Source organism: Streptomyces sp. NPDC002787, assembly GCF_053592095.1.
This window is the reverse complement of sequence record NZ_JBSFVC010000021.1, coordinates 113,125-170,795: the sequence shown is the minus strand read 5'-3', so window position 1 is coordinate 170,795 and position 57,671 is coordinate 113,125. Positions and strand designations below refer to the sequence as shown.

The 57,671-nt window shown below is 72.4% G+C and carries 43 protein-coding genes and 4 pseudogenes (2 of these 47 only partly in view); 25 read left to right on the top strand and 22 right to left on the bottom strand.

Features of this window, described 5'->3' with window-relative positions:
• Positions 1-207: the final stretch of a MurR/RpiR family transcriptional regulator gene (locus ACWD26_RS28180; RefSeq protein ID WP_451274746.1), read on the top strand. Its footprint begins 630 nt before the window's first position; the window shows 207 of its 837 coding nt (coding positions 631-837); its start codon lies off the left edge, out of view; the stop codon is at positions 205-207.
• Positions 208-255: 48 nt separating this feature from the next.
• Here ACWD26_RS28180 and ACWD26_RS28175 read toward each other — a convergent pair whose 3' ends face one another.
• Both ACWD26_RS28175 and ACWD26_RS28170 read right to left on the bottom strand, forming a co-directional pair.
• Positions 256-1,995, bottom strand: coding sequence for a protein kinase domain-containing protein (locus ACWD26_RS28175; protein ID WP_451274745.1), 1,740 nt, complete (start codon positions 1,993-1,995; stop codon positions 256-258).
• 130 nt (positions 1,996-2,125) lie between these two features.
• The gene (locus ACWD26_RS28170; RefSeq protein WP_451274744.1) at positions 2,126-5,350 is read right to left on the bottom strand and encodes a family 78 glycoside hydrolase catalytic domain; all 3,225 of its coding nucleotides are present in this window, start codon (positions 5,348-5,350) and stop codon (positions 2,126-2,128) included.
• 215 nt (positions 5,351-5,565) lie between these two features.
• Between ACWD26_RS28170 and ACWD26_RS28165 the strand changes: the two genes are divergently transcribed.
• Together ACWD26_RS28165 and ACWD26_RS28160 are read left to right on the top strand one after the other, a co-directional pair.
• Complete coding sequence (locus ACWD26_RS28165; protein ID WP_451274743.1) at positions 5,566-6,951, top strand: SMI1/KNR4 family protein; 1,386 nt, start codon at positions 5,566-5,568, stop codon at positions 6,949-6,951.
• A gap of 379 nt (positions 6,952-7,330) precedes the next feature.
• On the top strand, positions 7,331-10,705 hold the full coding sequence (locus tag ACWD26_RS28160; protein WP_451274742.1) for a pyruvate carboxylase: 3,375 nt from the start codon (positions 7,331-7,333) through the stop codon (positions 10,703-10,705).
• 227 nt (positions 10,706-10,932) lie between these two features.
• On the opposite strand, the gene ACWD26_RS28155 is transcribed toward ACWD26_RS28160, so the two are convergent.
• Positions 10,933-12,075, bottom strand: a complete 1,143-nt coding sequence (locus ACWD26_RS28155) for a C45 family autoproteolytic acyltransferase/hydolase (RefSeq protein WP_451274741.1) — start codon at positions 12,073-12,075, stop codon at positions 10,933-10,935.
• A gap of 33 nt (positions 12,076-12,108) precedes the next feature.
• Positions 12,109-12,657 (bottom strand): hypothetical protein, encoded by a 549-nt coding sequence (locus ACWD26_RS28150; protein WP_451274740.1) that lies wholly within the window; start codon positions 12,655-12,657, stop codon positions 12,109-12,111.
• Between the two features lie 166 nt (positions 12,658-12,823).
• On the opposite strand from ACWD26_RS28150, the gene ACWD26_RS28145 reads away from it, so the two are divergent.
• On the top strand, positions 12,824-13,612 hold the full coding sequence (locus tag ACWD26_RS28145; RefSeq protein WP_451274739.1) for an FHA domain-containing protein: 789 nt from the start codon (positions 12,824-12,826) through the stop codon (positions 13,610-13,612).
• 81 nt (positions 13,613-13,693) lie between these two features.
• Here the strand turns inward: ACWD26_RS28145 and ACWD26_RS28140 are convergent.
• The 5 genes and pseudogenes from ACWD26_RS28140 to ACWD26_RS28120 form a co-directional block, all read right to left on the bottom strand.
• Positions 13,694-14,147: pseudogene (locus tag ACWD26_RS28140) on the bottom strand (ABC transporter permease subunit); the annotation flags it as partial.
• Between the two features lie 91 nt (positions 14,148-14,238).
• A pseudogene (locus ACWD26_RS28135) lies at positions 14,239-14,379 on the bottom strand (ABC transporter permease); the annotation flags it as partial.
• Between the two features lie 17 nt (positions 14,380-14,396).
• Positions 14,397-15,779 carry a vWA domain-containing protein gene (locus ACWD26_RS28130; RefSeq protein WP_451274738.1) on the bottom strand — a complete coding sequence of 461 codons (1,383 nt, stop codon included), beginning with the start codon at positions 15,777-15,779 and terminating at the stop codon, positions 14,397-14,399.
• Positions 15,776-17,050: an AAA family ATPase gene (locus tag ACWD26_RS28125; protein ID WP_451274737.1), complete on the bottom strand. Its 1,275-nt coding sequence runs from the start codon at positions 17,048-17,050 to the stop codon at positions 15,776-15,778. Before ACWD26_RS28125 ends, ACWD26_RS28130 begins: the two co-directional genes overlap by 4 nt.
• A 100-nt stretch (positions 17,051-17,150) precedes the next feature.
• A complete protein-coding gene (locus ACWD26_RS28120; protein WP_451274736.1) occupies positions 17,151-18,665 on the bottom strand; it encodes a hypothetical protein in 1,515 nt (504 codons plus the stop codon).
• A gap of 235 nt (positions 18,666-18,900) precedes the next feature.
• Between ACWD26_RS28120 and ACWD26_RS28115 the strand changes: the two genes are divergently transcribed.
• The gene (locus ACWD26_RS28115) at positions 18,901-20,451 is read left to right on the top strand and encodes an MFS transporter (RefSeq protein ID WP_451274735.1); all 1,551 of its coding nucleotides are present in this window, start codon (positions 18,901-18,903) and stop codon (positions 20,449-20,451) included.
• Positions 20,452-20,496: 45 nt separating this feature from the next.
• On the opposite strand, the gene ACWD26_RS28110 is transcribed toward ACWD26_RS28115, so the two are convergent.
• A complete protein-coding gene (locus tag ACWD26_RS28110) occupies positions 20,497-21,081 on the bottom strand; it encodes a TetR/AcrR family transcriptional regulator (protein ID WP_451274734.1) in 585 nt (194 codons plus the stop codon).
• Between the two features lie 211 nt (positions 21,082-21,292).
• On the opposite strand from ACWD26_RS28110, the gene ACWD26_RS28105 reads away from it, so the two are divergent.
• From ACWD26_RS28105 to ACWD26_RS28085, 5 genes are all read left to right on the top strand, one after another.
• The gene (locus ACWD26_RS28105) at positions 21,293-21,859 is read left to right on the top strand and encodes a (2Fe-2S)-binding protein (RefSeq protein ID WP_451274733.1); all 567 of its coding nucleotides are present in this window, start codon (positions 21,293-21,295) and stop codon (positions 21,857-21,859) included.
• Positions 21,856-22,848, top strand: coding sequence for an FAD binding domain-containing protein (locus ACWD26_RS28100; protein ID WP_451274732.1), 993 nt, complete (start codon positions 21,856-21,858; stop codon positions 22,846-22,848). The genes ACWD26_RS28105 and ACWD26_RS28100 overlap by 4 nt, the downstream gene beginning before the upstream one ends.
• Positions 22,845-24,965 (top strand): xanthine dehydrogenase family protein molybdopterin-binding subunit, encoded by a 2,121-nt coding sequence (locus ACWD26_RS28095; RefSeq protein ID WP_451274731.1) that lies wholly within the window; start codon positions 22,845-22,847, stop codon positions 24,963-24,965. Before ACWD26_RS28100 ends, ACWD26_RS28095 begins: the two co-directional genes overlap by 4 nt.
• Positions 24,958-26,220 carry an XdhC family protein gene (locus ACWD26_RS28090; protein WP_451274730.1) on the top strand — a complete coding sequence of 421 codons (1,263 nt, stop codon included), beginning with the start codon at positions 24,958-24,960 and terminating at the stop codon, positions 26,218-26,220. Before ACWD26_RS28095 ends, ACWD26_RS28090 begins: the two co-directional genes overlap by 8 nt.
• Before the next feature lie 70 nt (positions 26,221-26,290).
• Positions 26,291-26,614 (top strand): hypothetical protein, encoded by a 324-nt coding sequence (locus ACWD26_RS28085; protein WP_451274729.1) that lies wholly within the window; start codon positions 26,291-26,293, stop codon positions 26,612-26,614.
• Here ACWD26_RS28085 and ACWD26_RS28080 read toward each other — a convergent pair.
• Entirely contained in the window at positions 26,558-27,955 is a 1,398-nt protein-coding gene (locus tag ACWD26_RS28080) for an RICIN domain-containing protein (protein WP_451274728.1), read from the bottom strand. The genes ACWD26_RS28085 and ACWD26_RS28080 overlap by 57 nt on opposite strands.
• 223 nt (positions 27,956-28,178) lie before the next feature.
• Here ACWD26_RS28080 and ACWD26_RS28075 point away from each other — a divergent pair, with 223 nt between their 5' ends.
• A complete protein-coding gene (locus tag ACWD26_RS28075; RefSeq protein WP_451274727.1) occupies positions 28,179-29,108 on the top strand; it encodes a peptidoglycan-binding domain-containing protein in 930 nt (309 codons plus the stop codon).
• A 37-nt stretch (positions 29,109-29,145) separates the two neighbouring features.
• On the opposite strand, the gene ACWD26_RS28070 is transcribed toward ACWD26_RS28075, so the two are convergent.
• From ACWD26_RS28070 to ACWD26_RS28050, 5 genes and pseudogenes are all read right to left on the bottom strand, one after another.
• Positions 29,146-30,048 (bottom strand): geranyl diphosphate 2-C-methyltransferase, encoded by a 903-nt coding sequence (locus ACWD26_RS28070; RefSeq protein WP_451274726.1) that lies wholly within the window; start codon positions 30,046-30,048, stop codon positions 29,146-29,148.
• Positions 30,049-30,092: 44 nt separating this feature from the next.
• On the bottom strand, positions 30,093-31,190 hold the full coding sequence (locus ACWD26_RS28065) for a family 2 encapsulin nanocompartment cargo protein terpene cyclase (protein WP_451274725.1): 1,098 nt from the start codon (positions 31,188-31,190) through the stop codon (positions 30,093-30,095).
• Entirely contained in the window at positions 31,187-32,614 is a 1,428-nt protein-coding gene (locus ACWD26_RS28060; protein WP_451274724.1) for a family 2B encapsulin nanocompartment shell protein, read from the bottom strand. The genes ACWD26_RS28065 and ACWD26_RS28060 overlap by 4 nt, the downstream gene beginning before the upstream one ends.
• A 524-nt stretch (positions 32,615-33,138) precedes the next feature.
• Positions 33,139-34,398: an enolase C-terminal domain-like protein gene (locus ACWD26_RS28055; protein ID WP_451274723.1), complete on the bottom strand. Its 1,260-nt coding sequence runs from the start codon at positions 34,396-34,398 to the stop codon at positions 33,139-33,141.
• Positions 34,395-34,582, bottom strand: a pseudogene (locus ACWD26_RS28050) (hypothetical protein); the annotation flags it as partial. The pseudogene ACWD26_RS28050 and the gene ACWD26_RS28055, both read right to left, overlap by 4 nt.
• A 160-nt stretch (positions 34,583-34,742) precedes the next feature.
• Between ACWD26_RS28050 and ACWD26_RS28045 the strand changes: the two are divergent.
• Positions 34,743-35,606 carry a fructosamine kinase family protein gene (locus tag ACWD26_RS28045; RefSeq protein ID WP_451274722.1) on the top strand — a complete coding sequence of 288 codons (864 nt, stop codon included), beginning with the start codon at positions 34,743-34,745 and terminating at the stop codon, positions 35,604-35,606.
• Positions 35,607-35,750: 144 nt separating this feature from the next.
• Here ACWD26_RS28045 and ACWD26_RS28040 read toward each other — a convergent pair whose 3' ends face one another.
• Positions 35,751-37,922, bottom strand: coding sequence for a TerD family protein (locus ACWD26_RS28040; RefSeq protein WP_451274721.1), 2,172 nt, complete (start codon positions 37,920-37,922; stop codon positions 35,751-35,753).
• A 63-nt stretch (positions 37,923-37,985) separates the two neighbouring features.
• On the bottom strand, positions 37,986-38,603 hold the full coding sequence (locus ACWD26_RS28035) for a TetR/AcrR family transcriptional regulator (protein WP_451274720.1): 618 nt from the start codon (positions 38,601-38,603) through the stop codon (positions 37,986-37,988).
• Between the two features lie 145 nt (positions 38,604-38,748).
• Between ACWD26_RS28035 and ACWD26_RS28030 the strand changes: the two genes are divergently transcribed.
• Complete coding sequence (locus ACWD26_RS28030) at positions 38,749-40,230, top strand: APC family permease (RefSeq protein WP_451274719.1); 1,482 nt, start codon at positions 38,749-38,751, stop codon at positions 40,228-40,230.
• Positions 40,231-40,280: 50 nt separating this feature from the next.
• A complete protein-coding gene (locus tag ACWD26_RS28025) occupies positions 40,281-41,852 on the top strand; it encodes an amidohydrolase (RefSeq protein ID WP_451274718.1) in 1,572 nt (523 codons plus the stop codon).
• Between the two features lie 113 nt (positions 41,853-41,965).
• Here the strand turns inward: ACWD26_RS28025 and paaK are convergent.
• A pseudogene (gene paaK, locus ACWD26_RS28020) lies at positions 41,966-43,283 on the bottom strand (phenylacetate--CoA ligase PaaK).
• 180 nt (positions 43,284-43,463) lie between these two features.
• Between paaK and paaA the strand changes: the two are divergent.
• From paaA to paaE, 5 genes are read left to right on the top strand one after another with little or no spacing between them, the layout of a single operon-like run.
• Complete coding sequence (paaA, locus tag ACWD26_RS28015; RefSeq protein ID WP_451274717.1) at positions 43,464-44,456, top strand: 1,2-phenylacetyl-CoA epoxidase subunit PaaA; 993 nt, start codon at positions 43,464-43,466, stop codon at positions 44,454-44,456.
• On the top strand, positions 44,453-44,845 hold the full coding sequence (gene paaB, locus ACWD26_RS28010; protein ID WP_451274716.1) for a 1,2-phenylacetyl-CoA epoxidase subunit PaaB: 393 nt from the start codon (positions 44,453-44,455) through the stop codon (positions 44,843-44,845). The genes paaA and paaB overlap by 4 nt, the downstream gene beginning before the upstream one ends.
• A gap of 10 nt (positions 44,846-44,855) precedes the next feature.
• The gene (gene paaC / locus ACWD26_RS28005) at positions 44,856-45,683 is read left to right on the top strand and encodes a 1,2-phenylacetyl-CoA epoxidase subunit PaaC (RefSeq protein WP_451274715.1); all 828 of its coding nucleotides are present in this window, start codon (positions 44,856-44,858) and stop codon (positions 45,681-45,683) included.
• Positions 45,677-46,186, top strand: a complete 510-nt coding sequence (gene paaD / locus ACWD26_RS28000) for a 1,2-phenylacetyl-CoA epoxidase subunit PaaD (RefSeq protein WP_451274714.1) — start codon at positions 45,677-45,679, stop codon at positions 46,184-46,186. The genes paaC and paaD overlap by 7 nt, the downstream gene beginning before the upstream one ends.
• Positions 46,186-47,427, top strand: a complete 1,242-nt coding sequence (gene paaE / locus ACWD26_RS27995) for a 1,2-phenylacetyl-CoA epoxidase subunit PaaE (protein ID WP_451274713.1) — start codon at positions 46,186-46,188, stop codon at positions 47,425-47,427. The genes paaD and paaE overlap by 1 nt, the downstream gene beginning before the upstream one ends.
• Positions 47,428-47,540: 113 nt before the next feature.
• Here the strand turns inward: paaE and ACWD26_RS27990 are convergent, their stop codons facing one another.
• Entirely contained in the window at positions 47,541-48,599 is a 1,059-nt protein-coding gene (locus ACWD26_RS27990) for a heme/hemin ABC transporter substrate-binding protein (protein WP_451274712.1), read from the bottom strand.
• A 92-nt stretch (positions 48,600-48,691) separates the two neighbouring features.
• On the opposite strand from ACWD26_RS27990, the gene ACWD26_RS27985 reads away from it, so the two are divergent.
• The 4 genes from ACWD26_RS27985 (at position 48,692) to ACWD26_RS27970 (ending at position 53,913) form a co-directional block, all read left to right on the top strand.
• Entirely contained in the window at positions 48,692-49,519 is an 828-nt protein-coding gene (locus tag ACWD26_RS27985) for a hypothetical protein (RefSeq protein ID WP_451274711.1), read from the top strand.
• Positions 49,519-50,511 (top strand): HtaA domain-containing protein, encoded by a 993-nt coding sequence (locus ACWD26_RS27980; protein ID WP_451274709.1) that lies wholly within the window; start codon positions 49,519-49,521, stop codon positions 50,509-50,511. Before ACWD26_RS27985 ends, ACWD26_RS27980 begins: the two co-directional genes overlap by 1 nt.
• Before the next feature lie 141 nt (positions 50,512-50,652).
• On the top strand, positions 50,653-51,192 hold the full coding sequence (locus ACWD26_RS27975) for a hypothetical protein (protein WP_451274707.1): 540 nt from the start codon (positions 50,653-50,655) through the stop codon (positions 51,190-51,192).
• A gap of 84 nt (positions 51,193-51,276) precedes the next feature.
• Positions 51,277-53,913, top strand: coding sequence for an immunoglobulin I-set domain protein (locus tag ACWD26_RS27970; RefSeq protein ID WP_451274705.1), 2,637 nt, complete (start codon positions 51,277-51,279; stop codon positions 53,911-53,913).
• 161 nt (positions 53,914-54,074) lie between these two features.
• Here ACWD26_RS27970 and ACWD26_RS27965 read toward each other — a convergent pair whose 3' ends face one another.
• Both ACWD26_RS27965 and ACWD26_RS27960 read right to left on the bottom strand, forming a co-directional pair.
• Positions 54,075-54,761, bottom strand: coding sequence for an HAD family hydrolase (locus tag ACWD26_RS27965; protein ID WP_451274703.1), 687 nt, complete (start codon positions 54,759-54,761; stop codon positions 54,075-54,077).
• Positions 54,762-54,781: 20 nt separating this feature from the next.
• The gene (locus ACWD26_RS27960) at positions 54,782-55,270 is read right to left on the bottom strand and encodes an Lrp/AsnC family transcriptional regulator (RefSeq protein WP_451274701.1); all 489 of its coding nucleotides are present in this window, start codon (positions 55,268-55,270) and stop codon (positions 54,782-54,784) included.
• A 248-nt stretch (positions 55,271-55,518) separates the two neighbouring features.
• Here ACWD26_RS27960 and ACWD26_RS27955 point away from each other — a divergent pair, with 248 nt between their 5' ends.
• Both ACWD26_RS27955 and ACWD26_RS27950 read left to right on the top strand, forming a co-directional pair.
• On the top strand, positions 55,519-57,024 hold the full coding sequence (locus ACWD26_RS27955; protein WP_451274699.1) for an FUSC family protein: 1,506 nt from the start codon (positions 55,519-55,521) through the stop codon (positions 57,022-57,024).
• Between the two features lie 50 nt (positions 57,025-57,074).
• Positions 57,075-57,671 carry the 5' portion of a lactonase family protein gene (locus ACWD26_RS27950; RefSeq protein ID WP_451274697.1) on the top strand. It continues 471 nt past the right edge of the window, so the window shows 597 of its 1,068 coding nt (coding positions 1-597); the start codon lies at positions 57,075-57,077; its stop codon lies off the right edge, out of view.

Here is a 57,671-nt window from a genome sequence, read left to right as displayed (position 1 = left end):
GACGGCACCTTCGCCCCGGTCGCCGCCCACAGCGATCTGCTCCTGCCGGCCGCCGTCGGCACCGGCCTGGTCTTCGACACCGTGAGCGCGCCCATGCTGCTGGGGCAGGTCCTCCTGGAGGCGATGTGCGACGCCCTCCCGGACGCCCAGGCACACCTGGAGGAGTTCGACGCGCGGGCCGCGGCGCGCGGGCTGTTCGTCGACTGACCGGGGCGCCGCTCGGGGCACGCCGACGGAAACCGGGGCACGGGCACGTCAGCCGGTGCCGCGCAACGCGACCCAGGTGTCGCGGGCGACGACGCCGTCGGGGTTCAGTCCCATGTCGCTCTGGAAGCTCCGCACCGCGGCCTCCGTCCCGGTCCCGAACTCGCCGTCCGCGTCCCCGACGCCGTACCCGCGTCCGGCCAGCATGCACTGGACCTGCTGTACGCGTTTGCCGCTGTTCCCGAGGCGGGTGCGTCCGTTGCCGGAGTAGTACGTGCAGTCCGAGGACGGGGTCGAGGGCTCGGTGGACTCGTCGGTCGGGTCCGGTGTGGTCTCGGCGGGTGCGCTGGTCCCCGGGGCGGGTGCGGAGGAGTCGGTGTGCCGGCCGTCGTCGGCGGTGCCGGAGTCGGAACCGGGTGCGTCGGTGTGCGTGGAGTCGCCGTCGGCCGAGGCCCGGTCGTCCTTGCCGGACACCTCCTCGACCCCGGACCCGCCGTCCGGGACGGCCGCCGCACCGTCCGAGCCCCCGGTCGCCGGCGCGGAGGCGTCGTCACCGGGCAGCGGGTCGGCCGAAGTCGTCGTATCCCGATGCGGGGAGGCCGTGGTGGCGGGAGGGCCCTGGAGGGTGAGTACGACGACACCGGCGGTCGCCGTGCACAGGGCCACCCCGGCGGCGCCGATCAGCACCCGTTTGCGGCGGGTCCAGGAGCGCGTAGGACGTAACGGCTGTGCCGGTGCGTCGGCGGACGAGCTCGGCGGTGTGTCGGCGGAGGGCGGGGAGGGCCTCTTCAGGGGTTCGGGGCCGGGCTGTTCGAGGGGGAGCCGGCGCAGTGTCTCGTAGGCCCGCTGGCGGGCGAGCACCCTGCCGCCCAGCGGCTCGGGCCAGTCGCACGTCTCGGACGGTCCGGCCGCCTCGCGTTCGAGACCGGCCGCCTCGATCAACTGCCCCGGGGCCGGCCGGTTTCCGGGCTCCTTGGCCAGGCAGGCGGAGAGCAGGGAGGCGAGTTCGGCGTCGGCGACCGCGATCTCGGCGAGTACCTTCGGGTTGGGCTCCTCGAACGCCACCCGGTGCATCACGTCCACGCCGGTGCCGTCACCGAACGGAGCGCTGCCGGTCGCCGCGAAGACCAGGGTGCAGGCCAGGGAGAACACATCCGAGGCCGTGTCGCACTCGCCCGTCCGCAGGTACTCCGGCGACATGTAGGCCGGGGTGCCCACCCGGTTGCCCGTGCCGGTGATGGCGCTCGCGTCGGCGGCCTTGGCGATACCGAAGTCGATGACATGCGCGCCCCGGACGGACAGCAGGACGTTGGACGGCTTCAGGTCCCGGTGCACGATGCCGGCGGCGGAGAGATCGGCGAGCGCCTGCCCCAGCTCCGCCACCAGCCGCCGGACGGCGGCGGCCGGCAGCGGACCGTCCTCGTGCACGGCGGCCGCGAGGTCGAGCCCCGGGAGGTACTCGGTCGCCATCCACAGCAGTTCGTCCCGGAAGCCCGTCCCGGCCAGCCGCGGCATGCGCGCGGTGCGCACCCGGCTGTGCACCGCGGCCTCCTGCTCGAACCGGCGGCGGAACCTGGCGTCCTCCGCGTACTCCGGCCTGATCACCTTCACCGCGACGAGGTCGGGGCCGCCGTCCACGGGGCGCGCCAGATGGACGCGCCCCATACCGCCGCTGCCGAGCAGCCCCAGCGACACATACGGACCGATGCGGTCCGGTTCGCCGGGGCGCGGGGGCAGCACCCCCGCCTCTCGCAGCGCCCGAGCCCTGTCCGCCGTCGAACGCGACGGCACCGGCCGCTGGTCTGACACAACACCCCCGAAATGACTTTTGGCGTACGTCAGTTCGCCCCCAAGGATGTTGAGGCTAGCTCAGCGGGGTCGCGCATTCCGGGTTTCGGCCACTTCCGCCCCGTCAGCCGGTTCAGGAGGCGTCGCGTCGCACCTCCGTCGTGCCCGAGCCGACCGGTCCGACCCGCAGCACGGTGCCCGTGAGATCGGTGAACGACTCGACCTTCACGCGGCCCTCCCCACCGGGTGTCGTCCCCGTCACCAGGTACGCCTTCGGATCGGCGTCCCCGATCTCCACCTCCAGCACGGCACGGGAGTTCGGCGGCACGGTCACCCGGGTCGTGTGCGTGTCCCCGGAGCGGCGCACCAGGACCGAGACGGGGCCGCGCACGGACGGCACGGTTCCCTCCGCCTCGGTCAGCGAGCCGGTCCGGGGCCGGACGCGGAACCCGGCCGCGCCGGGCGCGCTGACCTGGACGCCGAGAACGTGCCGGGCCACGGCGTTCGCGGGCGCGGACGCCCAGGCGTGGGAGAGCGTCATGTTGGACTTCAGCGCCGGGTCCCACGCCTCCGTGACGATGGTCGCCTTCAGCGCGTCCAGCATGTGCAGCCACGAGTTGGTCGCCGTGGAGGTGAGCAGGGCGAGGGCGGCGTCGGAGCGGCCCAGCCGGAACAGTGCGTCGAGCAGGAACTGCGACCCGTACACGCTCACCTTCATGCCGCCCGCCGCCAGGGTGTCGCCCAGTCGGGCCAGCACGTCCTCGTCCAGGGCGTCCGTGACACCCAGCGCCACCGGGAAGGCGGTCGCGTGCTGGGCGCTGTGCGTGGTGCCGGCGCCGTCGACGAAGCGCCCGCCCGCGCTGTCGAGCAGCTTGGCGCGCATGGCCGTGGCGAGGGTGTCGGCCCGGCCGCGCAGGGCGGTCGCGTCGGCGTCCTTGCCGAGGGCCGCCGCGCACTTGGCGAGCGCGTCGAAGGCCGCGTACTGGAAGGAGTTGACCACCGTGTTGACGTTGGTGAACACGTAACCGTCACGGCTGGCGGCGGGCCAGTCGACCAGATCGCCGAGGTTCTGGCTGGTGCTGCCGGGCGCCTTGCGGACCAGTCCGTCGGAGTCCAGGTACGAGGTGAGGTTCTTCGCCGTGAGAAGGTCGTAGTCCTTGGCGAGCTGCCGGTCGTCGCCGGTGGCGAGATAGTCCTCCCACGCGGAGATCGCGCACATCAGCCGGTACTCGGTGGGCCAGGTGCCCTTGCGGACCAGATAGTCGTTCGACCAGCGGGCGAGGGCGTAGGAGCGCTGGGTGCCGTACTCGGAGAGCTGGTTGATCAGCGCGTCGCCCTCGTACGGCCCGCGCTCACGGGTGGGCGTGTCCGTGTAGAGGTCGCCGCGCGTGGCCTCGATGGAGTAGCGGCACAGCTCCCAGACCCGGTCGAGGTCGGCGTCCGAGCTGCGGAAGGAGGCGTGCGAGTCGTGCCAGTCGAGCTTCCAGGCGCGGCCGGTGACGACCGCCTGCGACAGGTCGAGCGTGGTGCGCAGTTCGGCCCAGCGGAAGCCTCGGTAGCCCCAGTGCTCGAAGCGCTGCTCGCCGTCCCGCAGGGTCCACACCTCGCGGTAGGTGTTGGTGGCGCGCAGCTGGTACCTGACCGTGCCGTCGGAGTTCAGCTCCTCGCCGAGCCGTACCTCGACCGTGTCGCCCGCGCCGCCGGTGACCTCCAGGGCCAGTCCGCCGACGATCTCCCGGCCGAGGTCGACCAGCCAGCGGCCGTCGGCGACCCGGGTGACGGAGGCGGGGGTGACGTCGTGAGGCCGTATCGCCTCGATCAGCGCGGGGACGAGGCCGCCGATCTCGGTGCGGACGACCGGCTTGAGCCAGTCGCCGTCGTCGAAGCCGGGCTTCGTCCAGCCCACCGGCTCTCGGCGCAGGTCCCAGTACTCCTGCGGAACGGTGAAGTAGCTGCTGCCCGCACTGCCCTTCGAGGGCAGCAACCCGGCCTGGCGGCGTGCCTTCCAGTGGTCGCCGGAGGCGACGGTCGACCGGCTGCCGTCGGCGTACGTGATCTCCAGCTGGGCCAGGAACTTCTGCTGCGAGGTGGTCCAGCACAGCGCGGCGAGCGCGTTGGCCCTGCCGTCGGCGCGCAGCGTGGAGGTCACGTCGAAGGCCTGGTAGGCGGTGCCGTCGCCGGAGCGGACGGAGGCGTAGCCGATGGTGGTGCCGTTGCTCCACACCTTCGCCACGTACTGCCGGGCCGGATCGGGCGAGGTGGCCGCGACGTACACGATCGCGGCGGCTATCTCCTTGCCGGCCTTCGTCTCGTATTCGTGGCGCAGCAGCGCCCAGGTGTCGTCGGCCCCGTAGGAGGAGAGGGACGAGGCGCCGGTCGGGAAGGCGAGGACGCCGCCGGAGACCGTGCCGGTGGCGAAGGTGCCCTTGTCGGAGGCGAAGTCGTCGTCGAGCAGGACGGTGCCGTCGGCGGCGGTGAAGGTGATCCGGTCGTAGGTCTGGGACTCGGTGAGGCCGTTGCGCAGACCGATGTTCCCGGAGGCGTAGCGGCTGTCGGTCGTGGTGTCCACGACGGTGCCGTTGACGGTGGTGGTGAAGGTGGCGCCCGCCATGGTGACCGCCAGGTCCACCCACTCCCCGGCGGTGACCGCGAACGGCAGCTTCACCTCGCCGAGCACGGTGTACGTGCCGTTCACACAGACGTGCTTGCGCAGCACACCGGTGGTGCCCGCCCGCAGCTGCCACATGTAATTGTTGGCGGTGTTCGTGGCCCGGAACCACAGCCCTGCGGCCACGGCGGTGATCTTCACGCGGACGGTGAGGGTGCCGTCGGTCATCACCGGCCCGGCCGGGACCCAGATCGGCTTCGCCTCCCACTCGTCCTCGACCGACGTGGCCAGCAGGACGGGCTCCGACCAGGCGGAACGCTTCTCGCCCCAGCTGCTGACCCGCCACCAGTAGGCCGTACGGGGCTTCAGCGCGGGCCCGCCGTACGGTACGGCCGTGGAGTCGGCGGACGTCCGCTTCCCGGAGTCCCACACCAGCTCGTCGTCCTCGAAACCGCCCGGGGTGGCCGCCACCTGGAGCTGGTAGGCGCGCTGCACCGTGCCCGCGCGGAAGTCGGGCACCTGCCAGCTGAACCGGGGGTTCTGCCCGGCGCTCGTGCCGAGGGCCCGCGGCAGGAGATCGGCCAGCATCCCGGTCGGCGCGGGCGGCTTCCCGGCGGCGCCGAGCGCGGCCGTCGGGACGGCGGCCTTCGGGCCCGGGGACGCGAAGGCCTGCGGCCCGGACAGGACGACGGAGGCGGCCGCGGTGCCGCCGAGCTGGAGAAGTCTTCGCCGTGAGAGGTCCCGCGCCATGGTGCACCTTCGGTTCGGTGGAGTGGTGAAAGGTTTCATTGCGATGGCCCGGAGGTTAGGGTTCCGCGTCGAACACGGTCAATGGTTGATGCGGGATCGAGCCCACGGGGAATGAAACGATTTAATTGCGCTCCGGCCAGGACCCGGCCCCGGCCAGGACACGGCTGTCCGTGATAATCGCCTCGCCCCGCTCGCCGGAACCACCGGAGGACACCGTGTCCGCACTCCATGACTTCGCCACCTGGGAGCCGTTGTTGAGGCTCCTGTGGGCCGACAAGGCGGAGCGGCTCGCCACACCGGGGGGCCAAGTGGCCGGGCGGATCAGCGTCCACTCGTGGAGCGTGCCCCTGACCCGACTGATGCCGGAGCCCGGGCGTGCCGCTCAGGTCGAGGACATGCAGGCCGAGTGGGACGCGGTGGAGCGGGTGCGGAACGCGCTCATGGAGGCCGATGTCGAGGGCGCCTCGTTCACGCTGGAGGCCTCGCCGGCCGGACGGGCCCTGCTGCGCCTGATCGCTCCGAGCCCCGCCGTGGAGCCCGACGTGGGCGGCCCGCACCCCGGCTCACTGGTCCTCGTCGAGGGCGCCGTCCCCGAGCCCTGGCGCCGCCTGCCCGAACCGACCCCCGACGCGGTCCCGGCCCCGACCGCCGACCCCGCGCTGCTGGAGCGGACGCTCCGCGAGCGGATGCCCGACGCGATCGGCGCCACCGAGGAGGAGCTCGCCGCCACGGAGGAACGCCTGGGCGTCCCGCTGCCCGAGGAGCTCAAGGCGCTCTACCGGGTGACACGGGCACGCTGGGCGGACTGGGACGGCGGCTACGCGGAGGCTGAGGCCCAGTACGAGGCGGTCGGCTGCGAGATCCTCCCCCTGGAGGAGGTGTACGTCGCCGACGCGCAGTCTCGCCCGGCCCTGTGGCGGTTCGGGGCGATGGACGCCGTTGTGACGCCGCCCGACGCCGCCGTGCAGGGACTGGTCGGCTCACCCGGCTGGATCGCCTTCGGGGACAACGGCGGCGGTGACCGGCTGGCCGTCGATCTGACGCCCGGCCCGCGCGGACACGTGGGGCAGATCGTCATCATCGGCCACGAGGAGCACGTCGGCGCCGGCCTGGTCGCCGACTCCCTCACCGACCTGGTACTGCACGGGCGCAAGGAACAGCGCGGCGGCCGTAGCGGGGACGGCGAGCCGCCGGCGACGGTCTGGGTCAACCACGCGTCCGTGCGGAGCGTCGAGGCCGCCGCCCATCCCGGCCTGGAGGCCCTGAGCCTCGGCGTGTGGGACGGCGAGCCCTTCAGCCTCGCCCCCGTCATCGGCCTGCCCCGCCTGCGCACCCTCACCGCCTACCCCGGCACCCTCGCCGACCCCCTGGAGATCGCCCAGCTGAAGAGCCTGGAGTTCCTCGAACTGGCACCGGAGGACTGGCGCCTCCTCCTCGACGCCGGAGCCGTCCCGCGCTCCTTGCTGGCCGCCTCCATCGAGGCGCGCAACGACCGCCCCGTGCTCCCGATCGTGGACCTCGCCAACGAGATCCTCGCGCTCTGGGACCGCCCCCTGATCACCCGGACGGTCCTCGAAGGCGACCTCGGCCCACTGGGGTAGGGCAAGGGGCCGCCGAGTACTGGGCCCGCGCCGGGCCCTACCCATGTCGCTCACGTCCAGGGGCTCGCGGGACTCCTGGACCGACAGCCACCGCGTCAACCGGCCCGGGGGACAGGCCGAGGAGGCGGACCGGGCCTCCTCGGCGAGCGCCAGGGACCGCGCACGCTGCGCCGGTGTGTCCCCGGAGAGCGAGTTGGCGGGCAGGCCGCGTCCCCGGTCGGCTCGGGTCATGCTGCCCCGACCCGGCAGGCCCGCCCCGCCCCGGCCCGTCACGTAGGCCAGAGCTCCGATCACCCGTCAGTGACGGGACTCTCATGGCACGTCGGGCCCATTGCCGCGACCATGGTGTTCCTCACCAGGCAGGCCGAAGGGATCGGGAATGCTCCGCAAGGTACTGGTCGCCAACCGTGGCGAGATCGCGATCCGCGCGTTCCGCGCAGGCTATGAAGTGGGCGCGCGGACCGTCGCCGTCTTCCCCCACGAGGACCGCAACTCGCTGCACCGGCTCAAGGCCGACGAGGCCTACGAGATCGGCGAACCGGGACACCCCGTGCGCGCGTACCTCTCCGTCGAGGAGATCATGCGCGCCGCGCGGCTGGCGGGCGCCGACGCCGTCTACCCGGGCTACGGGTTCCTGTCCGAGAACCCCGAACTGGCCCGGGCGTGCGAGGAGGCGGGCATCACGTTCGTCGGCCCCAGCGCGCACATCCTGGAGCTGACGGGCAACAAGGCGCGCGCCGTGGCCGCCGCCCGCGCCGCCGGCGTACCCGTCCTCGGCTCCTCCGAGCCCTCCACCGACGTGGACGAACTGGTCCGCGCCGCCGACGAGATCGGCTTCCCCGTCTTCGTCAAGGCCGTCGCGGGCGGCGGTGGTCGCGGTATGCGCCGGGTCGAGGACCCGGCGGCCCTGCGGGAGTCCATCGAGGCGGCGTCCCGCGAGGCCGCCTCCGCGTTCGGCGACCCCACGGTCTTCCTGGAGAAGGCCGTCGTCGAGCCCCGCCACATCGAGGTGCAGATCCTCGCCGACGGCCACGGCGACGTCATCCACCTCTTCGAGCGCGACTGTTCGGTGCAGCGCCGCCACCAGAAGGTCATCGAGCTGGCGCCCGCCCCGAACCTCGACCCGGCGCTGCGCGACCGGATCTGCGCCGACGCCGTACGGTTCGCCCGCGAGATCGGCTACCGCAACGCCGGCACCGTCGAGTTCCTCCTCGACCGCGAAGGCAACCACGTCTTCATCGAGATGAACCCCCGCATCCAGGTCGAGCACACGGTGACCGAGGAGGTCACCGACGTCGACCTCGTGCAGTCCCAGCTCCGCATCGCCGCCGGGGCCACCCTCGCGGACCTCGGGCTCTCCCAGGAGACGGTCACCCTGCGCGGCGCCGCGCTCCAGTGCCGTATCACCACCGAGGACCCGGCGAACGGCTTCCGCCCCGACACCGGCCGCATCAGCGCCTACCGCTCGCCCGGCGGCTCCGGCATCCGCCTCGACGGCGGCACCACACACGCCGGTACGGAGATCAGCGCCCACTTCGACTCGATGCTGGTCAAACTGACCTGCCGGGGCCGGGACTTCACCACCGCCGTCAACCGGGCCCGGCGCGCGGTCGCCGAGTTCCGCATCCGGGGCGTCGCCACGAACATCCCCTTCCTGCAGGCCGTCCTCGACGACCCGGACTTCCAGGCGGGCAACGTCACCACGTCGTTCATCGAGCAGCGCCCGCACCTGCTCACCTCCCGGCACTCCGCCGACCGGGGCACCAAGCTGCTCACCTATCTGGCCGACGTGACGGTCAACAAGCCCCACGGCGAGCGGCCCGCGCTCATCGACCCGGTCGGCAAGCTGCCGAGGCCCACCGCCGCCGAACCCCCGGCCGGCTCCAAGCAGAAGCTCGTCGAGCTCGGCCCGGAGGGCTTCGCCCGCTGGCTGCGCGAGTCGCCCACCATCGGCGTCACCGACACCACCTTCCGCGACGCGCACCAGTCCCTGCTCGCCACCCGGGTCCGTACGAAGGACATGCTCGCCGTCGCGCCCGTGGTGGCCCGGACCCTGCCGCAGCTGCTCTCCCTGGAGTGCTGGGGCGGCGCCACCTACGACGTCGCCCTCCGCTTCCTCGCCGAGGACCCCTGGGAGCGGCTGGCCGCGTTCCGTGCCGCCACTCCCAACATCTGCCTCCAGATGCTGCTGCGCGGCCGCAACACCGTGGGCTACACGCCGTACCCGACCGAGGTGACCGACGCCTTCGTCCAGGAGGCCACCGAGACCGGCATCGACATCTTCCGGATCTTCGACGCGCTCAACGACGTCGGCCAGATGCGGCCCGCCATCGACGCCGTACGCGCCACCGGAACGGCCGTCGCCGAGGTCGCCCTCTGCTACACCTCCGACCTCTCCGACCCCGCCGAGCAGCTCTACACCCTCGACTACTACCTCCGGCTGGCCGAGCAGATCGTCGAGGCGGGCGCCCACGTGCTCGCCGTGAAGGACATGGCGGGCCTGCTGCGCGCGCCCGCCGCCACCAAGCTCGTGACCGCCCTGCGCCGCGAGTTCGACCTGCCGGTGCACATCCACACCCACGACACGGCGGGCGGCCAGCTCGCCACCTACCTCGCCGCGATCCAGGCCGGCGCGGACGCCGTCGACGGGGCCGTGGCGTCCATGGCGGGCACCACCTCGCAGCCGTCGCTGTCGGCGATCGTCGCCGCCACCGACCACTCCGACCGGCCCACCGGCCTCGACCTCAGGGCCGTCGGCGACCTGGAGCCCTACTGGGAGAGCGTCCGCCGGATCTACGCCCCCTTCGAGGCGGGCCTCGCCTCACCGACCGGCCGCGTCTACGACCACGAGATCCCCGGCGGCCAGCTCTCCAACCTTCGCACCCAGGCCGTGGCCCTCGGCCTCGGCGACCGCTTCGAGGACATCGAGGCGATGTACACCGCCGCCGACCGCATCCTCGGCCACTTGGTGAAGGTCACGCCCTCGTCCAAGGTGGTCGGCGACCTCGCCCTGCACCTCGTCGGCGCCGGAGTGGCTCCCGAGGACTTCGAGGCCACACCGGACCGGTTCGACATCCCCGACTCCGTCATCGGCTTCCTGCGCGGCGAGTTGGGCACCCCGCCCGGCGGCTGGCCCGAGCCGTTCCGCAGCAAGGCCCTCCAGGGCCGCGCCGACGCCAAGCCCGTCCAGGACCTCACCGCCGAGGACCGCGCCGGACTGGAGAAGGACCGCCGCGCCACCCTCAACCGGCTGCTGTTCCCCGGCCCGACCCGCGAGTTCGAAACCCACCGTCAGACCTACGGCGACACCAGCGTCCTCGACAGCAAGGACTTCTTCTACGGCCTCGGCCCCGGCAAGGAGTACGCCGTCGACCTGGAGCCCGGTGTGCGGCTCCTCATCGGTCTGGAGGCCGTCGGCGAGGCGGACGAACGCGGTATGCGCACGGTGATGTCGACCCTGAACGGCCAGCTGCGGCCGATCCAGATCCGCGACAAGGCCGCCTCCTCCGACATCCCCGTCACCGAGAAGGCCGACCGCTCCAACCCCGGCCATGTCGCCGCCCCGTTCGCCGGCGTCGTCACCCTCGCGGTCGCCGAGGGCGACGAGGTCGCGGCCGGCGCGACGGTCGCCACCATCGAGGCGATGAAGATGGAGGCCACCATCACCGTTCCCAAGGCCGGACGGGTCTCCCGCCTGGCCATCAACAAGATCCAGCAGGTGGAGGGCGGAGACCTGCTCGTCGAGATCGTCTGACACCGCACGCTGTCGAGGCGCCCACGCCGTGCACACGGCGTGGGCGCCTCGACCGTACGGCGGAATCCGCGCCGCCCGTACGCATTCCGTCATCAGCCGCGTCCCGGGACGGCGCGGGCGACTTCGACACGACCGGCCCGGGAGTGTGATCGCGACCCGCCCGTCCACGCACGGGTGAACGGCTCGCCTCCGCCGTCAGGCCCGTCGCCAGACTGACCTGCTCACGGTCAGGTGTGGGCCGAGGGCTCCACAGCCGGCTCGGGCGCGATGCCCCGGACGAAGTCGGACAGCGGCAGCTCGGCGGTGTCGCCCCGAGTGCCGCGCACGAGGACCTGGTCGGCCGTCAGATCGGCCACGACCGTGCACAGGGTCATCAGCGGGTCGCCGTCGGCGGCCGTGCGATGCACGCCGTGCGGGAGCGGGGCACCGGTGAGGGCGTCCAGGAACCACGCGGGCGACGGCTCCCGGCCCACCGGGCGCAGTGCCTCCAGCGCCCGGCCCCGGGCGACGCTCTCCCCGTACCGGCCGAGGGAGTCCGGGGCGGAAGTGCCGGTGTCCGCCGGGGTGTCCAGGGCGGTGGGCAGATGGCGCAGGTGGTTCGTGTGCCAGTGCGGCGGATCGGAGGGCGTGGCCTCGACCACGGCGGTACGGCCGCCCGCTGCTTCGGCGATCGCGACCCGGCCGGTCGCGCACTCCCCGAAGGCGTAGGAGAAGCCGCCGGCGCCGGGCCGCGTGCGCAGATGGGCGAGGGCCGCGTCCAGCGTCGGAGCCTGCTGCATCGCGCGGGCGACGAAGTGGCGTCCGGCGCCGTCGGCCACCGGACGGGCGACCTGTATGTGGTTGATGCCCCAGACGAGTCCATGACCGGTGGCGGTGAACGCGTTGGCGGGCAGGAAGCCCGGATACCACTGGACCGTCACCGGGACGAGGCCGTCGAGCGCGAGGGTGAGCAGCATCAGCCGCCCGTCGAGCACGGGCGCGCCGTCCTCGTTGTGGGCGACGATGGAGTGGTCGCCCCGCCAGATCAGGTCGGAACAACCGGTTCCGTCACCGGTGCCCAGGTCGCCGCGCAGGTTGGCCAGGAGCAGGTCGTCGAAAGGGACCCCGGCGCCCTCCGCCAGCGCCTCCAGCTCCTCGACCTCCTGTGGATGGCGCTCACGCGTGGTCCGCAGCACTCGGGCGAGCCGGGCACCGCCCTCCTGCGTCCCGACCCGGCGGCGCAGCGCCTCCCGCTCCGGCATCGCCTCCCGCACGGCCCGGACGTCGGCCCGCGCGCTCTCCCCGAGCGCCCGGAACGCCTCCCGCCGTGGCCCCGACACCACGAGCCAGCGCAACCCGGCCAGCCGCTGCTCCCGTACGACGACGCCCATCCGCCACGCTCCCCAGGCCCCGCACTCAGGCACTCAGGCACGGGGGAAGAACTCCAGCACCGCCGTGCCACCTTCGAGGGACTTTACGCGGAAGCCGAGGCCGTTCAGGCCGCCGGTGCCGCCTTCGCCGAGCGAGGAGCTGAGGAACGTGCCGGCGCCCGAGGACTGGAGCACCACGGTGTCGTCGGTGACCTTCGTGACGCGGAGATCGCCGACGCCGAACCGGCTGTCGACCTCGATGGACAGGGGCCTGGACACGGTGAGTTCGCAGCGCCCGTCGAAGCAGGCGTCGGTGCCGGTGCCGGTGCCGGTGCCGGTGCCGGTGCCCGTGCTGGTGCCGGTGGCAGAGGCCGTGGGCGAGGTCGGCCGCCCCGCCTCCGACGGCGGCGAGCCCGCGTCGTCGTCCGGGCCCGGGCCCGTGCTCGTGCCCGTCCTCGTGCCCGACGGCGTGCGGGTCGCGGACGACGGCTCCGTCCCCTCCCCGGAGCCGTCGTCCTGACCGCCGCCCCCGCCGCAGCCGGTGACCACCACCGCCAGGGCCGCCGCCACCGTGACGCCGAACCGGCCCCTGCCCGTGCTCATAGGTCGACCCCTCAACTCATGCGCCCGCGGACGCCGTTGGTCCCCGTGCGCGGGGCACATCCCTTTATACGGGCCCGGACCGGGAGGGGTCCCGAAGCGGAGGCGGACCCTGGTGGCAGCATCCGTACCGCGTGCCGAGAATCCACCACGACCGAGGAGAACAGCGATGCCCCTCTCCACCAGCCTCGCGCGCGGTGTCGCGCCCGCCACGCCCGGTACGTTGCACGCCCGCACGGTCACCGGCGACCTCAGCGCCCCGCCCCGGCAGGGCCTCACGGTCCGCTTCGGGCGCGGTGAGAAACCGGAGGTGGACCTGGGGGTGGGCGTCGACGACCTGAGGGTGAGCCGACGCCACGGCGAGTTGACGTACCGGCAGGGGCAGTGGTGGCTGCGCAACACCGGACAGCAGCTCGTCCGGCTGCCTCGCGGCCGGATGATGCACCTCAGCACCGAGCCGATCCCCCTCGCACCCGGCTACACGCCCCTGTTCGTGAAGGGCTCCGGCTACCGCGAACACCTCGTCGAGCTGTACGTGGCGGGCCACGACGACCAGGGCCCCGTGTCGCGCCGGCGTGCCGAGACCGTACGGCCGGAGATCTGGGCCCTCGACGACGACGAGCGGCTGCTCCTCGTCGTCCTCGGCCAGCGCTATCTGCTGTACGAGGAGGACCCGCGCCCCCTCACGTACACCATGGCCGCCAGGCAGCTCACCTATCTGCGCCCGGACGCGCACTGGACCGAGCGCAAGGTCGAGTACCGGGTCGAGGCGGTACGCAGGCGCCTGCACAGGACCGGCTTCAAGTACCCGGTGATGCACGACAAGTCCGAGGGTCGACCCTCGGACAACGGTCTGTTGCACAACCTGCTCAAGGGCCTGGTGGAGTCCACGACGCTCGTACCGCCGGATCTGGAGCTGATGGAGGACGACATGTCCTGGCCGGATCCCGCGGCCTGAGGTTCAGGGGCCGAGGGGTGGTGCGCGAGCGGTTCGGCCGCGGCGGAGCGGGCCAGGGCGGTGGCCGTCTCGCAGAGGTCGTCGGAGGCGAAGCGCCTCGACGACGGGGCGCGCGGCGGCCTCCGTCGGGGCGGCGCGCACGAGGCGGGCCGCGTCGGGCACGTTGACCAGCGCCACGAGCAGGGCGAGGCCGCCGGCCCCGGGGGTGAACACCGAGGCCACCAGCAGGATAGGAGCAGCGACGGGACGGCTATCAGGACGTCCAGGGGGCGCATCAGCAGCTCCTCCAGCCATCGCCGGTGCCTCAGCGCGGCGATCAGGCCGACCGGCAGGGCGACGAGATACGCCGGCGCTCCGGCGCCGAGCGCGGTCAGCACGACCGGTCGGCCGCCGTGCGGCACCCGCTGCCAGACGTCCCGGCCCACGAAGTCCGTGCCGAGCCAGTGCCCGTCGCCGAGCGTGAGGGACGCGGACCGCGTCCCCGGTTCGTCCGCGAACACCGGGCCCAGCGGGGCGGGACGAGGGGTACGGTGATGACCGCGACGCCGAGCGCGAAGCGGCCCGTGCACCGCCGCCGGGTACGGGGGCGGCGTCGGTGCCCACCGCGCTGCTGTCCATGCCCGTCGTCACGCCGCCACCCCCGCCCGGGGCGCCAGCCATCTGGCGACGACATCGGCGTCCAGGTTGAGGATGACGGTCAGGACGCCGAAGACCACGGCCAGGCCCTGGACGACGGGTACGTCGCGTTCGGCGACGGCGTTGAGGAGGGAGGGCGCGGGTGCACCTACCCGATCTCGACCACACGCGCCCAGTCGGGCGGCGAGTCCGGTACGTAGTCGGGGTCGTCCTCGTCCCAGCGGCTGCCCGAGTGCCCCCGGGGGAACAGGCCGACCACCGTCCGGCACGGAGGCCGTGAACTGGGCCAGGGGGTCTGTCCGTCGGTGAGGACCACGATGACGTCGGGACCGGGGCGGCTGCGGAGCGCCCTGGCGAAGCCGGTGCGCAGGTCCGTTCCGCCGCCGCCCATCAGGGGGATGCCCTCGGCCCGGCACAGCGGGTGGGCGATACGGGCGGCCGCGTCACACGGCACGACGGTGACGAGGTCGCGCCGACCGCCCACCGCGCGGGAGATCGCGGCGACCTCCAGGAGTGCGCTGCCCAGTTCGGCGTCGCTGACCGACCCGGAGGTGTCGATGATCACGGAAACGTGCGGCGGTCTGCGCCGCAGGCTCGGCAGCACCGTGCCCGGCACGCCGGCCGAGCGACGCGACGGCCGGCCGTAGGAGTAGTCCTCGCCCGCGCCGGGTGCGGAGGCCGCCGACCGGACCGCCGCGCCCAGCAGATCCCGCCACGGCTGCGGCGGATGGAAGGCCTCCTCCGCCCATCGCTGCCAGCCCTCGGGCGCGGACCCCGGACGGCCGGTGATGCCCTGCGCCACCCGGAACCGGACCATGTCCCGTTCCTGCTCGCTCAGACCGTGCGCCCCCTCCGGGCCCAGCTCCCACTCCCGGTCCAGACCGTCGGCGCCGCTGCCGCAGTCCAGCCACCCGAACTCCCGCATATGGGAACCGAGTTGGAACTGGCGCAGATAGTCCTCCATCAACTGACCCGCGGGCAGCCTCAGGAACGCCGGATCGACCACGCCCTCGGGCTTGACCAACCCGTCGCCGAACACGTCGTCGTTGATCTCGCAGTCCGCGGCGATGTTCATCCGCAGCCGCTCCCCGGGCCCGGTCAGGCCCTGCTCCTTGGCGAACCGGTCGCTGCGCCCGTGATGGTCGCGCAGCAGATGCGACACCTCGTGCACCCATACGCCGGCCAGCTCCTCCACCGGCGTACGGTCCACGAACCGTGGGGAGACGTAACACCGCCAGTGCCGGTCCACGCCCATGGTGGGCACCTGCCGGGACTCGACGATGTGCAGCGCGAACAACGCCGTCGCCAGATAGGGCCGGGCCCGCGCCGCCTGGAGCCGGGCGGCGAAGAGCTTGTCGCGGTCGAGGCCCTGCGGTGTCGTGGTGCTGGTGCTGGTGCTGGTGCTGGTGCTGGTGCTGGTGCTGCGGCTGTCGGGGTCGGGGCCGGTGTCGGTGTCGGTGTCGGTGTCGGTGTCGGTGTCGGTGTCGATGCCCGTGCCGCTGCTGACGCCGTGGCCGATGTCGGTCTTCATCGGCGGGCCCGCGTCGCCGTCTTGGCCCGGGCCGCCGCCTGGTCCGCCCGCCGGGACAGGGTCACCACTCCGGCGAGGTTCTCGATCGCCTCCGGCACGTCCCAGTCCTCGCGGCGCAGTGAGGCGAGGGTGGTCGCGGGGACGACCACCAGGTCCGGGGCGCCCGTCTCCAGCGCCCGGACCAGCAAGGCCCACGCCGCGTCCCAGCGGGACTTCTCGGGGCGCGCCCGGACCGCCGCCACCACACCGTCCAGCACGGCCTGCCGCAGATCCCCCCGCTGGGGCAGTTCGGCCGCCGCCGGGTCGGCGAGCAGCACCTCGGGGTCCGGGAGGTCCAGCCGGTCCAGACCGGCCAGCAGCTCCAGCCCCGGTCCCTCCCCCACCGTGCCCCTGACCAGCAGGGAGAGCACCTCGCGGGACACACCGGAGGCGGTCGCGAAGGCGATCAGACGCAAGGTCATCTCCCAGCTCCGGGGCGACGGCCACGGCCCGCCCCGACGGCTCTCGCTGCTGGGCAGCTGATGCACGAGCTTGGGGCGCGCGGCCAGGAGCGCGCACACCGCGCGACGGGCGAAGTCCACGGCCTCCGACAGCCGTTCGGGCGCGAGCCGCGGCAGGGTGGCCCGGGGCCAGGTCCCGCCGAGACCCCGTACGACGACCTCGTGGTCGTGCGTCCACTGCAGGTGCACGAACCGGTTGGCCAGCGGCGGGCTCAGCTCCCAGCCGTCGGCCGCCGAGGAGCGCGGGTTGGCGGCGGCCACGATGCGTACGCCGGGCGGCAGTTGCAGCGCGCCGATCCTCCGCTCCAGTACCAGCCGCAGCAACGCTGCCTGCACGGCCGGCGGCGCCGTCGACAGCTCGTCCAGGAACAGCAGCCCCCGCCCGGCCCGGACCAGCCGCACCGCCCAGTCCGGCGGCGCCATCGGCACGCCCTGCTCCGCCGGGTCGTCTCCCACGATCGGCAGCCCGGAGAAGTCGGACGGCTCGTGGACGCTGGCGATCACCGTGGTCAGCGGAAGGTCCAGGGCGGCCGCGAGCTGCGTCAGCGCCGCGGTCTTGCCGATCCCCGGCTCACCCCACAGCAGGACGGGCAGGTCCGCGGCGACGGCCAGGGTCAGCGCCTCCAGCTGGGTGTCGGGGCGCGGTTCGGTCGTGGTGGTGCGCAGCAGGTTCAACAGGTCGCCTGCCACGTCGAGTTGGGAGGAGTGGTCCGTGTCGGTCTCGGCAGCGGAGAAGGTGGTGGGCGGGGCGAACGGGGTGCGAGAGGGCATGTTTGATCACCTGTGGTGTGTAGAGGGCTGAGGGTGTGCGGGGATGCCGGTCCCCGTGACGAGGTGCGGTGAGCGGGTGTGGGGGACCGAGGCCCCTTGGTCAGTAGAAGGTCGCGACGCGGGGGCGGCGCTGACGCGTGGGGCGGCGGCCGACGTTGGAGCGCACCCGGCCGCGGCCGGGATCGGCGAGACCCGCCCGGTACAGGCCGTAGGCGATCCGCCGCTCCGCGGCCGACTCCAGCTCGTCCCGCAGGGCGCCGTCGCGCAGTACCGCCTCGGGGCCGAGCAGCCCTTCGACGACGGCCAGCGCACCGGCGATGTCCCCGTGGTCCAGGCGTTCGCGCACGCCGGACAGGCAGTCCGGGCGGCGGTGGGCCTCGTCGATGGCCTGCAGACAGGGGAGGGGCGTACCGGTCAGTTCGACGAGCAGTTCCTCCCGCCGGATCTCGGCCGGCTCGTGGTCCAGCGGGACCAGGACGCCGTCGACCAGGCCGATCCGGTGCCGGTCTCCCCGGCACTCCACGATCCGCGGTTGCCCCGCCCGGTCCGGGGGCTCGACCGGACCCGACCGGACATGCCCCGGTACCAGCGCCGACGCGACCAGCGGATGCAGCCGCTCGACGTCGATCGCACCGGCCCGGACCAGCTCCAGGTCGGGCAGCACCCAGGTCGCGGCGTCGGGCAGCACCGGCACCGAGGTGAGGGCGCCGTCGTCACCGGACACGGCGGTGATCCGCAACGCGGGCGGCATGGTGCCGGTGCCGTTACGGCTGTCGGCGTCGGCCTCGGTGCCGCTGTCGGCGTCCGCACCCGTTCCGGGCATCGGCCCCACGTCCAGCATCAGCCGACGTCGGGCGCCGCACCGCACGAGGACGGCACCGGTGGACCGCCCCTCGGCGCGCAACACGATCGCCGCCTCCTCGGCCCACCGCTCGACGGCCCAGGCACGTTCGGTCGCCACGCTCTCGATCCCGGCCGCCCCCCTCACATCCGGGCCGGCCGCGTCCGCACCCGGCGGCGGCGATCCGTCGTCGGCCACCCGATCCGCTCCGGCACGAACCCGCAGGTCGCCGGCGCGAACCCGCAGCTCACCGGCTCGACGCGCGTCCCACAGATGCCGGTGCAGATCGAGACGGTAGCGACGGCTGGGCCGGGGGTGCGGATGACCACGGGCCCCGGCCTCGGAGCGGGACCCGTCCCACCACGCGAGGCCGATCCGCTGCCCGGCATCCGCCCAGGCCGGGGGAGTTCGGGCCACGAGGTGCACGGGATGCCGACCCCCGCGTCCGGCCACGTCGTAACGGGCCAGGGTGATGGTCAGACCCGGCCGCAGCAGCCCGTCGGGAGCGATCCTCGGCATGTGCCAGCGCAGCAGGTCCGGAGCCAGATGCCGTAGGTCGGCCCGGACTTGAGCCGCGAGCTCCTGGCCGTGACGGTGCGCCACGGACCGTGGATCGAAGTCGATGTCGATACCCGCGGCGGCACACGCCCCGGCCCAGTCGCCGACAGCACGGCGGGCGGTCGCGGTCTCGATCATGGAGGGTGGCACGGCGAACTCGCGCACGCGCGACCAGAAGGAAAGCCGGGAATCCCCGTTCGCGATATGAGTGAGCATCAGCACTCACCTTGCGCGGACGGGACCCCCATTCTGCCAATGGAGTGAGTAGTCATCGCGGTGATCGTAACGGCGCCCGCGCCGGTCCCGCACCCCTTTTTCGATCTGGTGCGCGGACACACACCTGACACCACCGAGGTGCCCAAGTGGTGACGGTCGCGGCACCGGCGTACGGTCGAACAGTGAACGCAGCGGTGGACGGAACCGTTCACCGAACTCTGCCGAGCGACACGCCATGAGCAGCAGCCCGCAGCCCACTTCCCCCGCGCGGACCACCACCCCGGAGTCGGGTGGTGGCAGCGCGATGGCGTTGTTCGTGATCGCCTCGTGTCAGCTGATGGTGGTGCTGGACATCACCATCGTGAACATCGCGTTGCCGGACATCCAGCGGTCGCTGGACTTCTCGACGACGAGTCTGGCGTGGGTGGTGAACGCCTACACGCTGACCTTCGGCGGTCTGTTGCTGCTGGGCGGGCGGGCCGGGGACATTCTGGGGCGGCGGCGGGTGTTCGTCTTCGGGGTGCTGCTCTTCGTGCTGGCCTCGCTCCTCGGCGGTTTCGCCCAGAACTCCGGCCAACTCCTCGCCGCTCGCGCCCTGCAGGGTGTCGGCGGTGCCATCGCATCCCCGACGTCCCTCGCTCTGATCAGCACGACGTTCCGTGAAGGGCCGGAGCGCAACCGGGCGTTCGGGGTGTTCGCGGCGGTGTCGGCGGGCGGTGGCGCGATCGGGCTGCTCGCGGGCGGCATTCTGGTGGAGTGGCTGAACTGGCGGTGGGTGCTGTTCGTCAACGTGCCGATCGGGCTGCTGATCGTGCTGGCCACGCCCCGCTGGATCAGAGAGTCCGAACGGCACCCGGGACGCTTCGACGTCACCGGCGCGCTGACCTCCACCGCCGGCATGGTGTGCCTGGTCTACGGGTTCATCCGGGCCGCGCAGGAAGGGTGGCGGGACGGGCTGACGCTGGCCTCGTTCGCGGTGGCCGTCGTCCTCCTCGCGCTGTTCGTGCTGGTGGAGAAGCGTTCCCGGCAGCCGATCACCCCGCTCCACATGTTCGCCGACCGTAACCGCGCGGGCACGTACGGCATCATGCTGTGTCTGGCCGCCGCGATCTTCGGGATGTTCTTCTTCCTGACGCTCTTCACCCAGAACGTGCTGGACTTCAGCCCTCTCGCCACCGGGTTCGCGTTCCTGCCGGTCAGCGCGGTCATCGCGATCGGCGCCGGGTTGGCGTCCAGGTTCCTGCCCGTGTACGGGCCCAAGCCGTTCATGGTGGTGGGCGCGATCCTCGCGGCGGCCGGGCTGGGCTGGCTGACCCTGACCGACGTCCACTCCACCTACGCCGGCAGCGTCCTCGGGCCGATGCTCGTCTTCAGCCTCGGCATGGGCATGGAGTTCGTCTCGCTGACCCTGATGGCGCTCTCCGACGTCTCCACCGAGGAGACCGGGGCCGCCTCCGGTCTCCTCAACGCCACCCAGCAGGTCGGCGGTTCACTCGGTCTCTCCATCCTCGTCACGATGTTCGGCACGGCCAGCACCAACGAGGCGGAGAAGCAGATCCCCGACTTCCTGTCCCGGGCGACCCCGGCCGAGCGTCTGCGGTTCGAACAGACCGGGCAGCTGCCGCCGCCCTGGAGCGACGAGGTCCTGACCGCCGGCGTCTCGGCCGCCTTCGTGATGGCGGCGATCTTCACCGTCATCGCCGCGCTGATCGCCGTCCTGGCCATCCAGGTCCGCCCTTCCGACCTGGAGCGACTGAAGGGCGGGGTCGGGCCGGGCCCCGGCTGAGGGGCACCGTCGCCCAGCCGAGGTGCGGTCAGCCCCGTTGCCTGTTCACTTTCCCGTGTCCCGGGTGTTCGCGCGCAGGCCGTCCATGACGAGGTCGAGGAGGCGGGTGGCGCGGGGCTGCCAGTCCTGCCGGGGGTCGATCTGCCAGAGGCCGGCGATGGCGAGGAAGAAGTCCTCGGCCGTGACGCCGGGGCGGAGGGTTCCGGCCTTCTCGCCCGCGCGGAGCAGTAGTTCGGCGGCGTCGCTCACCGGGCCGTGGCTCGGCCGGTCCGGGCTGCCGGGACCGCGGGTGGCCTGACGGATCGCGTCCGCCAGGCCCGCTTTGGCCATGGCGAACCGGGCCAGGCGGTCCATCCACTCGCGGAGCGCCCGGTCGGGATCGTGTGTCGCGAGCAACTCGGCGGCGCTGTCGGCGACCTGCCGCATCTCGTGCCGGTAGAGCTCCAGGACGAGCGCCTCGCGGCTCGGGAAATGGCGGTAGAACGTGCCCTGTCCGACGCATGCCTTCCTGGCGATCCGGCTCAACGGTGTGTCCGCGCGGCGCGTCAACTCGCTCAGCGCGACGGCCAGGATGCGCTCGCGGTTGCGCTGCGCGTCCGAGCGCAGAGGGGCGCCCTTCTTCTGCCGCACGCGTCCTCCTCGCGGGCCCGTGGCCGAAACCCGGACTTGTTAACCGGACAGCTGTCCCCTACGTTTTCCCGGAGAGGACAGCTGTCCGGTTGGCCCATCGTAGCGTCGGCATGACCGGTGCCCACCCCCGCTGCCTCGTTTTTCCGATTCGACCGCCTGCCGGAGCACCTGCCTTTCCGACGTGCCCCTGATACGCGAAAGAAGGCTGACCATGTCCCCAGCCACCTCCTCGACGTACAGCGCCATCACCCTGAACATCAACGGCGAGAAGCACACGCTCTCCGTCGACCACCGCACCACCCTGCTCGACGCGCTGCGCGAGCGACTCGACATGACCGGCACCAAGAAGGGCTGCGACCAAGGGCAGTGCGGTGCCTGCACCGTCCTCGTCGACGGGCGCCGGGGCCTCTCCTGTCTGCAGTTGGCGGTCGCGGCCGAGGGACGTGAGATCACCACCATCGAAGGTGTCGCCGACGGGGACGAACTGCACCCGGTGCAGCAGGCGTTCCTGGATCTCGACGGCTACCAGTGCGGCTACTGCACCCCGGGCCAGATCTGTTCGGCCATCGCGGTCATCGAGGAGCACGCGGCGGGCTGGCCCAGCGCCGTCACCGACGACGTCCGCCCCGAGGCGGAGCCACCGCCGCTCAGCGCCGAGGAGATCAGGGAGCGGATGAGCGGCAACCTGTGCCGCTGCGGCGCCTATGTGTCGATCGTCCAGGCGGTCGCCCGCGCCGCCGCCGACAGCACCGCGAAGGACGAGGAGGCCGTGGCGTGAGGGAGTTCGACTACCAGCGCGCCCATGACGTCTCCGGCGCGGTCGCCCTGCTCGATGCCGACCCCGAGGCCCGCTTCCTCGGCGGCGGCACCAACCTCGTCGACCTGATGAAGACCGGCGTCGAGCGGCCCGCCCGCCTCGTCGACGTCCGCGAACTCCCCCTCGACCGGATCGAGTCGGTGGAGGGCGGCGGACTGCGCGTCGGCGCGACCGTCACCAACAGCGACCTCGCCGCCCATCCCGAGGTCCGCCGCCGCTACCCGGCGCTCGCACAGGCGGTGCTGGCCGGTGCCTCCGGGCAACTGCGCAACATGGCCACCGTCGGCGGCAACCTCCTCCAGCGCACCCGCTGCGGCTACTTCGCCGACGTCACCAAGCCCTGCAACAAGCGCCTCCCCGGCAGCGGCTGCCCCGCGATCGAGGGCGAGCACCACAACCACGCCATCCTGGGTGCCTCCGGGCACTGCGTGGCCACCCACCCCTCCGACATGGGCGTGGCGCTGGCGGCCTTCGACGCCGTCGTGACGTACGAGACGGCGGACGGGCCGGGCGAGTCGCCGCTCGCCGATTTCTACCTTCCGGTGGGCGACACCCCGCACCTCGAGACCGCCCTGCCGCCGGGCGCGCTGATCACCGGCGTGACCCTGCCGCCCGCCCCGGTCGCCGCCCACTCCCGCTACCGCAAGGTCCGCGAGCGCGCCTCGTACGCCTTCGCCATCGGCTCCATCGCCGCCGCCCTCGACGTCCACGACGGCGTCGTACGCGAGGTGCGGCTGGCCTTCGGGGCGGTCGCCTCCCGGCCGTGGCGGGCCCACGCGGCGGAGCGGGCGCTCACCGGGGCCCCGGCCGACGCCGAGACCTTCGCGGCCGCCGCCGACGCCGAACTGGCGGCCGCGCAACCCCTGCCGCACAACGGATACAAGGTGACGCTGATGCGCAACCTCGTGGTGGCCGTCCTGTCCGAACTCAACCAGGAGGCCGCCCGATGACCACCGCCCCCACGGCACACAAGGGCGCCGTCGGCGCCGCGCACACCCGGGTCGAGGGCCGCGACAAGGTCACCGGAGCGGCCCGCTACGCGGGGGAGATCCCGTTCACCGGACTCGTCCACGGCTGGCTGGCGCTGTCGACCGTGGCGCGTGGCCGGATCCGCGCGATCGAGACCGCCGACGCGCTCGGGATGCCGGGTGTGCTCACCGTCCTGACCCACGAGAACGCCCCGCGCGTCGACACCGACTACGCGGGTCTCATGGGGATGAAACCGGACCCGACGGCCGCCGTCTTCCAGCACGACCGGGTGCCGCACCTGGGCTGGCCGGTCGCGCTGGTCGTCGCCGAGACCTCCGAACAGGCCAGGGAGGCCGCCGAGGCACTGGTCGTGCACTACGAACAGGAGCCGCACGAGGTCGCGTTCGCCGCCGAGCATCCGGACGCCTACCCGCTGGACACCTTCGGACCGGCGGTGATCGAGAAGGGCGACCTGGAGGCCGAACTCGCCGCGTCCGCCGTCGTGGTGGACGCCGAGTACACCACCCCCGAGGAACACCACAACCCGATGGAGCCGCACGCCGTGACGGTCCGCTGGGACGGGGGACGGCTCGACGTGTTCGACTCCAACCAGGGCACCATGTGGGTCGCGGGCGAGCTCGCCAACCTGTTCTCCCTCGACCCGGCCTCGGTGCGGGTGCGCTCCGAGCACGTCGGCGGCGGCTTCGGCAGCAAGGGGGTGCGCGCCCACCAGGTCGCCGCCGTCATGGCCGCGACCGTCCTGCAGCGACCGGTCCGCGTCGTCATGACCCGCCGCCAGATGTTCTCCCTGGCCGGCTACCGCAGCCCCACCACCCAGCGGGTCAGGCTCGGCGCCGACCCCGACGGACGGCTGCGCGCCCTGGAGCACCGCTCCCAGAGCCTCACCTCGACCGTCCACGAGTTCATCGAGCCGAGCGCCGGCCCGGCCCGCGTGATGTACGCCGCCGACGCCCACCACACCGCCAGCAAGGTCGTACGGCTCGACGTGCCGACGCCGACGTGGATGCGTGCTCCGGGAGAGGCGCCCGGGTCGTTCGCCCTGGAGTCGGCGATCGACGAACTCGCCGAGAAGCTGGGCATCGACCCGATCGAGCTGCGCGCCCGCAACGAACCCGAGCGCGGTCCCGTCTCCGGGCTGCCGTTCGCCGGCCGCAATCTGCACGCCTGCTTCCGCGAGGGCGCCCGCAGGTTCGGCTGGGCCGACCGCGACCCGCGCCCCGGTGTGCGCCGCGACGGCCGCTGGCTGCTCGGCACGGGCACGGCGGGGGCCTCCTTCGGCGCGGGAGCCGGACCGTCCACGGCGACGGTGACGGCCGAGGCCGACGGCGCCTTCACCGTGCGGATCAACGCGGCGGACATCGGCACCGGCGCCCGCACCGCGCTCACCCTGGTCGCCGCCGACGCGCTGGAGGTCGTACCGGACCGGGTCCGGGTGGGGATCGGGGACAGCGACTTCGGCCCCGCCATGATCGCCGGCGGTTCGATGGGCACCCGCTCCTGGGCGTGGGCGGTCAACCTCGCGGCGGCCGAACTGCGGGAACGGCTCGCCCTCGGCGGCGGCATCCCGCCCGAGGGCATCACCGTCCGCTCGGACACCACCGCCGCCATCGGCGCCCTCGCCCAGAAGGAACGCCACTCCTACGGCGCCCAGTTCGCCGAGGTCGCCGTGGACCCCGCCACCGGTGAGGTACGCGTGCGCCGCATGCTCGGCATCTTCGCGGCGGGGACGATCGTCAACCCCCTCACCGCGCGCGGCCAGTTCATCGGCGGCATGACCTGGGGCATCTCCATGGCCCTGCACGAGGAGGCGGTACGCGACCGGAGCTCCGGCGGCCACTACGGCGCCGACCTCGCCGGCTACCACGTCGCCGCGCACGCCGACGTCCCCGCCGTCGAGGCCGACTGGGTGGACGACCAGGACCCCGAGGACCCCGTCGGTATCAAGGGCATCGGCGAGATCGGCGTCGTGGGCGCGGCGGCCGCCGTCGCCAACGCGGTCTGGCACGCCACCGGCGTCCGCCACCGCCATCTGCCGATCCGGCCCGACCGCGTCCTGACGGTGGGCCGGGATGCTTGACCTGGCCACCGAGCTGACCGCGTGGGCCGAGGAGGGCCGCGACTTCGCCGTCGCCACCGTCGTCGCGGTCAGCGGCAGCGCCCCGCGCGGTCCCGGCGCGGCCCTCGCCGTCGACGGCGAGGGCACGGCCATCGGCTCCGTCTCCGGCGGATGCGTCGAGGGCGCGGTGTACGAGCTGTGCGTGCAGGCCCTCGCGGACGGCGAAACCGTCCTCCAGCGCTTCGGCTACAGCGACGAGGACGCCTTCGCCGTCGGCCTGACCTGCGGCGGGGTGATCGACATCCTGGTCACCCCCGTCACCGCCCGGTCACCCGCCCGAGCGGTACTGCGCGCCGCGCTCTCGGCCGCCGCCGAGGGCGAGCCGACGGCCGTCGCCCGCGTCGTCCGTGGCCCGGCCGAACTCCTCGGGCACGCCCTGCTCGTACGCCCCGACGGACCGTACGAGCAGGGTGGTGCCGGGCCGAACGGGGCGGCCGGCACCGACCGGTTCGAAGGCGGCACCGGACGGGAGGGCGGTCTCGGAGGCGAAGGCGGGCTCGGAATCGAGGGCGGCCTCGGTCACGAAGGCGGTCTCGGAGGCCATCCCGACCTCGACCGGACGGTCGCCGCCGAGGCGCGGGCCATGCTGGACAGCGGCCGCACCGGCACGATCGAGCTCTCGGCGGACGGTTCGCACTGCTCCGGCGGTCTCACGCTGCTCGTCGAGACCAGGGTGCCGCCGCCCCGCATGATCGTGTTCGGGGCGATCGACTTCGCGGCGGCGCTGGTGCGCGCGGGCAAGTTCCTCGGCTACCACGTCACGGTGTGTGACGCCCGCCCGATCTTCGCCACCCGGGTCCGTTTCCCCGAGGCGGACGACATCGTGGTCGACTGGCCGCACCGTTACCTCCGGCGCACGGAGACGGACAGCCGTACGGTCCTGTGCGTGCTCACCCACGACGCCAAGTTCGACGTGCCCCTGCTGAAGACGGCTCTGCGGATGCCGGTCGCGTTCGTCGGGGCGATGGGCTCCCGCCGCACCCACGCCGACCGTGACCGGCGGCTGCGCGAAGTCGGCCTCACCGACAGGGAGCTGGCCCGGCTGAGGTCACCGATCGGCCTCGACCTCGGCGCCCGGACGTCGGAGGAGACCGCCCTGTCCATCGCGGCGGAGATCGTCGCGATCCGGCGCGGCGGCACGGGCGTACCGCTGACCGGTTCGGGCACACCGATCCACCGGGAGGCGGGGGAGCGGGGAGCCGTGGTGGCGGCCTGAGTACGTCGGACGGGGCGACTGAGTATGTGGTCCGATACCTGGCGCCCCGGGCCGGTGATGCACTGTCGTCATGGACACGCACACCTCGCGCCCGCGCCCCCTCCGCCATGTCACCGCCACGGCCACCGCCACCGGTTCGGCCCTCGCGGTGGTGCTGCTGCCGCTGGTGGTCGGGGCGTTGGTGGCACGGTCGGCCGGTGCCGACCCGATGGCGTCGGTCAACGCCCTGATCGCGGGCGGTGGGGAGCGGGCGAAGCTCTCCCGGAGCCATCTGCCCGTCCTGCGGGGCATGCGCACGACGCCCCGCAGGATGGGCGCGCGGTGGGCACGGCGACGGCTACTGCCCGGCCGTGAGGACGTACGTGTTGAGGTTCCCCACCGTGCTGAGCGGTGACGGCGAGCCCAGGTCGTAGCGGTCCACGGCCAGGTAGTTGGGCTTCTTGCGGGCGGCCGGTGTGCAGAAGTTCCGCGCGCGGTTGGACAGCTTGGCGTTGTCCGTCTCGGCCGTGCCGGCGATCGTGTAGTCACGGAAGTGGTTCATGACGAACAGCGGATGGAAGGCGGTCGAGTCCGTCGTGAGCGGTCTGCTCGTGCCCCAGCGGCTGTAGCAGGACCAGTCGGAACCGCCGAGCCCGCCGCCCATGGACCAGTGGTTCTCCACGGTCCACTCGCGCTGGTACATCACGCCGAAGGTGTCACGGGTGGCGTAGCCGGCGGAGACGTCGCTCGCGCGCGTACGGTCACTGAAGATCAGCAGTTGCTTGCCCCGGGCGGCGAGATCCGCCATCGTCGGCCAGCCCTTCGTCGCCACGCCCTCCTGGTCGGGCCGGTACAGCACGTCGGACAGACCGCTGACGGAGGCCAGGGACGACTTCAGCACGTCGGAGGAGGTGTAGTCCTCCAGGAAGACGGTGACGAACTGACCGGGGTCGGCCTTGAGGAAGTCGACCATCCGCTGGAGGTCGGTGGCGAGCGGAACCGGACCACTCACCCCGTCACAGCTGTTGTGACAGAGCATGGCCTGCCCCGACACGGTGTACGCGTCCAGCATGAACCCCCGCACCCCATCGGTGAGTTGTCGGCTCACGCCCCGTGACTGGTTGGGGAAGAGGCTGACGGGGAACGAGGCGAAATTGCCGTCGGCGCCGTTGGCGTAGGCGTTGTGCGAGGTGAGGAACGAGACCTGGTCGAGGGTGCGGGTGTCGGCGGACGGCATGGCCGACGTCGCGTAGGCGACCGGGGTGAGGTGCCAGCGGGCGTAGGTGCCGCCCGTGCCGATCTGTACGGCCGCGGAGTCCGAGGACGAGCCCGTCAGGTACTGCGAGGTGCCGGGTACCCCGATGGTGTAGGTGCTGTTCGCGGCCTCGGTGATCGTCCATGTGGTGCCGTCCGTGCCGCAGCCGGCGGTCACCGCCGAGGTGCCGCTGCGACCGAGGCAGACCCCCGACCCGTCGACGTTCCGCAACTGGTGGCCGCCGCTGACGGCGACCGGCGTCCACTGCTGGTGGTCCTCGTTGCCCTTGGGGTTGTGCGCGGCGACCGTACCGCCGCTGTCCGCCGTGTTGAGCCCGGTGACGGAGTTCTGCAGATAGACCGAGTACGTCGGGACCGCCGCGACGGCGGGGCCCGAGAACGCCACGGGCACGCCCAGGGCGAGCGCCGCGACCGCGCACACGGCACGGGCGCGGACGCGAGGACGGGAACGGGGACGGGATCGGGGGCGGGGCAGGCTCACGGGTTTCCTTCCACTCCGGCACACCGGGATTGATGTCAGAGGCATGACACACCCACCACCGGGTCACGCACCAGCCCCGGCACATGAAGACCTGGTGAGCGTGAACTCGCCCGAGCCGGAGGGGACTTGCGCCCATGAACGTTCGACATTGAAGCAAGTCGGGTGTGGGTTCTGTGGAGAGGATCTGTTTAAGATCTGAATCCCGTTCGAAGAGAGACCACGCGTGAGTGAACCGACAGGCCCCGTCTGCCCGCAGTGCGGTACGCCCCGGGCGACGGACGGTACCCCGGCCTGTACCTGTGGCCGTCTCGCGTCGGACGCCCACCGCGACATCCGCGCGGCGCAGGCGGAGGCCGCGGAGGACTTCGATCCGGTACGCATACGGCCGTTCGTGAAGGTCGGGGACGAGACCGAGCCGCCCGACCCCTCGAAGACCGACGAAGGCGCACCGCAGCCGGGTGCCTCGCCCGACGGCGACGCACCCACGACTCCACTCGAACCACTCCACGACGAGGCGAATCCAGCCGACAGCGGCCCCGAGGACGCGCCGGACGGACAGCGGCGGCGGTTCCGGAGCCGGGCGGCGCTGGCCGCCGGTGCCGGAGTCGCGGCCGCCGCCGTGCTGGTGACGGGCGGGATCATCGGCGGACTCTTCTCCTACGAGGCACCCGCCAGGGACGGCGCCGCACCCGACGACGTCCGGGCGGACCTCCCTGAGGCGGTTGCCGGCGACGAGGCGTCGTCATCGGCGACTCCGTCCCCGACCCCCTCCTCCGCGAACCCCTCGAAGAGCTCCTCCCCCTCGGCGAGCGCGTCCCCCTCCGAGAGCCGGACCACCCCGACCGGCTCCTCCACACCCACCAGGACCCCGTCCGAAAGCGACGCCACCGCCACGGCCGCCCCCGCGCCGACCCGGTCCGACGAGGAGGCCCCCGTCCTCGGCCTCGGCGACACGGGACCGGAAGTGACCGAACTCCAACTCCGCCTGCGCGAGATCGGCCTCTACAACGGCGCCATCGACGGCGACTACGACCGCACGGTCGAAAGCGCGGTCCGCGCCTACCAACTGACCCGTGTCGTCCTGGGGGACGAGTCGGGCGTCTACGGCGAGGCGACACGAGCTTCACTCGAATCCGAGACGTCGGAACCGTGATCCCGTGACCGCACCCCCGGAACCGCCCCCACGTCGCTCAGACGCGGTCCGCGACGATCAGTAGGTACTGGAAGCTGCCGTTCTCGTAGGCGGTGATGAACGTGTCCTCGATGCCGGTGACGAGGTGGTCGGCCTGTTTGCGGAGCTCCCAGTAGGGGAGGGCGGCGGCGGTCAGGTCCCTCACATGGACGGGGACGAGACGGTTGCGGGCCATCGCGCGGAAGTACTCGGAGCGGGGGTGGATGTCGCAGATGTAGTGGGCGTTGATGAGGGACACCTCGCGGGAGGCCCGCCCGTAGGCGTCGTTGTAGCAGCCGGTGATGGTGACGTAGCGTCCGCCCCGGCGCAGCAGTCGGGCGTGCTCGGCGAAGAGCAGGTCCAACTCGACGTACATGGTGGACTCGTTGTTCCAGGACGCCGTGAACTCCCCGGTGGGCAGACCGGTGTCGAGCATGTTGCGGTGGTGGTAGCGGACCCGGTCGTCGATGCCCCGCTTGCGGGCCTGCTCGCCCGCGAACTCGGCCTGCTTGTGGGAGATGGTGACCCCGTCGGCGCGGCAGCCGTACCGCAGATGCGCGACCACGCTGCCGCCGCCGCGCCCGCAGCCGGCGTCGAAGACCCGGTCGGTGGGGGAGAGGGGGCCGAGGTGCCGGGCGAGGAGGTCGGCCTGGGCCTGTTCGAGGCGGTGCAGTTCGGCGGTGATGCGCGCCCGGCGGCGCGCCGGATCGGGATCGTCGTCCAGGACGGACCAGTCGGCGTCGCCGATGCCGTAGTGGTGGTGGTACAGGTCGTCGATCTTGCCGAGTTCGAGGTTGACGGGGTTCTCCTCGGCGTTCCAGTATTCCGCGACGCGGTTCTGGTACGTCGACTGGGCAGGGGAGGGCGTCGGGGGCTGGGCCGACGGTGCGGCGGTCGTGGTGACGGCGTCGATGGTGGTCAACGGTGGCTCCTTCGGCGCTGTGGGGCGTCGGCCATGTCGGGGCGTTACCAGTAGTCGGGCAGGCTGTAGCGGTCGGTGTTGGTGGCGTGCCACTCGTGGTTGCCGGCGACCCAGGCGGCGAGACCCGTGGTGTAGCGCTCGATCAGCGGGGAGGTGGCGGACAGGGCCGCGGACTCGTCCTCGAACGCCTCCATGATGTGGTTGTGGATCTCGACGGCCTCGAGATAGGCGGCCTTCAGCCCGCACCGCTCGTTGGCGGCGATGACCATGGGCAGATTGAGATGGTCGGGGTCGCTCGACAGCTCCTTGGTGAAGGAGTACAGGTCGTTGACGATCGTGGTGGCGTTGCCCGCGAGGGCGGTGATCCGCTGGATCTCGGGGCGGGCGTAGAGGGCCTCCGGCAGCTCCCACCCGTCCACCGCGTCGACGATCGCCAGACAGGGCCGGAAGTTGTTGAACTGCCGCATGACCAGGTACTCCCAGACCTGCGGCACGTACCGGGTCTCGGCCCAGGCCGCCTCGCCGAGATAGCCCAGGTGCAGCCGGGCCAGGTCGTGCAGCAGCCGGTCGGTCTGGCTCGGCGTGGCGAGGACGGCGTAGTCGCGCAGCGCGAAGTGGTACGAGCGCAGCGGCCCGTCCGCCCGTACGCCGCGCCGCCACCGCCCCTCCGTCTCGGGCGTGCCGTGGAAGGGGTCGAGCGCCGACTGGGCCAGCACCAGCCGCCCGCCGAGCCCGCGTGGTGACCCGCCCTTGCCCTCGTCCACCTCGCAGTACAAATTGTCGACGAGGTTCTCGGCGAGCAGCAACCGGCCCGCGGCGGTGAGGCGTTCGAGGTCGGCCGCGCCCGGATGCTGCAGTACGACCGCCCGGCCGAACCCGAAGGCGGAGAAGTCCCCCGACCAGGCCGAGGGGAAGAGGTCCAGCCCGTGGGCCCACTCCTCCAGCCTCCGGTCCACCTCCACCACCTTCGCCGGATCGGCGGGCGCCGCGGGCCGGTACCGCAGCCCGGGGATCGCGCCGGCGCCGCGGGCCCGCCGGGCACGGGCGGGGCTCGGCGGCCCCGGCAACCGCTTCCCGGACGAAGGCCCGCCAGAGGGCGCCACCCCGGTCGGCGGCGCACCGGACACAGTCGGCTCGCTCATTCCGGCATCCACCCGACCTGCACGTTCTCCAGGATCCCGGCCGCGTCGGGCACCAGCACGGCCATCGAGTAGTAGGCGGTGACCAGATAGCTCATGATGGCGGTGGTGTCGATGCCCATGAACCGCACGTTCAGCGAGGGCTCGTACTCCTCGGGGATGCCCGTCTGGTGCAGGCCGACGACCCCCTGGTCCTTCTCACCGGTGCGCAGCGCGATGATGCTGGTGGTGTGCTGCGGGCTGATGGGGATCTTGCTGCACGGGAAGAGCGGCACCCCGCGCCACGCCGGGACCTCGTGCCCGTCCACGTTCACCGTGCCAGGCACCAGGCCGCGCCGGTTGCACTGCCGGAAGAACGCCGCGATCGCCTTCGGATGGGCCAGGTACAGCTTGGTCCTGCGGCGCATGGACAGCAGTTCGTCCATGTCGTCCGGGGTCGGCGGGCCGGAGAAGGTGCTGATGCGCTGGCCGTAGTCGATGTTGTGCAGCAGCCCGAACTCGCGGTTGTTGACCAGCTCCCACTCCTGTCGTTCGCGGATCTCCTCGATGGTCAGGCGCAGTTGCTGCTCCGTCTGGTCCATCGGGTTGTTGTAGAGGTCCGCGACCCGGGTGTGGACGCGCAACACCGTCTGGGTGAGGGAGAGTTCGTACTCGCGGGGCGCGAGGTCGTAGTCGACGAAGCCGCCCGGGAGCGCCAACTCGCCGACGTGCCCGGCCTCCAGGGGCACATCGGCCTCGCCCTTGCGGTTCATGGGCTTGCGCTGCCGCTCGGCGAAGGCGTGGAACTGGGTCGCGAGGGACGGCGTGCGCTCCACGAACGCCATCAGCACGTCCCAGTTGAGCGCCAGCACCACCCCCGCCGTCTCGGCCCGCACCGAGCTGAGCCACAGCGGGTCGGCGTGACCGATGGCCTCGTCGCCGAGCCCGTCGCCGTCGGTGAGCAGGCCGAGGACCTCCTCCTCGCCGTACTTGCCGGTGGTGTACCGCGTGAACCGGCCGTGCACCACGAGATACGCCTCGGTCACCGGCTGCCCGGCGTCCACCAGCACCTGGCCGGCGCGTACCTCGCGCACCCGGAACCTGGCGGAGATCTCCCTGAGGGCCGCGATGTCGCAGTAGCCGCGCAGCGCGGGGAGTTCGGTCAGCGTCTCCGGGATGACCTTGATGTCGTCGGCGCCGTTCTGGTCGAACTGCACCCGGCCCCGGCCGATGCGCAGCTGGAGGCGGCGGTTGACCCGGTAGGTGCCGCCCTTGACGTCCACCCACGGCAGGGCCTTGAGCAGCCACCGCGAGGTGATGGCCTGCATCTGCGGTTCGGACTTGGTGGTCGTCGCGAGCTGCCGTGCGGCCCGGGTGCTGAGGCTGGTGAAATGCTGTTCGTCGGCGGGTTCCGGTGCGCTTTCGGAGGAGCTTACGGGGGCGGTCACATTCTCTCCCGATCGGTGAGCGGATGTGCGTGGACGTGCGTGGACGTGCGTGGACGTGTGCGCACGCGCCGGGACACGGGCGGACACCGGACGGTGCCGGGACACGGGCGAACACCGGACGATGCCGGACACGGGTGGACACCGGTCGCTGTCGGACACGGAACTCGGGTGGCGCGCGTACGACTTGGCCGTGGGCGGATTCCGAGGCGAGGGTCGCCGGAGCGGCGACTGTGGGGCGACACGTGCGGATGGGCGGCACGTGTCGCGGATAAAGCCAAACAGGCGGAACGGCCCGTCGGGCACCGCGTGAAAGGGGCGACTTCGTGTCCTGGGGAGGCGGAAACCGCCGGCTGAGGCAGAGCACCGCCCGGTACGTGCTTACGCGCCCGTCGCCCGCCTCCCGCGACCGGCGCGGAGGGCGCACGACGCGCCACGGGGGCGCTTCGCCCCGTGAAAGAGGGGCCGCCCGCAGGCGGGCGGCCCCTGATCAGCGGTGATTCATCAGCCCGGAAGTCCCAGGTGGTTCACCAGCGCGGCAGTCGCAGCTCGTACCCCGGCTGGATCCGGCGCATGTACCCGGTGTCGTCCCGGGAACGCACGCCGGAGTCCACATACAGCCGGTGCAGCCGTGCGAGGGCGTCGTGGTCCAGTTCCACGCCCAGCCCGGGCCCCGTGGGCACCGCGACCTCCCCGTCCCGGAACTCCAGCACACCCGGGACGATCACGTCGTCCGCCGAGTTCCACGGGTAGTGCGTGTCGCAGGAGTGGTCGAGGTGGGGGATGGCCGCCGCGACATGGGTCATCGCGGCCAGACTGATACCCAGGTGGGAGTTGGAGTGCATGGACAGCGCGAGCCCGAACGCCTCGCAGACGGCGGCCAGTTCACGCGTGCGGCGCAGTCCGCCCCAGTAGTGGTGGTCGGTGAGCAGCACCTGGACGGCGTTCTGCTCGACCGCCGGCTTCAGATGCTCCCAGGCGACCACGCACATGTTGGTCGCCAGCGGCATCGGCGACTCCTCGGCGACCGCCGCCATCCCGGGAATGGTGGCGGTCGGATCCTCCAAGTACTCCAGTACGCCGTCTAGTTGCCGGGCGACGTACTTCGAGGTCTCCACCGTCCAGGCCGTGTTGGGGTCCAGCCGCAGCGGCTGACCGGGGAAGGCCTCCGCGAGCGCCTCGATCGCGGCGATCTCCTCGGCCGGCGGGAAGACACCCCCCTTCAGCTTGAACGACCGGAAGCCGTAGCGCTGTCGCATCAGCCGCGCCTGCTCGACCACCCCGGCCGGGTCCAGGGCCTCGCCCCAGTCGTCCCCGACCGCCGGGCGGCCGTCGAGCGCCGGATGCTCGGCCCACTTGTAGAAGAGGTACGCGGCGAAGGGCACGGAGTCACGGACCTTGCCGCCGAGCAGATCGCTGACCGGACGGCCGAGCAGCTTGCCCTGCGCGTCGAGGCAGGCCACCTCGACCGCCGAGGTGGTCCAGCCGCGCTCGTGGGAGCTGGGCACCGTCGGCAGCAGCGCCGCGTCGATCGCGGCCGCGACGGCGGTCGTGTCGAACACGTCCAGACCGACCACCGCCTTCGCGGCGGCATCGAGCCGCTCCAGCCGGACGGTGCCGCCCGTCGACTCGCCGAGCCCCACCGTGCCGTCCTGCAGGACGAGTTGGAGGATCGTCCGCAGCGCGAGCGGCTCGTGGACACCGTTCGAGTTGAGCAGCGGCGGGTCACGGAAGGCGATCGGGGTGACGATCAGTTCGCGGATCCGGGTGCCCGGCGTGCCGGTCATACGCCCATCCTTCCCAGGCCGTGGTCGATCAGCTTCGCCAGCCGGGCGACATGCTCCGCCGTCGGGCCGACCAGGGGCGCCCGTACGCGCCGACGTCCAGGCCCCGGAGGGTCACCCCGGCCTTCATGAGCGCCACCGCGTAGCCGGGCACCTCGCCCCGCGCCCGACTGTTCATCTCTGTGAACTCACTTCATGGATCTAAATGATCGGCCAAGCTACGGAGCGATTCGTTCGCATGTCAAGACCTGGGTAGGAGATTTCACCGGGGTCACACATGGGCATGCACGGACCCTGGGGATGCCCGAAAGCATGGGAGAGGACATGGGATCTGGAGGTGGTACGCCGTGACCGATCGCACGGCACCCGGTGCCCTTGCGGCCCGGCTCACCGGCCGCCCGGCGGCCGGTGAACGCCGGCTCTCCGGGACGCTCGCCGAAGTCACCCTCGACGACGGCCGGACGGTGCTGGTCAAGCTGGGAGACGGCCCCGGCGCGGCCCGCGCCGAGGTGGCCGGACTGCGCTGGCTCGCCGAGCCGGACGCGGTCCGTGTCCCGACGGTGTACGGCCATGACGAGCGCCGCCTGGTGATCGACCGGGTGGCACAGGGGGCACCGAGTGCCGAGGCCGCGGCCCGCTTCGGCGGCGCCCTGGCCGCGCTGCACGCCACCGGCTCACCCGCCTTCGGCACCCCACCGCCCGGCGGCCCGACGCAGGCGTACATCGGCCGCGCGCCGATGCGGAACCTCCCCGGCCCCGACTGGCCGGCCTGGTACGCCGAGCACCGCGTGCTGCCGTATCTGCGTCGCGCGGTCGACGACGGCACCATCCGCCCGGCCGAGGCGGCTTCCGTGGAGGAGGTCTGCGCGCGGCTGCCCGACCTCGCGGGCCCGGCCGAGCCGCCCGCCCGGCTGCACGGTGACCTGTGGAACGGCAACGTCCTGTGGGGCGCCGACGGCCACGTCTGGCTCATCGACCCGGCCGCGCACGGCGGCCACCGCGAGACCGACCTCGCCATGCTCGCCCTCTTCGGCTGCCCCCACCTGGGCCACGTCCTCGACGGCTACCAGCGGGCGGCGCCCCTGGCCGACGGCTGGCAGGACCGCGTCGGACTCCACCAGCTCTTCCCCCTGCTGGTCCACGCCGTCCTCTTCGGCCGTGGCTACGCGGAGCAGGCCCTCGCGGCGGCGCGGGCGACACTCAGGCGGTGAGTCGGCCGCACGCACGACACCGGGAGGCGCCGTGCGGCGCCTCCCGGTGGAAGTCGAGGGCGAGGAGAGCGAAAGGACTCGGTTTCATTTGGAGTGAATGAGAAGGAAGCCCCTTCATGGCCTCGCCGTCGGCAACGCTAGCACTCAGGCCGGGATCAGGTCGCGCAGATTTTCGAGGGTGATGACCCGGGAGTCCGGGTGCAGCCCCTCGGGCCGTTCCAGACCGATGTACGTCACGGGCTCGTCCGGCACCCGCTCGCCGTCCCACAGGTCCGGGGCCGTGGTGCCGCCGGACATCAGGTCGATCAGATACCTCACCGTCAGCTGCTCGCGCTCCACGACGGCGCGCACCAGCTTCGACACCGACGCCTGGTTCTCCTCGACCCGGTTGGCCGACGAGACGCCCTTCAGGTACAGGTGCAGCCACTTCGCACGCCACCGGCCGTCGTCCCCGCGCCGGAACACCAGCGGCAACGCCACCCTGCCCGCCCCGCGCAGCTCCGACTTCATCCGCACCGTGCGCGGCTCGAACGGCCGGCCCTTCTGCTCACCATCGCGCAGCATGAACCCGAAGAAGGACTCCTCGACCTCCTCGAAGCCCTCGCCCGCGTAGATGTTGACCTGCGGAACGACGAACGTGCCGCGCAGCCGGTCCAAAGACAGGTCGATGAACTCCGAGGCCCCGTCGGGCGCCTCGGTGACATCGCCCGAGTGCCGGCCTCCGACGGCTGTGAGGGACGTGTAGGAGAGCCAGGAGTCGGTGCCGTAGTCGCCGTCCAGCAGCAGCGCCGAGAGGTCGTAGTCGGTCCGGTGCTCGGTCTGCTTCCAGTACACGAAGAAGCGCAGCCGCTCGCCGTCGACCTCCGAGACCGACCCCCGCGGCAGGATGCCGAGCCCGGACGGGGTCGCCCTGCCGCTGAGCGGGAGCGCCACGTCCAGCACGTCGGGGTCGACCAGCAGCCGCCCCGCCACCGGGAGCCGGCGGCGCGTCTCGGCGTCGAGGGCGGCGATCAGGCGATCGCGGTCGGCGGCCGGCACGGGCGGCCGGTGGTCGGGGGAGACCCAGGCGCGGCCCCGGCGGTTGACGAAGACGCGGGGTGCGTCGGTCTCCCGCTCCCGGTTGTGGAGGTGCTCGCGGACCGAGAGGACGACCCGGCCGGAGACCTCGGGAGCGACCTGCACCGCGGCGGCCACCACCGCGTCCCGCTCCTCCTGGTCGGCGGCGATGCGCAGCAGCAGGTCCAGGGTGCGGAACAGCTTGCCGGGAGCGGACTTCAGCAGCTTCACCGCACCGGCGACGTCGGACTCGTCGAGCAGCTGCTCGACCCGGCTGTCGAAGGACCGCGCCTCCTTCTCGCCGCGCGCGACCGCGAACACGTCGGCGGCGTGCGGCCAACGCGGGTACTCGTGCGGGTGGAGACGTTCACCGAGCCGCTTGAAGGGCTCCCGGTGCGCGTGCACGTCGGCGAGCTTCGCGGGGTTCGCCGCGACCACGGCGTCGAGGCCCGCGAGCAGCGCACGCCGGACCGGCCGCGACAGTGCCCGGAACCGGGTCGGCTCCTGCAGCGTCACGTCACCGCCCGACAGCGCGCACGCCAGCCGCAGCACATCGGTGACGGTGTCGATCAGGGGATCGGCGCCCACGCCGAGCCGGGCCTCATTGACGACGGCCCGGCTCTCCCGGACCGGAATCCTCTCCGGCTGCGGACCGGGCGCGCACCGTTCGGCGAGGGCCTTGAGGTCCCTCAGTCCGTCCTCGCCCAGCGGGGTCGTGCTGCCCGCCAGGGCCAGGTAGAGGTCGGTGAGCTCGTCGTCCAGGTCCCGGCCGAGGTGCAGGACGGTCACGCGGTCGCCGGCCGCGGCGATCAGCTTGTCGTGGGCGGCCAGCATGTCGTCGTACGTGTGCTGGTACTTGCCGTACGTCGGGAGGGTGAGCAGGTTCACCACGCCCCGTACCACCTGGGCGATCGTGGCGGCTCGGGTCGTGTCGTCGCTCAGTGCCTGGGCGACGCACCGCATCCAGAACTCCTCGGTCTCCGGCACGTTCGCCGGGAAGGCGATGAAGTAGGGGTTGTGCCGGACGTGGTCGCCCACCATCTCGCGCACGGTGCGCAGCGTCCGCGTGGCGGTGTGAACGACCGCGGCCGCGGACAGCCCCGACAGGCGCGCGAGCAGATCCGTCGACAGCTTGAAGCCCACCGACATCAGCGCGGTGTCGAACTGCCGCGCCGCGGTGGCGCCTTCCCCCGCCGCCCCCCTGGGGGCGGGAAGACGATGGGTGTGCCGGATGACCAGCGATTCGAGACTCTGCGCCATTCCGGGATGATCGCAGAGGTGTGCGATGCGACGCACAGGAGTTTTCCCGTGCGCCGCCCCGGCCTATACCTGCGCGTACACCTCCAGCCTGTGCCGCGCGTGCGCGAGGAAACCGTCGAGGGCGAATTCGAAGGCCGCGTCCGCGCGGCGGTCGCCCACCGCCTCCAGGGCCCCGGCGAGGCGCGGAGTGGCCGACGCGTCGGTGATCTCCCACATGGCCACGGGCGCGGCGAGATCCAGGGCCGAGCCCAGCACGACGTTCTCCAGGGCGACCAGCACCGGCATCACGTCCGGGAGGGGGAAGCCCGCGTCGAGGAGCAGGCCGACGGCGCGCTCGTACTGTGCGAGGACACGCGGGGCCCGTACCGGGGAGGTCATCAGCAGCGGGATGGCCCGGGGGTGGGCCGCGAAGGCGGCGCGGTAGGAGCGGGCCCAGGCGGCGAGGGCCGCGTCCCACGGGCGCAGATCGAGGGCGGCGATGTCGATCCCCTCCGCGACCCGCTCCCGCAGCAGCTCCACGATGCCGTCCCGGCCGTCCACATGGTGGTACACCGAGCCGGTCTGCACCCCCAGCCGCCGCGCGATCTGCGGCACGCTGAACTCGCCCTGCGCGTCGAGGAGCTCCAGCGCGGTGGTGGTGATGCGCTCCCGGTCGAGCAAGGGTGTGCGCGGCCGTCCCATGGTGTCCGTCCCCTCGGGGGTCTTCCCAGTAGTCCAGGTGAAGGCTACATTGCGAAAACCGAAAGCCTTTAGGTTTACGGGCCCAGGTCATCCCCGCACGCCCGGTACGCTCGTCCCTGCCCGCAGCCAGAAGGGCTTTCCCCTCATGACTGTCACCCCCGACGCCACCGGCGCCGTTCCCACCCGGAGCGCCGGTTCCGCGGCGCCCTCCCTCCGCTCCGGCTCCCTCGGCACCACCGACATCGCCTTCTTCGTCGTCTCCGCCGCCGCCCCGCTCACCGTGATGGCCGGCGTCGCCCCGCTCGCCATCCTGATGGGCGGCATCGGCGCCCCCGTCGGCTATCTCCTCGCCGGCCTCACGCTCGCCGTCTTCGCCGTCGGCTTCACCACCATGAGCCGCCACGTCCGCAGCGCCGGCGCCTTCTACGCGTACATCACCCGGGGCCTCGGCCGCCGCGCCGGCATCGGCGCCGCCCTGCTCGCGCTGATCGGCTACAACGGCATGGAGATCGGCGTCTACGGTCTCCTCGGCACCGCCACCCGCGACACCGCCCGCTCCCTGTTCGGCACCGACATCCCCTGGCTGCCCGTGTCCCTCGTGGGCCTGCTGCTCATCGGCTACGCCGGCTACCGGTCCATCGACTTCGGCGCCAAGCTCCTCGGCGTGCTCCTCGTCGCCGAGACGGGCATCCTCGTGCTGCTCGCCGGGGGAGTGCTGGTCAAGGGCGGCGCCGACGGCCTCTCCCTCGCCTCCTTCGCCCCCGACAACGTCATGGTCTCCGGCATGGTGGCCGTCCTGGCCTTCGCGTTCGCCGCGTTCACCGGCTTCGAGTCGACCGTCATCTACCGCCGCGAGGCCCGCGACCCGGCCCGTACGGTGCCCCGCGCCACCTACCTCGCCATCGGCTTCCTCGGCCTGTTCTACGCGTTCATCGTGTGGACCGTGATCCAGGCCTTCGGTGACGCCCAGGTCATGGCGACGGCCGGCGCGAACCCCGCCGACCTGTTCTTCTCCGCCATCACCACCTACGTCGGCTCCTGGGCGGCCGACCTGATGCGGATCCTCATCGTCACCAGCGTCCTCGCCTCCCTCCTCGCCTTCCACAACGCCATCAACCGCTACGGCCTCGCCCTCGCGGAAGAGGGGATCCTCCCCAAGGCACTGGCCCGCGTCCACCCGCGCCACCGCTCCCCGTACGTCGCGGGCATCGCCCAGACCGTCCTCGGCGCGATCGTCGTCCTGGCCTTCGCCACGGCCGGCGCCGACCCGTACATGCAGTTGCTGCTGTGGGTCAACACCCCCGGCATGCTCGCCCTGATGCTGCTGCAACTGCTCGCCGCGCTCGCCGTGCCCTTCTACTTCCGGCGCGTCACCCACACCGAGGGCGCCCTGCGCACGGTCGTCGCCCCCGTCGTCGCGGCGATGCTCCTGACCGGCGCCATCGCCCTGGTCGTCACCCACCTCGACCAGTTCACCGGCGCCTCCACCACCGTCAACACCGTCCTCGCGGCCCTGGTCCCGGCCGTCCTCGTCATCGGCCTCGTCCTCGCCCGGTGGCTGCGCCGCGCCCGGCCCGAGGTCTACGCGAACTTCGCCGCCGAACCACCGGCCGAAGCCGCCGACTGACCCGCGCCAGTCGACCGCCGCCCTTCACCCCCCTCGGAGGAGACCTCTCCATGCCCACCGCCGACCTCGTCATCACCGGCGCCCACGTCCGCACCCTCGACCCCGAGCGGCCGTACGCCACCGCCGTCGCCGTCCGCGACGGCCTGATCGCCGCCGTCGGCGAGGCGTCGGACATACGGGACTGGCGCGGTCCCGGCACCGAGGTCGTGGACCTGGGCGGCGGCCGGCTGATGCCCGGCCTGGTGGACGGCCACAGCCACCCCGTGTGGGGCCTGGACATGGCCACCGGCATCGACCTCACCGCCGTACGCGACCTCGACGGACTCCGCGCCGCGCTCACCTCGGGAGAACGCGTCGACGGCTGGGTCGTCGGCTACGGCCTCGACCACAACGTCTTCGGCGGACGCGCCGTCGACCGTGCCCTCGTCGAGGACGTCCTGGACGGCGCGCCCGCCTTCCTGCGCCTGTACGACGGCCACTCGGCCCTCGTCAGCGGGGCCGCCCTCAAGGCCGCCGACATCACCGGACCGCGTGCCTTCGCCCAGCGGTCCCACATCGCGGTCGACGCCGAGGGACGGCTGACCGGACATCTCGTCGAACACGCCGCGATGGCGCTCGTCGAGCCCGTCCTGCCGCGCCCGTCGTACGCCGAACGCCGCGCCCGGCTGGGTGAGTTGCTGGCCGAGATGGCGGCCACCGGCCTCACCGGGGCCCATGTCATGGACCTCGGCGACCTCGACCTGGTGGGCGCGGTCGCCGAGGAGTCGGTACTGCCGCTGCGGCTGCGCTTCGCACCCTGGTGCATGCCCGGCGCCGGCGCCGGTGACCTGGCGGAACTCGTCGCCCTCCAGGGCCGGGGCGGACGGCACTGGCTTGTCGGCGGGGTGAAGTTCTTCATGGACGGCACCGTCGAGGGCGGCACCGCCTGGCTGGACCACCCCGACTGCCACGGCCAGGGCACCGACGCGTTCTGGCCCGACCCGGCGGCGTACAGCTCCGCGGTACGGGAGCTGCACCGGGCCGGGGTGCGTACGGCGACCCACGCGATCGGGGACGCGGCCGTACGCCATGTCCTCGACACCGTCGCCTCGCTGGGGCCCGGCGGGCGGCTCGCGCACCGGGTGGAGCACGTCGAGTCGGTGCCGGACGATCTGGTGACGCGGTTCGCGGAGGTGGGGGTCATCGCCTCCATGCAGCCGCCGCACACGGACTACACCCGGGCCGACCTGTCCGACGAGTGGTCGGTGCGGCTGGGGCGGGAGCGCGCGACGCGGGCGTGGCGGCTGCGTGATCTGCGGGACGCCGGCGCGGTCGTCGCCCTCGGGTCGGACTGGCCCATCGCCCACCACGACGCCCGCGGTGTTCTGGCGACGGCCCGTGTGCCGCGCGGCGCGGCGGCGTCCCGTGCGGGGCTGACCGGGCTCCAGGCGTTGGAGGGCTGCACCACGCACGCCGCCCTCGCCGCCGGTGAGGCGGACGTCGCCGGGCGCGTCGCCGTCGGCTTCCGCGCCGACCTCACGGCCTTGGGACTCGATCCGGTGGAGGCGCCCGCGGATGAGGTCGCCGAGGCGCCGGTGCTTCTCACTGTGACGGGCGGACATGTGGTGCACCGGGGGCTGTGAGCGAGCGGGGGAGCGTCGTCGGGGGACTGTGTGCTTCGGGCTGCGGGGTGCGATGCGGCTGGTCGCGCGGTTCCCAGCGCCCCTGAAGGGGCGCTGCCCCTGGCGCTGAGCCATCAGCTCGCGGCGTCGCGGAGATCCTTGACCCGCTGGAGTTTGCCGACCGAGCGCTCCAGGGTTTCCGGGTCGACGATCGTCACCTCCACCGTGACGCCCACACCGTCCTTGACCGCCTGGGTGATCGCCGTGGCCGCGGTCTCCCGCTGGTCGGGAGCCGTTCCCGCCCGTGCCTCGACCCGGACGGTCATGTGGTCCATACGGCCCCGTCTCGTCAGCCGGATCTGGAAATGCGGGGCCACGGCGGGCGTACGCAGCACGATCTCCTCGATCTGGCTGGGGAAGACGTTCACGCCGCGCAAGATGATCATGTCGTCGCAGCGGCCGGTGACCTTGCGCATCCGGCGGAAGGCGGGGCGGGCGGTGCCGGGCAGCAGACGGGACAGGTCGCGGGTGCGGTAGCGGATGACCGGCAGGGCTTCCTTGGTGAGGGAGGTGAAGACGATCTCGCCCTCCTCGCCCTCGGGCAGGACGGCGTCCGTGAGCGGGTCGACCACCTCGGGATAGAAGTGGTCCTCCCAGATGTGGAGGCCGTCCTTGGTCTCCACACACTCCTGCGCGACACCGGGGCCGATCACCTCCGACAGTCCGTATATGTCGATCGCGTGGAGGCCCGCCCGCTCCTCGATCTCCCGCCGCATCTCCTCCGTCCACGGTTCGGCCCCGAAGATGCCCCCGCAGGGAGGTGGAGCGGGGGTCGATGCCCTGTTTATCGAACTCGTCGAGCAGCGTGAGCATGTAGGAGGGGGTCACCATGACGATCTCGGGGCGGAAGTCCTGGATCAGCTGAACCTGGCGGGCCGTCATCCCGCCGGAGGCCGGGATCACCGTGCATCCGGCGCGCTCGGCCCCGTAGTGCGCGCCGAGGCCGCCGGTGAACAGGCCGTAACCGTAGGAGATGTGCACCTTGTGGCCCGGGCGCCCGCCGGCGGCCCGGATCGAGCGGGCGACCACGTCCGCCCACATGGACAGGTCTCTCTCCGTGTAGCCGACGACCGTGGGGCGCCCGGTGGTGCCGCTGGAGGCGTGCACGCGTCGTACGTCGGACATGGGCACCGCGAACATGCCGAAGGGGTACGTGTCCCGCAGATCGGCCTTCGTGGTGAAGGGGAAGCGGGCGAGGTCGTCCAGGGAGCGGCAGTCGTCGGGGCGGACACCGGCCGCGTCGAACTTCTTCCGGTACGGCTCCACGTTGTCGTAGACGTGGCGCAGGGTCTCGCGCAGCCGGTGGAGCTGGAGTGCCCGCAACCGGTCCCCGGACAAGCGCTCGCCATCGTCCAGCAGGTCAGGGGGGAGCGGTTCGCCCAGCGTGCCCATCGTGACTCCTTCGTCGTCGCGACCCGGACCGAGGCCGCGTCACTGTTCACCCTCATCCTGTTTCCCGACCGAGCATTCGGTTAGGCCCATTCGGTCAGGCCGGGGGCTTGCCCGGTCGGCGGAATCGCGTCACACTTGAACCGAACGAATGGTCGGTTGGTCGGTGGGAAGCTGGTATCGATGACGACACAATCCGCCGGGGTGCCACCCCAGGACGCACAGGACACCGAGGACGCGCTCCAGGCACACTTCGACGCGACGATCGCGCGGGACCAGCGGATCGAGCCGCGCGACTGGATGCCCGAGGGCTACCGCAAGACGCTCGTCCGGCAGATCGCGCAGCACGCGCACTCGGAGATCATCGGCATGCAGCCGGAGGGCGAGTGGATCACCCGTGCGCCCTCACTGCGCCGCAAGGCCATCCTCTTCGCCAAGGTCCAGGACGAGGCGGGCCACGGTCTGTATCTGTACTCGGCCGCGGAGACCCTCGGCGCGGACCGCGCCGACCTGACCCGGTGGCTGATCGAGGGCCGCCAGAAGTACTCGTCGATCTTCAATTACCCGACGGCGAGCTTCGCCGACGTGGGCGTCATCGGCTGGTTCGTGGACGGCGCGGCGATCTGCAACCAGGTCCCGCTGTGCCGGAGTTCGTACGGGCCGTACGCGCGCGCGATGGTGCGGATCTGCAAGGAGGAGTCGTTCCACCAGCGGCAGGGCTACGAACTGCTGCTGACGATGATGCGCGGCACCGACGAACAGCGCGAGATGGTCCAGGACGCCGTGAACCGCTGGTGGTGGCCGTCCCTGATGATGTTCGGCCCGCCCGACGACGCCTCGCCCAACTCCGCGCAGTCCATGGCCTGGAAGATCAAGCGGCACTCCAACGACGAGTTGCGGCAGCGCTTCGTCGACATGACCGTCCCGCAGGCCGACAAGCTCGGCGTCACCCTCCCCGACCCCGAGCTGCGGTGGAACGAGGAGCGCGGCCGGCACGACTTCGGCACCCCCGACTGGGACGAGCTGAAGCGCGTGATCACCGGGAACGGACCGTGCAACGACCGGCGGATGGAGCGGCGGCGGACCGCCCACGAGGAGGGCGCCTGGGTGCGCGAGGCGGCCACCGCCCACGCGGCCAGGCGGAGCGAGCGAGCCCGGAAGGGGACGGCGGCATGACCGGCAGGAACGACGGTACCGGCAGGAACGACGGTACCGGCAGGAACGACGGTATCGGCACGAACGACGGCACCGGCCCCGACGGCGGTGGCACGGCGCGCACGCACAAGGGCGACTGGCCGTTGTACGAGGTCTTCGTACGCGGCAAGCGCGGCCTGAACCACGTCCATGTGGGCTCCCTGCACGCCGCCGACGACCAGATGGCCCTCACCCACGCCCGCGACCTGTACACCCGCCGCAACGAGGGCGTCTCCATCTGGGTGGTGCGCTCCGAGCACATCGCCGCCTCGACCCGCGACGAGAAGGACCCCTTCTTCGAGCCCAGCGCCGACAAGGTGTACCGCCATCCCACCTTCTACGACATCCCCGACGACGTCCCGCACATCTGAGGAGCAGGGTATGAGTGACGACCACGTCTACCTGACCCTCGCCGAGGGACACGAGGACGACGCCCGCTGGGCGTACGGCACCGGGTTCGAGGACCCTTTGCACGGCGTGGACACCACCGTGCCGGAGGGCGTCGACACCGGTGAACTGACCGCGATCTGCGTCGCGCTGGCCGACGACGCCCTGGTCTGCGCCCAACGGCTCGCCGAGTGGACCACCCGCGCCCCCGAACTGGAGGAGGAGGTCGCCCTCGCCAACATCGGCCTCGACCTCCTCGGCCAGGCCCGTCTGCTGTACTCCCGCGCCGGCCAGGTCGACGGCACCGGACGCGGCGAGGACGCGTACGCCTACTTCCGCGACACCGACGACTTCCGCAATGTCCGCCTCGCCGAACTCCCCAACGGAGACTTCGCGTTCTCGATCGTGCGGCTGCTCGTCCTGTCCAGCTGGCGCCTCGCGCACTTCGAGCGGCTGGTGGGGCACCCCGACCCCGTCCTCGCCGCGATCGCCGCGAAGGGTGTCAAGGAGCTGACGTACCACCGGCAGTACGCCGCCGAATGGTCCGTGCGGCTGGGGGACGGCACCGAGGAGTCGCACCGGCGGATGCGCAAGGCGCTGGAGCAAGTGGCCCCGTACTTCGGTGAGTTGTTCACCGCCTGCGATGTACGGGACGAGGTCGCCGCCGTGCTCCGCCAGGTCACCGAGGCCGGCGGGCTGCCCATGCCGGTGTACCGGCCCCTGCCGGGCGCGGGCCGTACCGGCGACCACACCGAGCATCTCGCGCCGCTGCTCGCCGAGTTGCAGAGCGTGGCCCGCGCCCATCCGGAGGCGACATGGTGACCACCACTTCGCTCGACGTGCGGCGCGCCCGGTACATCGCCGAGCAGGTGCCGGACCCCGAGCTGCCCATGCTGACCCTCGCCGACCTCGGCGTCCTGCGGGACGTCGAGCTGACCGAGGACGGCACGGTGATCGCGAGCCTGACCCCGACCTACTCGGGCTGCCCGGCCATGGCGGAGATGCGTGCCGACGTGGCGGCCCGGCTGCGCGCCGCCGGCTACGAACGGGTCGAGATCCGCACGGTCCTGAACCCGCCGTGGACCACCGACTGGATCACCGACACCGGCCGCCGCAAACTCACCCGGCACGGCATCGCCCCACCCGGATCGGCCCCGCGCGGCCCCGTCCCCCTGCTCCTCTCACCCACGCGCCGCACGGTCCCGTGCCCCCGCTGCGCCTCGGCCGACACCGAGGAGACCTCCCGCTTCGCCGCCACCTCCTGCAAGTCCCTGTGGCGCTGCCGCACCTGCCGCGAGCCGTTCGAGCACGTCAAGGAGATCTGATGAAAGGCCTCAAGGACGAACCGACGGGAGGCCTGCGGGGAGAGCCCGCGCCAGGGCGCCAAGACCGGAGCGCCCCCGCCGCCCCGGCCCCGGCTGCTTCCGTCGGCCCGAGCGGGGCTGCTGCCGGCGCGGCTTCGCTCGACACGACCCTTGCCGGCGCCGTGCGCCCACGTCCCCGCCGTCGTCCCGCCTTCCACCGTCTCCGCGTCGCCACCGTGCAGCCGCTCTGCGAGGACGCCGTCGCCGTCGGGTTCGAGATCCCGGCGGAGCTGGCGGAGGAGTTCGCGTTCGCGCCCGGGCAGTCGCTGACGCTGCGGCGGCAGATCGACGGGCGGGACGAACGGCGGTCGTACTCCATCTGTTCGCCCGCCGGTTCGGCGCCACGCATCGGTGTGCGGGTGGTGCTGGGTGGACTGTTCTCGTCGTGGCTGGTCCATGACGTGCGGCCCGGTGACACCGTCGAGGTCATGGCCCCCACCGGGTACTTCACCCCCGACCTCGGCACCCCCGGTCATCATGTGCTGATCGCGGCGGGCTCCGGCATCACACCCATGGTCTCCATCGCCGAGTCGGTGCTGGCCGCCGACCCCCGCTCGACCGTGACCCTTTTCTACGGCAACCGCCGCAGCGGCACGGTGATGTTCGCCGACGAACTGGCCGACCTGAAGGACCTGTACCCGGCACGCTTCCAGCTCGCCCACGTCCTGTCCCGCGAACCGCGCGAGGCCGAGGTGCTCTCGGGCCGCCTCGACGCCGATCGCCTCTCGGCACTCATCGACTCCCTCGTCGACGTCGACACGGCGGACCACTGGTGGCTGTGCGGCCCGCACGGCATGGTTCGCGACGCCCAGCAGGTGCTTCATGGCCTCGGCGTACCGGCCGACCGCGTCCACCAGGAGCTGTTCTACGCCGACGACGAACCCGTACGGGAGGCCCGGCACGAGGAGGCCGCCGCCGAGGGACCCGTCAGCGAGGTGACCGTCACGCTCGACGGCCGCTCGACCACCGCCGCGCTCTCCCGTGAGCGCAGCATCCTCGACGGCGCCCAACGGACCCGCCCCGACCTGCCGTTCGCCTGCAAGGGCGGTGTCTGCGGCACCTGCCGGGCCCTGGTCACCGACGGCAAGGCCGACATGCGCCGCAACTTCGCGCTCGAACCGGCCGAGGTGGAGGCGGGGTATGTCCTGACCTGCCAGTCGTACCCGGTCTCGGAGGCCTTGACGGTCGACTTCGACACGTGAGGTGGGGGTTGTCCGCCGACGCGGGTCCGGTGGGGGCTGGTCGCGCAGTTCCCCGCGCCCCCAAAAAAACCACCCCCACCCACTCCGCACCCGACGAACAACCGACCCCACCCTCACCCCTGATGCAACCGCTCCACCAAGAGGTCGATCACCAACGGCGTACGCGGCCCGAAGCTGAGCAGAACCCCGTCCTCCAGGTCCACCACCCGCCGGTCCATCCCGGCCGGCGTCTCCCTGATACCGGGGATCTCCACGAGCCCGTCGACGCCGCCGACCGACTCGAGCCCCTTGCTCATCATGAGGATCACATCGGGCTGGGCCTTCACGAGGGCCTCGCTGGTGATCGGGGTGAACGGCTTGTCCAGGCCGGCGGCCACCCCCGCGTCCTCCGCCCCCGCCGCCGCGATGAGGGAGTCGGCCCCCGAGCCCTTCCCGCCGATGAGATAGACGGCGGCCGAACCCCGCATGTAGAGGAACGCCACCTTCGGCCTGCTGCGCTCGGGCACGGCCGCCCGCGCCGCCTTCAACTCGTCGGCGAAACGCTGGTTGAGCGCCTTCCCGGCCGCCGGCACCCCCAGCGCCTCGGCGACCCGCGTGGTCCGGGCGCTCACGTCGGAGAGCTCGTTGGCCGGATCGAGTACGACCACGGGGATCCCGGCGTCACGGATCTGGTCGACGGCCTCGCTGGGCCCGGTGTCCGTGTCGGCGAGCACCACGGTCGGCTCCAGCGAGAGCACGCTCTCCGCGCTCACGTCGTGCGCCTTGGTCACCTGGGGAAGGCCCTTCGCCTCCTCGAAGGTCGCGGTGATGTCCCGTCCGACAACCTTGTCACCGAGGCCGAGCGTGAACACGATCTCCGCTATGCCCCCGTTGAGGGGAAGAATCCGTGAGGCGTCCTCGACGGTGACCTTCCGGCCGTCGGACGAGCCGACGGTGACGGGCAGCTTCGGCGTGGGCGCCCCGCCCTCCAGCGGGACGAGGGAATTCGTCTTCAACTGTTTCTGGGCCGCGGCCGCACGGACGCTCGCGGACGACGGCGACGGCTTCGCCCCACTGCCTTCGCTGCCCCCGTCGCTGCCTGCGCATCCGGCGGTCAGCATCGCGAAAGCAACGGCCAGTGCGGCAACTCCCCTTCGTGCGACGGGTAGTTGAGGTCTTTCGGACCTACGCATCGAACCGCCTTCCACGTCTACCGTTCGAACTGAGTGTTCGTTACCTTAGGTTAGCCTTACCTGAGTTACCTATGGTGGGAGTGCTGACACCGATGCACAGATGTGGCCTACGAGCCCTGCGCGCAGCCCCGGCGGCCCTCGCCGTCGCGAGTGCCGTGATCCTCTTCCCGGCCCCCTCGGCGGTGGCCGCCGGCGGTTCCGCGACCGGCCCCGAGAACCAGAAACTCACCGTCTCCAAAACCTCCGCGCTCGACCCGGACGGCGAGACGGTCACCGTGTCCGGCACCGGCTACAACACCGAGAAGGGCATCTACGTCGCCTTCTGCGTGGACAACGGCGCCGGCAAGACGCCCACCCCCTGCATCGGTGGCGTCGACATGTCCGGCGACTCCGGTGCCTCGGTGTGGATCTCGTCCAACCCGCCCTCGTACGGGGAGGGGTTGGCGAAGCCCTATGGAGGCAGCGGACACAAGGGCACGTTCTCCGCGCAGCTCAAGGTGCGGGCCAAGGACGTCAACACCGACTGCACCAAGTCGGGCGTGACCTGTTCCGTGATCACCCGCAACGACCACACCCGGGGCGGCGACCAGAGCCAGACGGTCCGCATCCCGGTGACCTTCACCGGAGCCGGGAGCGACGGTGGCGGCGACTCCGGCACCGACAGCACGGCGACCCCGTCGGCCGGCACGAGCGCGACCACGACCGGCGGTACCGGCGGCACGACGAGCGACACGGGCGACACGAGCACCTCGGACGGTCCGCTGGCCAGCACCGGCAGCGCCGCCGTGCCGCTCGGCATCACCGCGGGCGGGCTGGTCGCGGTCGGCGGGACGGCCTGGGTCTGGGCGCGCGGGCACCGTGCCGCCAGCGCGTCGGGAAGCGCGGACCCGAGTGGCATTCCAGGGAGGACTTCGAGGTGATGAACAGACCTGGTGCCGCCGTGACGGCGGCGGGCGCACTGCTCGCCCTGCTCTGTCAGGGCACGGCGACGGCGCAGGGCGGGGAGGAGTCCCCGCGTGAGGTGTCCGGCGGATACGCGAGCTGGGGCCCGACGTTCGAGGCGCCCACCGGCGCCGACGCGACGGTGACGGCCGGGGCTCCCGCCGTACGCGGCTCCGGCGGCCGGACCTGGTTCCCCGTCGACGGCGGCACTGCGGACCCGGCGGCCGGTGACGCGGAGGTCGGTCTCGACGGCTCGATCCGCCTGGGTGCGGCTGGGGTCGACGCCCTGACTCTCCGTGAACTGCGCCTCAAGCTGGACGGCGGCACCGGCACCCTGCGGGTGCGCGCCGAACGGGCGGGGGAGAGCGGCGACCTGACACTGGCCGAGGTCGGCACGGGGGCCGCCACGCCGACCGTCCGCAGGGGCGGCGCGACCTGGACGGGCCTGCGGGTGTCGCTGACCGCCGAGGGCGCCGCACTGCTCACGAAGTGGAGCGGGCGGCCGTACGCGGCGGGGGACGAACTCGCCCCGCTCGACGTGACCGTGGGCACCGGCGCCTCCGGGACCGGCGCACCGCGGGACGGGGCCACCGGAGCCCCCGACGACGACACCACCTCTCCCGCCCCGGACGCGAACGACACGGCGGCCGGGCCCCCGCAGGCCGGGGCCGAGGTCGAACAGGGCGCCGCTGCGGCCCCGTCGGCGGCCGTGGACCGCGCGAGCCTCGCCGCCGGTGCCGGGCAGCGTGTCACCGGTGAAGGCTTCGAACCGGGTGAGGTCGTGCTGGTCGCGATCGACGACGACACCCGCTACCAGGCCGTGGCCGAGGACTCGGGCGCGGTCGCCCGGGAGTTCCCGGTGTACGGCACCGCGACCGAGGGCGCGCACACGGTGCGGCTGTACTCCGTGACCGGGGGCCGCGAGGCCGTCGCGGAGTTCACGGTGCTCGCCGACGAAGCGTCGTCCTGAGCGTCGAGAGCCGGGCCAACGTGGGCCGAGCGAGGGCCCGTTGAGCTTCCTTTGCTTTCTGTTGACAAAGAGATCACGTGCGAGGCTAGGTAAGCCTTACCTAAGTAGGACTCGCACGTTCATGAGAAAGGTGCTCTCCCGATGAGAGTCGTTCCCTCCGCCCGTACCGCCGCCCGCGCAGGTCTCGCCGTCGCCGCCTCCGCCGCCCTGACCCTGGGCCTCGCCACCTCGGCCTCCGCCGCCACCGCGACCCGCACGATCGTCGACGGCGGCACCACCTACAACCTGTCCCTGACCGCGCCCGACTCGGCCGCCGCGTCGGGCCAGGTCATCACCGTCTCCGGCTCCGGCTACAACACCGGCCAGGGCATCTACGCCGGCCTCTGCGTCGTCGCCGGCGCCCAGGGCGCCAACAAGCCCACCCCCTGCCTCGGCGGCCAGGACGAGTCCGGCGCGACCGGTGCCTCGCACTGGATCAACAACACCTTCGGCGGCCTCTTCGCCAACAGCTCCAAGTTCGGCACGGGCGGCACCTTCAGCGTGAACATCTACGTCCAGGCCACCCTCGAGGACGGCAGCGTCTGCGGCGAGGACGTCACCTGCGCCGTCGTGACCCGCGCCGACCACTTCGACACCAACGACCGCAAGTACGACGTCCACGCGCCGATCACCTTCCAGTAATCACCCACCAGGCCGGGCCCCCTCGCCAGGGCCCGGCCCTCGGCGTCCCCCGGGTGCGGGGCGCACCCGACGAATGAGGAACCCATGACAGACGACACGACGGCCCGGCGGCGGCCGGGCCGCGCTGCCGGACTGCGGCTCAGACGCCCCGGGGCGCTCCTCGGAGCCGCCGCCCTGGTGGCGGCCGCGGTCACCGCGGTCACGGTGAGCACCGCCGCCCAGGCCGCCGACACCCCGAAGACCGGCCTCGGCGCGAACGGTCAGAAACTGACCGTCTCCGCCTCCGCCCACCTGGACCCCGACGGCGAGAAGCTGAGGGTCACCGGCTCCGGCTACGACACGGCCAAGGCCATCTACGTCGCCCTGTGCAAGGACAACGGCGACGGCAAGATCCCCTCCCCGTGCATCGGCGGCGCCGACGAGAGCGGCACCGGCAACTCCTCGCACTGGATCGTCCCCAAGGGCGACCAATACGAGGGCAGCCTCGCCATCGCCTGGGGCGAGGGCGGCACCTTCGACGTCGAGATCGACATCAAGGCCAAGGACAACGGCGTCGACTGCACCCAGGTCGCCTGCTCCGTCGTCACCCGTGTCGACCACCGCAACTCAGGCGACCGCTCCCAGGACGTCCGGGTCCCCGTCACCTTCGAGGGCCAGGACACCGGCGGCGGGGACGGCGGCGAGGGCGAGGACGTGCCCGCCGGCACGGTCGGCTACGTCGAGTCCGCCGCGTTCACGGCGGCAGGCAAGGTCAACGACCTCCTGCTGCACCCCGAGTCCGGGAAGCTGTACGCGGGTTCGGACAACTACGTCGCCTCGGGGGACGTCGACGAGCGCGGCCTGCACGTCCTCGATCCGGCGGACGGCAAGAGCCTCGGCCGCATCGCCCAGACCCCGGGCACCACCGGCACCCTCGCCCCCCGCCCCGTCGTACAGATCGCCGCCCCGCTCGCCGGTGACGGCGCCGTGTTCCAGTTCGCGCTGCGCGGCATCGGCACCGCCAAGGCCGGCGACACGGCCGCGGCCGGCAAGTGGATCGCGGGCGCCAACATCACCGGGATCGGCCCCGGCACCAAGGACTCCACCGTCCTGGTCGCCCAGGGCGCCCAGCTCTCCGAGGCCGACATCGCCACCGCCGTCCCCCTGGAGAACCGCACCCTCACCCTGGAGGGCGGCTCCCTGCTCGGCGTCGACAGGGCCCACGGCGCGGCCTGGTCCGCCGGGTCCACCGGAGGCAAGCTGCGCCGTGTCGACACCGGCTCCTTCACCGTCACCGCCACGGCCGAACTGCCCTCCGCGAGCGTCGAGTTCGTCGAGGCGGACCCGGCCACCGGCAACGCCTGGGTGGGCAGCGGAAACTCCGTGCGCGTCTACGACAAGGACGCCAGGTTCCTGAAGGCGATCGAGGGGCCGGACGAGGCCGCGGACATCGCCTTCGACACCGCCACCGGCCGAGCCTTCGTCGTCTGGCAGGACAACGGCACCAACAGTGACGGCAGCGACGACACCAGCCACCTCGGCGTGTACGACACCGCCACCTACGCCCAGGCCGCCACACCGGCGAAGCTGGCCGACAACGACTCCCAGAACGGCGCGGCCTCCCTCGCGGTCGCCCCGGGCGGCACCACCGTCTACGTCAGCAGCCCCTCCGAGGGCGAGATCACCAAGCTCGACCGCCGGATGTCCCCCAAGGTCACCCAGTCCCCGACCGACCGGACCGTGGCACCGGGCGACGAGGTGTCCTTCGTCGCGGCGGCCGAGGGCACCCCGGAACCCACCGTCAAGTGGGAGGTCAGCGTCGACGGCGGCCAGACCTGGTCCACGATCGAGGGCGCGACGAAGAACACGTACTCCTTCAAGGCGAAGGCCGCACAGGACGGTTACGACTACCGCGCGGTGTTCACCAACTCCGTGGGCGTCACCCGCACGCCACCCTTCACCCTCACCGTCACCGAGGCCGACGACAGCACCACCGGCGGCGGCGACAGCGGTGAGGACGACGGCGGTGAGGACGACGAGCCGTCCGGCACGAAGACCGTCACCGGCCCCGACGGCCAGAAGCTCACCGTCACCCCGGTCAACAACCTCGCCACCGAGAACCAGACCCTGAAGGTCACCGGCTCCGGCTACGACGAGGGCAAGGGCGTCTACGTCGCCCTCTGCGTCGACAACGGCGAAGGCGAACTGCCCACCCCGTGCATCGGCGGTGTCGACATGACCGGTGAGTCGCACTCCTCCGCGTGGATCTCCTCCGACCCGCCGGACTACGGCGAGGGTCTGGCGACCCCGTACGAGGACGGCGGCACGTTCGAGGTCGAGCTGACCATCGACGCCAAGGACGAGTACACCGACTGCTTCAAGGCCAAGTGCGTCCTCGCCACACGCGCCGACCACGCCCTGTCCGGCGACCGCTCGCAGGACGTCAAGGTCCCGGTCGCGTTCCTCGGCCAGGACCCGGTGGACACCGACGACGACGGTGACAGCGCCGGTGGCACCACCACCGGCGGCGGCTCCAGCGGCGGTTCGACGTCGAGCGGCGGCAGCACGACCGGCGGCTCCGGCGGTACGGGCGGTTCCACCACCACCACCGGCGGCGACGGCAGCCTCGCCGCCACCGGCCTGACCGTCATCGGCGCGGCCGCCTCGGCCGTCGCGCTCACGGTGACGGGCTGGATCCTGCACCGGCGGGCCAAGGGAACGGGGCGCGGCGCGGCGGCCTGACCCCCGGAACACCTTCCGGAGCAAGCCCCCGGACAAGCACCGCATCGGACAGGGCACCGGACAGGGCACCGGGCAAGCACCGGACATGCGCCGGGCACGTATCGGGACAGAAAGCGTAGCCCGGTCCACCGACACGCGCGGAGGACCGGGCTCCCGCCTGCTCACCCCGAGGCCGCGATCCAGTCGTACGCCTCCCGGGCCGTGAACTCCCCCTGTCCGCCCCGCACCAGCAGCCCGGCCGTCGCGAACGCCGGATCGTCGGCCTGGGCGGCGAGATACGGAATCGCGACGCAGCGCATCCCGGCCGCGCGGGCGGCGGTCGCGCCCGGCGCCGCGTCCTCCATGACGACACAGTCGGCCGGGTCGGCCCCCAGCCGGCGGGCGGCCTCCAGGAACACATCGGGCGCGGGCTTGCCGCGGTCGACCTCCTCCGCCGACACGACGGTCCGCAGATACGCGTCGAGCCCCGTGGCCCCGAGGATCACCTCGATGGCCTCGCGCGAGGACCCCGAGGCCACGGCCATGGACACCCCGTCGGCCGCGAGCAGTTCCACGAACTTCCGCATCTCCGGGTAGACATGGGTGCCGGTGCGGGCCAGCTCCAGATAATGACGGTTCTTCTGGGCGACGATCGCCTCGACCGGGGCGGCGAGGCCGTACCGGTCCTTCCAGTCCGAGACCGTCTCCTGGATGCTGATGCCGACGTACCGCTCATGGTCCGCCCAGGTGAAGCCGGTGACTCCGTGTTCAGCGAGGATGCGCAGGCTCGCCTCGTAGTAGTTCGGCTCGCTGTCCACGAGCGTTCCGTCGAGATCGAAGATGACCGAAGTGCTACGGATAGTGCTCATGAACGCCAGGGTGTCATCGATCAGTTCCTCGCCGGCCGGCCCGCCGCCGATCCGATCGACTCCACCAACGGCGACAGCCGGTACGGCACCCGCTCCCTGAGCGCCACCTCCGTACGGGTGCGCACGACGCCCGGCAGGCTGATCAGCGCCTGGATCACGTCCTCCAGGTGCGCGTTGTCCCGGGCCACGACCCGCGTCAGGAGATCGCCGCCGCCCGTGATCGAGAACGCCTCGACGATCTCGGGGACGGCCGCCAGCGCGTCGCCCACGTCGTCGAGGTGCCCCTGGGTCACCTCGATGTGTACGAAGGCGAGCACTGGGTGGCCGAGCGCGGCGGGGGAGAGCGACGGGCCCGTGCCGGTGATCACGCCGTCGCGCTCCAGCCGGTCCAGGCGGGCCTGGAGGGTGCCCCGGGCGACGCCGAGGATGCGGGCGTACTCGCGCACGCTGGTGCGCGGCTGGTCCAGGAGCAGTCGCAGGATGCGGGTGTCGAGCTCGTCCACGGCCATGGTCCGTTGGCCTCCCTCTGGCATTCGATGATCACCAAAAACTGTACCAATGGCCCAGTGAGTAGGGCGCCGGTAGAGCCACTGCCGCCCGGATGCTTTCCTGTTGACCATCAATGGCGCCGCGCAGCGCAGGACGGCAACGAAGCCGGTCCGTGCCCGCGGCGCCATTTCCATGCCGTGACGGCGTGGTCGATTTCTCCACTGGAAACAAGGAACGGGAGAGGGGCGGGCGGCCGGCGGTGAAGAGGATGTTCATGGCTCCGGATCCGGGACTGCTGCGGCTGCGGGTCTCGCTGCGGGCGGTGCTCGGCATCGGCCTCGCGGTGACCCTGTCGGAGTTGGCGGGGCTGTCGCTGACCGCCTCGATCACGGGCGGACTCGCGGCGCTGCTGGCGCTCTTCACGGTCGCCGACCCGACCGTGCGCGCCCAGGCGGTCACGACCGCGCTGCTGCCCACCGTGGGCTTTCCGGTCCTGGCCCTCGCGACGGTGCTGCACGACGTGCCGGTCCTGCGCGACACGATCTGGCTCGCCGTGATCTTCTGCGGTGTCCACGCCCGCCGCTGGGGACCGCGCGGTCACGCGCTCGGCATCTTCGCCTTCATGACCTTCTTCGTCACCCAGTTCCTGCACGCCGTCCCCGGCCAACTGCCGGAGCTGTACGCGGCGATGACTCTGTCGCTGGCCGCCTCCTCGGCCGTGCGTTTCGGCGCCTGGTGCGTCGAGCGGCGCACCCCGCCGGTGGCCGCCCCCGCCCCCGTCCCGTGTGACGGCCGCGGACTCGCCCGACCCGCCACCCGCCAGGCCTTCCAGTCGACCGCCGCCTGCGCCTTCGCCATGGTCGCCGGGCAGCTCCTCTCACAGGAACGCTGGTACTGGGCCGTCGGCACCGCCTGGTGGATCTTCGTGAACACGACCTCGCGGGGCGAGACCCTGGTACGCGGTTTCCGGCGTCTCCTGGGCACCGTCACCGGCATCCTCGTCGGCCTCCTGGTCGCCGTTCCCCTGCACGGCGCCCCGGCACCGACCGCCGTGCTCGTCGCCGTCTGCGTGTTCGGCGTCTTCTACACGGCAGCCGTGTCGTACAGCTGGATGATGCTGTGCGTCACCGTCATGGCGGGCCTGCTCTACGGTCTCCTCGGCGTCCTGGACCCGGCGCTCCTCGGTCTCCGGCTCGCGCAGACGGGGATCGGCGCGGTCGGGGCCGCGCTCGCCGTGGCGCTGATCCTGCCGGTCACCACGGACGCCGTCACCAACCGGTGGGTGCGGCGGGCCCTGCACGCCGTGCACGACTGCACCGCGACGGCCGCCCGGCGCCTCGCGGGAGACCCCGACGTGGACCCGGCACCGCGCGTCGCGGAGCTGGAAGCACTGCTGGGGCGTGTACGGCTGTCCCTCGCCCCCCTGATCCATCCGCTCAACCCGCTGCGGCCCCGCAAGGAACGGGCCCGCCAGGTGCTCGCCCTGCTCGACGACTGCGCCCGGGAGGCCCGCGGTCTCGCCGCGGTCGCCGCCGACCCGGACGCCTCCCACGACGTCCGCCTCACCGCCGCCTGCCGGCGCGTCGAGTCGGCCGTCGAGGCCCTCGTCGGCGCGGTGCCCGAGCGACCCGCCCCGGCACACGCCGGTATCCCGCAGCCGGGCCGTCACCCCCGCGCGGAACAGGCACTCGCCCACCTCCACGGCCTGGAACGCGCCCTCGCGGACCTCGCCCAGCCCCTGCGGAGCTCCTCCCTGGTGCAGACTTTGGTCTAGACCTCCTGCTACTGTTCGCCCGCACCACAGGCGAGCGGGAGGGGACGGCAGTGACAGCAGCAGCTCCGGCGGCGGACGGACGGCGGCCGCTACGGGCCTACATCGGGTCGTTCACATCGGCGGGCGGCCGGGGCGTCCTTGTCGCCGCCGTCGACGAGAAGAGCGGCGCGCTGACCGTCCTGGGCGGCGCCGACGACGTCCCCGACCCGTCCTACCTCGCCCTCTCGCCGGAAGGGGGCATGCTCTACGCGGTCAGCGAGACCGCTTCGGGAGCAGTGGCCGCCTATCGGGTGACGGGCGACAAGCCCGAGTTGACCGGCCCGCCGGTGGCCGTCGGCGCCGGACCCACGCACCTGTGCCTGTACGACGGCCATGTGCTGACCGCCGACCACGGCTCCGGCAGCGTCACCGCCGTCCCCCTGCGCCCGGACGGCACCCTCGCGGACATCGCGTCCGGAACCCTCTGGCACACCGGATCCGGGCCGCACCCCCGGCACCAGCGGGAACCGCACGCCCACCAGGTGCTGCCCGCCCCCGGCGGGCACCGGTTCCTCGGCGTCGACCTCGGCACGGACTCGGTACGGGTGTGCACGCTGGAGGACGGCGTCCCCGTCGTGCGGCACGAGACGGCGCTGCGGCCGGGCTCG

Coding starts and splice junctions, on each gene's coding strand:
- paaB (WP_451274716.1), top strand. CDS start 44,453: ATGACCGGCAGGAACGACGGTACCGGCAGGAACGACGGTACCGGCAGG.
- ACWD26_RS28170 (WP_451274744.1), bottom strand. CDS start 5,350: ATGGCGCGGGACCTCTCACGGCGAAGACTTCTCCAGCTCGGCGGCACC.
- ACWD26_RS28030 (WP_451274719.1), top strand. CDS start 38,749: ATGACTGTCACCCCCGACGCCACCGGCGCCGTTCCCACCCGGAGCGCC.
- ACWD26_RS28095 (WP_451274731.1), top strand. CDS start 22,845: ATGACCACCGCCCCCACGGCACACAAGGGCGCCGTCGGCGCCGCGCAC.
- ACWD26_RS28145 (WP_451274739.1), top strand. CDS start 12,824: ATGCCCCTCTCCACCAGCCTCGCGCGCGGTGTCGCGCCCGCCACGCCC.
- ACWD26_RS27965 (WP_451274703.1), bottom strand. CDS start 54,761: ATGAGCACTATCCGTAGCACTTCGGTCATCTTCGATCTCGACGGAACG.
- ACWD26_RS28025 (WP_451274718.1), top strand. CDS start 40,281: ATGCCCACCGCCGACCTCGTCATCACCGGCGCCCACGTCCGCACCCTC.
- ACWD26_RS28065 (WP_451274725.1), bottom strand. CDS start 31,190: ATGAGCGAGCCGACTGTGTCCGGTGCGCCGCCGACCGGGGTGGCGCCC.
- ACWD26_RS28105 (WP_451274733.1), top strand. CDS start 21,293: ATGTCCCCAGCCACCTCCTCGACGTACAGCGCCATCACCCTGAACATC.
- ACWD26_RS28090 (WP_451274730.1), top strand. CDS start 24,958: ATGCTTGACCTGGCCACCGAGCTGACCGCGTGGGCCGAGGAGGGCCGC.
- ACWD26_RS27975 (WP_451274707.1), top strand. CDS start 50,653: ATGAGAGTCGTTCCCTCCGCCCGTACCGCCGCCCGCGCAGGTCTCGCC.
- ACWD26_RS28035 (WP_451274720.1), bottom strand. CDS start 38,603: ATGGGACGGCCGCGCACACCCTTGCTCGACCGGGAGCGCATCACCACC.
- ACWD26_RS28155 (WP_451274741.1), bottom strand. CDS start 12,075: ATGGGCGTCGTCGTACGGGAGCAGCGGCTGGCCGGGTTGCGCTGGCTC.
- paaA (WP_451274717.1), top strand. CDS start 43,464: ATGACGACACAATCCGCCGGGGTGCCACCCCAGGACGCACAGGACACC.
- paaE (WP_451274713.1), top strand. CDS start 46,186: ATGAAAGGCCTCAAGGACGAACCGACGGGAGGCCTGCGGGGAGAGCCC.
- ACWD26_RS28150 (WP_451274740.1), bottom strand. CDS start 12,657: ATGAGCACGGGCAGGGGCCGGTTCGGCGTCACGGTGGCGGCGGCCCTG.
- ACWD26_RS28125 (WP_451274737.1), bottom strand. CDS start 17,050: ATGCCCTCTCGCACCCCGTTCGCCCCGCCCACCACCTTCTCCGCTGCC.
- ACWD26_RS28160 (WP_451274742.1), top strand. CDS start 7,331: ATGCTCCGCAAGGTACTGGTCGCCAACCGTGGCGAGATCGCGATCCGC.
- ACWD26_RS27985 (WP_451274711.1), top strand. CDS start 48,692: ATGCACAGATGTGGCCTACGAGCCCTGCGCGCAGCCCCGGCGGCCCTC.
- paaC (WP_451274715.1), top strand. CDS start 44,856: ATGAGTGACGACCACGTCTACCTGACCCTCGCCGAGGGACACGAGGAC.
- ACWD26_RS27980 (WP_451274709.1), top strand. CDS start 49,519: ATGAACAGACCTGGTGCCGCCGTGACGGCGGCGGGCGCACTGCTCGCC.
- ACWD26_RS28115 (WP_451274735.1), top strand. CDS start 18,901: ATGAGCAGCAGCCCGCAGCCCACTTCCCCCGCGCGGACCACCACCCCG.
- ACWD26_RS28120 (WP_451274736.1), bottom strand. CDS start 18,665: ATGCTCACTCATATCGCGAACGGGGATTCCCGGCTTTCCTTCTGGTCG.
- ACWD26_RS28085 (WP_451274729.1), top strand. CDS start 26,291: ATGGACACGCACACCTCGCGCCCGCGCCCCCTCCGCCATGTCACCGCC.
- ACWD26_RS27990 (WP_451274712.1), bottom strand. CDS start 48,599: ATGCGTAGGTCCGAAAGACCTCAACTACCCGTCGCACGAAGGGGAGTT.
- ACWD26_RS27970 (WP_451274705.1), top strand. CDS start 51,277: ATGACAGACGACACGACGGCCCGGCGGCGGCCGGGCCGCGCTGCCGGA.
- ACWD26_RS28130 (WP_451274738.1), bottom strand. CDS start 15,779: ATGAAGACCGACATCGGCCACGGCGTCAGCAGCGGCACGGGCATCGAC.
- ACWD26_RS28055 (WP_451274723.1), bottom strand. CDS start 34,398: ATGACCGGCACGCCGGGCACCCGGATCCGCGAACTGATCGTCACCCCG.
- ACWD26_RS27960 (WP_451274701.1), bottom strand. CDS start 55,270: ATGGCCGTGGACGAGCTCGACACCCGCATCCTGCGACTGCTCCTGGAC.
- ACWD26_RS27955 (WP_451274699.1), top strand. CDS start 55,519: ATGTTCATGGCTCCGGATCCGGGACTGCTGCGGCTGCGGGTCTCGCTG.
- paaD (WP_451274714.1), top strand. CDS start 45,677: ATGGTGACCACCACTTCGCTCGACGTGCGGCGCGCCCGGTACATCGCC.
- ACWD26_RS28040 (WP_451274721.1), bottom strand. CDS start 37,922: ATGGCGCAGAGTCTCGAATCGCTGGTCATCCGGCACACCCATCGTCTT.